Annotated in this window: 55 protein-coding genes and 1 tRNA gene (2 of these 56 only partly in view); 29 read left to right on the top strand and 27 right to left on the bottom strand. The window is 71.5% G+C overall.

What is annotated here, in order from left to right:
* From ACFUO4_RS33380 to ACFUO4_RS33360, 5 genes are all read right to left on the bottom strand, one after another.
* On the bottom strand, positions 1–236 hold the beginning of the coding sequence (locus tag ACFUO4_RS33380; RefSeq protein ID WP_383491871.1) for a peptidoglycan D,D-transpeptidase FtsI family protein. 1,240 nt of this gene lie to the left of the window's left edge; 236 of the gene's 1,476 nt are visible here — the first part of the coding sequence; the start codon lies at positions 234–236; the stop codon falls past the left edge of the window.
* Positions 233–1,684: an FtsW/RodA/SpoVE family cell cycle protein gene (locus ACFUO4_RS33375; protein ID WP_079312236.1), complete on the bottom strand. Its 1,452-nt coding sequence runs from the start codon at positions 1,682–1,684 to the stop codon at positions 233–235. Before ACFUO4_RS33375 ends, ACFUO4_RS33380 begins: the two co-directional genes overlap by 4 nt.
* A gap of 16 nt (positions 1,685–1,700) precedes the next feature.
* Complete coding sequence (locus ACFUO4_RS33370; protein ID WP_079312264.1) at positions 1,701–3,269, bottom strand: Stp1/IreP family PP2C-type Ser/Thr phosphatase; 1,569 nt, start codon at positions 3,267–3,269, stop codon at positions 1,701–1,703.
* Positions 3,270–3,364: 95 nt separating this feature from the next.
* A complete protein-coding gene (locus ACFUO4_RS33365; RefSeq protein ID WP_079312234.1) occupies positions 3,365–3,877 on the bottom strand; it encodes an FHA domain-containing protein in 513 nt (170 codons plus the stop codon).
* A 10-nt stretch (positions 3,878–3,887) separates the two neighbouring features.
* Entirely contained in the window at positions 3,888–4,757 is an 870-nt protein-coding gene (locus tag ACFUO4_RS33360) for an FhaA domain-containing protein (protein ID WP_383491869.1), read from the bottom strand.
* Positions 4,758–5,246: 489 nt separating this feature from the next.
* On the opposite strand from ACFUO4_RS33360, the gene ACFUO4_RS33355 reads away from it, so the two are divergent.
* Positions 5,247–5,333 (top strand) — tRNA-Leu (locus ACFUO4_RS33355).
* 134 nt (positions 5,334–5,467) lie between these two features.
* Here ACFUO4_RS33355 and ACFUO4_RS33350 read toward each other — a convergent pair.
* On the bottom strand, positions 5,468–6,121 hold the full coding sequence (locus ACFUO4_RS33350) for an FMN-dependent NADH-azoreductase (RefSeq protein ID WP_383491867.1): 654 nt from the start codon (positions 6,119–6,121) through the stop codon (positions 5,468–5,470).
* A gap of 140 nt (positions 6,122–6,261) precedes the next feature.
* On the opposite strand from ACFUO4_RS33350, the gene ACFUO4_RS33345 reads away from it, so the two are divergent.
* From ACFUO4_RS33345 to ACFUO4_RS33330, 4 genes are all read left to right on the top strand, one after another.
* Positions 6,262–6,612 (top strand): winged helix-turn-helix transcriptional regulator, encoded by a 351-nt coding sequence (locus tag ACFUO4_RS33345; protein ID WP_383491865.1) that lies wholly within the window; start codon positions 6,262–6,264, stop codon positions 6,610–6,612.
* 186 nt (positions 6,613–6,798) lie between these two features.
* A complete protein-coding gene (locus ACFUO4_RS33340; protein ID WP_383491863.1) occupies positions 6,799–8,232 on the top strand; it encodes a DUF2252 domain-containing protein in 1,434 nt (477 codons plus the stop codon).
* Positions 8,233–8,466: 234 nt separating this feature from the next.
* Positions 8,467–9,333, top strand: a complete 867-nt coding sequence (locus tag ACFUO4_RS33335) for a J domain-containing protein (RefSeq protein WP_383491861.1) — start codon at positions 8,467–8,469, stop codon at positions 9,331–9,333.
* Between the two features lie 71 nt (positions 9,334–9,404).
* Positions 9,405–9,752, top strand: a complete 348-nt coding sequence (locus ACFUO4_RS33330; RefSeq protein ID WP_383491859.1) for a rhodanese-like domain-containing protein — start codon at positions 9,405–9,407, stop codon at positions 9,750–9,752.
* 15 nt (positions 9,753–9,767) lie between these two features.
* Here ACFUO4_RS33330 and ACFUO4_RS33325 read toward each other — a convergent pair whose 3' ends face one another.
* From ACFUO4_RS33325 to paaA, 6 genes are all read right to left on the bottom strand, one after another.
* Positions 9,768–10,901, bottom strand: coding sequence for an acyl-CoA dehydrogenase family protein (locus ACFUO4_RS33325; RefSeq protein WP_383491857.1), 1,134 nt, complete (start codon positions 10,899–10,901; stop codon positions 9,768–9,770).
* Positions 10,902–11,033: 132 nt separating this feature from the next.
* Positions 11,034–12,092 carry a 2Fe-2S iron-sulfur cluster-binding protein gene (locus tag ACFUO4_RS33320; protein WP_383491855.1) on the bottom strand — a complete coding sequence of 353 codons (1,059 nt, stop codon included), beginning with the start codon at positions 12,090–12,092 and terminating at the stop codon, positions 11,034–11,036.
* A complete protein-coding gene (gene paaD, locus ACFUO4_RS33315) occupies positions 12,092–12,613 on the bottom strand; it encodes a 1,2-phenylacetyl-CoA epoxidase subunit PaaD (RefSeq protein ID WP_079312137.1) in 522 nt (173 codons plus the stop codon). The genes ACFUO4_RS33320 and paaD overlap by 1 nt, the downstream gene beginning before the upstream one ends.
* The gene (gene paaC, locus ACFUO4_RS33310; protein ID WP_383492252.1) at positions 12,607–13,329 is read right to left on the bottom strand and encodes a 1,2-phenylacetyl-CoA epoxidase subunit PaaC; all 723 of its coding nucleotides are present in this window, start codon (positions 13,327–13,329) and stop codon (positions 12,607–12,609) included. The genes paaD and paaC overlap by 7 nt, the downstream gene beginning before the upstream one ends.
* A gap of 8 nt (positions 13,330–13,337) precedes the next feature.
* Positions 13,338–13,625 carry a 1,2-phenylacetyl-CoA epoxidase subunit PaaB gene (gene paaB / locus ACFUO4_RS33305; RefSeq protein ID WP_037614825.1) on the bottom strand — a complete coding sequence of 96 codons (288 nt, stop codon included), beginning with the start codon at positions 13,623–13,625 and terminating at the stop codon, positions 13,338–13,340.
* Complete coding sequence (gene paaA, locus ACFUO4_RS33300; RefSeq protein WP_383491852.1) at positions 13,622–14,608, bottom strand: 1,2-phenylacetyl-CoA epoxidase subunit PaaA; 987 nt, start codon at positions 14,606–14,608, stop codon at positions 13,622–13,624. Before paaA ends, paaB begins: the two co-directional genes overlap by 4 nt.
* Positions 14,609–14,794: 186 nt before the next feature.
* Here paaA and ACFUO4_RS33295 point away from each other — a divergent pair, with 186 nt between their 5' ends.
* Genes ACFUO4_RS33295 through ACFUO4_RS33285 form a run of 3 tightly spaced genes read left to right on the top strand, consistent with a single transcriptional unit; the run spans position 14,795 to position 17,603 of the window.
* Positions 14,795–15,610, top strand: a complete 816-nt coding sequence (locus ACFUO4_RS33295) for a DUF5819 family protein (RefSeq protein ID WP_383491850.1) — start codon at positions 14,795–14,797, stop codon at positions 15,608–15,610.
* Positions 15,607–16,803, top strand: coding sequence for an HTTM domain-containing protein (locus tag ACFUO4_RS33290; protein ID WP_383491848.1), 1,197 nt, complete (start codon positions 15,607–15,609; stop codon positions 16,801–16,803). The genes ACFUO4_RS33295 and ACFUO4_RS33290 overlap by 4 nt, the downstream gene beginning before the upstream one ends.
* On the top strand, positions 16,800–17,603 hold the full coding sequence (locus ACFUO4_RS33285) for a TrmH family RNA methyltransferase (protein ID WP_383491846.1): 804 nt from the start codon (positions 16,800–16,802) through the stop codon (positions 17,601–17,603). The genes ACFUO4_RS33290 and ACFUO4_RS33285 overlap by 4 nt, the downstream gene beginning before the upstream one ends.
* On the opposite strand, the gene paaN is transcribed toward ACFUO4_RS33285, so the two are convergent.
* The gene (gene paaN / locus ACFUO4_RS33280) at positions 17,600–19,291 is read right to left on the bottom strand and encodes a phenylacetic acid degradation protein PaaN (RefSeq protein WP_079312131.1); all 1,692 of its coding nucleotides are present in this window, start codon (positions 19,289–19,291) and stop codon (positions 17,600–17,602) included. The genes ACFUO4_RS33285 and paaN overlap by 4 nt on opposite strands.
* Positions 19,292–19,463: 172 nt before the next feature.
* Between paaN and ACFUO4_RS33275 the strand changes: the two genes are divergently transcribed.
* Together ACFUO4_RS33275 and ACFUO4_RS33270 are read left to right on the top strand one after the other, a co-directional pair.
* Positions 19,464–20,981, top strand: a complete 1,518-nt coding sequence (locus ACFUO4_RS33275; protein WP_383491844.1) for a 3-hydroxyacyl-CoA dehydrogenase — start codon at positions 19,464–19,466, stop codon at positions 20,979–20,981.
* On the top strand, positions 20,978–21,568 hold the full coding sequence (locus tag ACFUO4_RS33270; protein WP_079312127.1) for a TetR/AcrR family transcriptional regulator: 591 nt from the start codon (positions 20,978–20,980) through the stop codon (positions 21,566–21,568). Before ACFUO4_RS33275 ends, ACFUO4_RS33270 begins: the two co-directional genes overlap by 4 nt.
* A 1-nt stretch (position 21,569) precedes the next feature.
* Here the strand turns inward: ACFUO4_RS33270 and ACFUO4_RS33265 are convergent, their stop codons facing one another.
* Entirely contained in the window at positions 21,570–22,055 is a 486-nt protein-coding gene (locus tag ACFUO4_RS33265; RefSeq protein WP_059194319.1) for an Lrp/AsnC family transcriptional regulator, read from the bottom strand.
* Positions 22,056–22,245: 190 nt separating this feature from the next.
* On the opposite strand from ACFUO4_RS33265, the gene pdhA (ACFUO4_RS33260) reads away from it, so the two are divergent.
* The 6 genes from pdhA (ACFUO4_RS33260) to ACFUO4_RS33235 all read left to right on the top strand — a co-directional run bounded on the left by pdhA (ACFUO4_RS33260) (position 22,246) and on the right by ACFUO4_RS33235 (position 29,250).
* Entirely contained in the window at positions 22,246–23,376 is a 1,131-nt protein-coding gene (gene pdhA / locus ACFUO4_RS33260) for a pyruvate dehydrogenase (acetyl-transferring) E1 component subunit alpha (RefSeq protein ID WP_079312125.1), read from the top strand.
* Positions 23,373–24,377: an alpha-ketoacid dehydrogenase subunit beta gene (locus tag ACFUO4_RS33255; RefSeq protein ID WP_383491841.1), complete on the top strand. Its 1,005-nt coding sequence runs from the start codon at positions 23,373–23,375 to the stop codon at positions 24,375–24,377. The genes pdhA (ACFUO4_RS33260) and ACFUO4_RS33255 overlap by 4 nt, the downstream gene beginning before the upstream one ends.
* Positions 24,377–25,729: a dihydrolipoamide acetyltransferase family protein gene (locus tag ACFUO4_RS33250; protein ID WP_383491839.1), complete on the top strand. Its 1,353-nt coding sequence runs from the start codon at positions 24,377–24,379 to the stop codon at positions 25,727–25,729. The genes ACFUO4_RS33255 and ACFUO4_RS33250 overlap by 1 nt, the downstream gene beginning before the upstream one ends.
* Before the next feature lie 112 nt (positions 25,730–25,841).
* On the top strand, positions 25,842–26,753 hold the full coding sequence (locus ACFUO4_RS33245; protein ID WP_383491837.1) for an NTP transferase domain-containing protein: 912 nt from the start codon (positions 25,842–25,844) through the stop codon (positions 26,751–26,753).
* Positions 26,750–28,156 carry a molybdopterin molybdotransferase MoeA gene (locus tag ACFUO4_RS33240; protein ID WP_383491835.1) on the top strand — a complete coding sequence of 469 codons (1,407 nt, stop codon included), beginning with the start codon at positions 26,750–26,752 and terminating at the stop codon, positions 28,154–28,156. Before ACFUO4_RS33245 ends, ACFUO4_RS33240 begins: the two co-directional genes overlap by 4 nt.
* Positions 28,153–29,250 (top strand): TrkA family potassium uptake protein, encoded by a 1,098-nt coding sequence (locus ACFUO4_RS33235; protein ID WP_079312745.1) that lies wholly within the window; start codon positions 28,153–28,155, stop codon positions 29,248–29,250. Before ACFUO4_RS33240 ends, ACFUO4_RS33235 begins: the two co-directional genes overlap by 4 nt.
* On the opposite strand, the gene ACFUO4_RS33230 is transcribed toward ACFUO4_RS33235, so the two are convergent.
* Positions 29,251–30,099, bottom strand: coding sequence for an ABC transporter permease (locus ACFUO4_RS33230; protein WP_383491833.1), 849 nt, complete (start codon positions 30,097–30,099; stop codon positions 29,251–29,253).
* Positions 30,096–31,106 (bottom strand): ATP-binding cassette domain-containing protein, encoded by a 1,011-nt coding sequence (locus tag ACFUO4_RS33225; RefSeq protein WP_079312749.1) that lies wholly within the window; start codon positions 31,104–31,106, stop codon positions 30,096–30,098. Before ACFUO4_RS33225 ends, ACFUO4_RS33230 begins: the two co-directional genes overlap by 4 nt.
* A 164-nt stretch (positions 31,107–31,270) precedes the next feature.
* On the opposite strand from ACFUO4_RS33225, the gene ACFUO4_RS33220 reads away from it, so the two are divergent.
* On the top strand, positions 31,271–32,251 hold the full coding sequence (locus ACFUO4_RS33220; protein WP_079312750.1) for an NAD(P)H-quinone oxidoreductase: 981 nt from the start codon (positions 31,271–31,273) through the stop codon (positions 32,249–32,251).
* Between the two features lie 9 nt (positions 32,252–32,260).
* On the opposite strand, the gene ACFUO4_RS33215 is transcribed toward ACFUO4_RS33220, so the two are convergent.
* Entirely contained in the window at positions 32,261–32,968 is a 708-nt protein-coding gene (locus ACFUO4_RS33215; RefSeq protein WP_383491830.1) for a hypothetical protein, read from the bottom strand.
* A 173-nt stretch (positions 32,969–33,141) separates the two neighbouring features.
* Here ACFUO4_RS33215 and ACFUO4_RS33210 point away from each other — a divergent pair, with 173 nt between their 5' ends.
* The gene (locus ACFUO4_RS33210; RefSeq protein ID WP_079312752.1) at positions 33,142–33,678 is read left to right on the top strand and encodes a bacterial proteasome activator family protein; all 537 of its coding nucleotides are present in this window, start codon (positions 33,142–33,144) and stop codon (positions 33,676–33,678) included.
* Positions 33,679–33,736: 58 nt separating this feature from the next.
* On the opposite strand, the gene ACFUO4_RS33205 is transcribed toward ACFUO4_RS33210, so the two are convergent.
* The 3 genes from ACFUO4_RS33205 to pdhA (ACFUO4_RS33195) are packed head-to-tail and all read right to left on the bottom strand — an operon-like array spanning position 33,737 to position 37,335.
* Positions 33,737–35,185, bottom strand: coding sequence for a dihydrolipoamide acetyltransferase family protein (locus tag ACFUO4_RS33205; protein ID WP_383491828.1), 1,449 nt, complete (start codon positions 35,183–35,185; stop codon positions 33,737–33,739).
* 10 nt (positions 35,186–35,195) lie between these two features.
* A complete protein-coding gene (locus tag ACFUO4_RS33200) occupies positions 35,196–36,185 on the bottom strand; it encodes an alpha-ketoacid dehydrogenase subunit beta (RefSeq protein ID WP_383491826.1) in 990 nt (329 codons plus the stop codon).
* A 1-nt stretch (position 36,186) separates the two neighbouring features.
* Positions 36,187–37,335: a pyruvate dehydrogenase (acetyl-transferring) E1 component subunit alpha gene (pdhA, locus tag ACFUO4_RS33195; protein ID WP_383491824.1), complete on the bottom strand. Its 1,149-nt coding sequence runs from the start codon at positions 37,333–37,335 to the stop codon at positions 36,187–36,189.
* Positions 37,336–37,682: 347 nt separating this feature from the next.
* Between pdhA (ACFUO4_RS33195) and ACFUO4_RS33190 the strand changes: the two genes are divergently transcribed.
* The 3 genes from ACFUO4_RS33190 to ACFUO4_RS33180 all read left to right on the top strand — a co-directional run bounded on the left by ACFUO4_RS33190 (position 37,683) and on the right by ACFUO4_RS33180 (position 39,929).
* Positions 37,683–38,348 carry a response regulator gene (locus ACFUO4_RS33190; RefSeq protein WP_383491822.1) on the top strand — a complete coding sequence of 222 codons (666 nt, stop codon included), beginning with the start codon at positions 37,683–37,685 and terminating at the stop codon, positions 38,346–38,348.
* Between the two features lie 49 nt (positions 38,349–38,397).
* Complete coding sequence (locus tag ACFUO4_RS33185; protein ID WP_383491820.1) at positions 38,398–38,820, top strand: pyridoxamine 5'-phosphate oxidase family protein; 423 nt, start codon at positions 38,398–38,400, stop codon at positions 38,818–38,820.
* A 92-nt stretch (positions 38,821–38,912) separates the two neighbouring features.
* Positions 38,913–39,929 carry a phosphotransferase gene (locus ACFUO4_RS33180; protein ID WP_383491818.1) on the top strand — a complete coding sequence of 339 codons (1,017 nt, stop codon included), beginning with the start codon at positions 38,913–38,915 and terminating at the stop codon, positions 39,927–39,929.
* 162 nt (positions 39,930–40,091) lie between these two features.
* Here the strand turns inward: ACFUO4_RS33180 and ACFUO4_RS33175 are convergent, their stop codons facing one another.
* On the bottom strand, positions 40,092–41,648 hold the full coding sequence (locus tag ACFUO4_RS33175) for a protein kinase (protein WP_383491816.1): 1,557 nt from the start codon (positions 41,646–41,648) through the stop codon (positions 40,092–40,094).
* A gap of 336 nt (positions 41,649–41,984) precedes the next feature.
* On the opposite strand from ACFUO4_RS33175, the gene ACFUO4_RS33170 reads away from it, so the two are divergent.
* The 3 genes from ACFUO4_RS33170 to ACFUO4_RS33160 all read left to right on the top strand — a co-directional run bounded on the left by ACFUO4_RS33170 (position 41,985) and on the right by ACFUO4_RS33160 (position 44,622).
* The gene (locus tag ACFUO4_RS33170; protein WP_079310564.1) at positions 41,985–43,601 is read left to right on the top strand and encodes a protein kinase; all 1,617 of its coding nucleotides are present in this window, start codon (positions 41,985–41,987) and stop codon (positions 43,599–43,601) included.
* A 74-nt stretch (positions 43,602–43,675) separates the two neighbouring features.
* Positions 43,676–44,116, top strand: coding sequence for a hypothetical protein (locus ACFUO4_RS33165; RefSeq protein WP_128112262.1), 441 nt, complete (start codon positions 43,676–43,678; stop codon positions 44,114–44,116).
* A gap of 47 nt (positions 44,117–44,163) precedes the next feature.
* A complete protein-coding gene (locus ACFUO4_RS33160; RefSeq protein WP_079310561.1) occupies positions 44,164–44,622 on the top strand; it encodes a GNAT family N-acetyltransferase in 459 nt (152 codons plus the stop codon).
* A 51-nt stretch (positions 44,623–44,673) separates the two neighbouring features.
* On the opposite strand, the gene ACFUO4_RS33155 is transcribed toward ACFUO4_RS33160, so the two are convergent.
* Positions 44,674–45,573, bottom strand: a complete 900-nt coding sequence (locus tag ACFUO4_RS33155) for a D-alanyl-D-alanine carboxypeptidase family protein (protein WP_383491814.1) — start codon at positions 45,571–45,573, stop codon at positions 44,674–44,676.
* A 196-nt stretch (positions 45,574–45,769) separates the two neighbouring features.
* On the opposite strand from ACFUO4_RS33155, the gene ACFUO4_RS33150 reads away from it, so the two are divergent.
* Both ACFUO4_RS33150 and ACFUO4_RS33145 read left to right on the top strand, forming a co-directional pair.
* Entirely contained in the window at positions 45,770–46,441 is a 672-nt protein-coding gene (locus ACFUO4_RS33150; RefSeq protein ID WP_079310566.1) for a GntR family transcriptional regulator, read from the top strand.
* Positions 46,438–47,733, top strand: a complete 1,296-nt coding sequence (locus ACFUO4_RS33145) for a nitrate/nitrite transporter (RefSeq protein WP_383491812.1) — start codon at positions 46,438–46,440, stop codon at positions 47,731–47,733. Before ACFUO4_RS33150 ends, ACFUO4_RS33145 begins: the two co-directional genes overlap by 4 nt.
* A 101-nt stretch (positions 47,734–47,834) precedes the next feature.
* Here ACFUO4_RS33145 and ACFUO4_RS33140 read toward each other — a convergent pair whose 3' ends face one another.
* Entirely contained in the window at positions 47,835–48,659 is an 825-nt protein-coding gene (locus ACFUO4_RS33140) for a maleylpyruvate isomerase family mycothiol-dependent enzyme (RefSeq protein ID WP_079310558.1), read from the bottom strand.
* 182 nt (positions 48,660–48,841) lie between these two features.
* On the opposite strand from ACFUO4_RS33140, the gene ACFUO4_RS33135 reads away from it, so the two are divergent.
* A complete protein-coding gene (locus ACFUO4_RS33135; protein ID WP_079310557.1) occupies positions 48,842–49,645 on the top strand; it encodes a carbon-nitrogen family hydrolase in 804 nt (267 codons plus the stop codon).
* Between the two features lie 7 nt (positions 49,646–49,652).
* On the opposite strand, the gene ACFUO4_RS33130 is transcribed toward ACFUO4_RS33135, so the two are convergent.
* Both ACFUO4_RS33130 and ACFUO4_RS33125 read right to left on the bottom strand, forming a co-directional pair.
* Positions 49,653–50,150 (bottom strand): LURP-one-related/scramblase family protein, encoded by a 498-nt coding sequence (locus ACFUO4_RS33130; RefSeq protein ID WP_059194294.1) that lies wholly within the window; start codon positions 50,148–50,150, stop codon positions 49,653–49,655.
* Complete coding sequence (locus ACFUO4_RS33125) at positions 50,147–51,139, bottom strand: GlxA family transcriptional regulator (protein ID WP_383491809.1); 993 nt, start codon at positions 51,137–51,139, stop codon at positions 50,147–50,149. Before ACFUO4_RS33125 ends, ACFUO4_RS33130 begins: the two co-directional genes overlap by 4 nt.
* A gap of 52 nt (positions 51,140–51,191) precedes the next feature.
* Here ACFUO4_RS33125 and ACFUO4_RS33120 point away from each other — a divergent pair, with 52 nt between their 5' ends.
* Together ACFUO4_RS33120 and ACFUO4_RS33115 are read left to right on the top strand one after the other, a co-directional pair.
* Positions 51,192–51,584, top strand: a complete 393-nt coding sequence (locus ACFUO4_RS33120) for a cupin domain-containing protein (RefSeq protein WP_383491807.1) — start codon at positions 51,192–51,194, stop codon at positions 51,582–51,584.
* 53 nt (positions 51,585–51,637) lie between these two features.
* A complete protein-coding gene (locus tag ACFUO4_RS33115; protein ID WP_383491805.1) occupies positions 51,638–53,470 on the top strand; it encodes a thioredoxin-like domain-containing protein in 1,833 nt (610 codons plus the stop codon).
* A 13-nt stretch (positions 53,471–53,483) separates the two neighbouring features.
* On the opposite strand, the gene ACFUO4_RS33110 is transcribed toward ACFUO4_RS33115, so the two are convergent.
* Together ACFUO4_RS33110 and ACFUO4_RS33105 are read right to left on the bottom strand one after the other, a co-directional pair.
* Positions 53,484–53,648: a hypothetical protein gene (locus ACFUO4_RS33110; RefSeq protein WP_165951232.1), complete on the bottom strand. Its 165-nt coding sequence runs from the start codon at positions 53,646–53,648 to the stop codon at positions 53,484–53,486.
* Between the two features lie 28 nt (positions 53,649–53,676).
* Positions 53,677–54,482: the 3' portion of a glycosyltransferase gene (locus ACFUO4_RS33105; protein ID WP_383492249.1), read on the bottom strand. Its footprint extends 229 nt past the window's final position; 806 of the gene's 1,035 nt are visible here — the last part of the coding sequence; its start codon lies off the right edge, out of view — the gene reads right to left on this strand; its stop codon occupies positions 53,677–53,679.

Below are 54,482 nucleotides of genomic sequence, written 5' to 3'. Positions count from 1 at the left end.
TACGTGCGCTTGTACTTGAAGTCGCCGGTGGTCGTTTCCTTGTGCCCGGTGATGGCCTTGCCGTCGACGATGATGTCGCCGCGCGGGGTGGCGTACCGCTCGATGGCGACGCGGCGGTTGTCGGTGTCGGTCCGCAGTTCGTCCGCCTTGACGTACTGGAGCCAGTTGTCGCGGATGAGCAGGGCCAGGACGAGGAAGCCGCAGAAGAGTGCGATCCGGCGCAGGGGCTTGTTCATGACGGGCGGACCACCTGGGTCATCTCGGCGTCGGGGTTGGGGGCGGGGGCCGGCGCGGGACGGCGTGCGGTGTCGCTGATGCGCAGCAGGATGCCGATGAGGGCCCAGTTGGCGATGACGGACGAACCGCCGTACGCGACGAAGGGCAGCGTCATACCGGTCAGCGGGATGAGGCCCATGACACCGCCGGCGACGACGAAGACCTGCAGCGCGAAGGCGCCGGACAGGCCGACGGCGAGCAGCTTGCCGAAGGGGTCGCGGGCGGCGAGCGAGGTACGGATGCCGCGCTCCACGATCAGCCCGTAGAGCAGCAGGATCGCCATGACGCCGGCGAGGCCCAGCTCCTCGCCGAACGTGGCGAGGATGAAGTCGGAGTTGGCGGCGAAGCCGATGAGGTCGGAGTTGCCCTGCCCGAGCCCGGTGCCGAGGGTGCCGCCGGAGCCGAAGGCCCAGAGGGCCTGCATGGCTTGCTCGGAGTGGATGATGCCGTCCTGGACGCCGGAGCGGCTGAGCTCGAACTCGTGCATCGGGTTGAGCCACGCCTGCACACGGGTCTGGATGTGCGGCTCGAAGCTCGCCACGCCGACAGCGCCGACCGCGGACATGAGCAGACCGAAGATGATCCAGCTGGTCCGCTCGGTGGCGACGTACAGCATGATGATGAACATCCCGAAGAACAGCAGGGATGTGCCGAGGTCGGTTTCGAAGACCAGGATGAGGATCGACATCACCCAGACCACGAGGATCGGACCGAGGTCGCGGCCGCGCGGCAGGTACAGGCCCATGAAGCGGCGGCTGGCCAGGGCCAGGGCGTCTCTCTTGACCATGAGATAGCCGGCGAAGAACACGGCCAGGGCGATCTTCGCGAACTCACCGGGCTGGAGCGTGCCGAGGCCGGGGATCTTGATCCAGATCTTGGCGCCGTAGGTGGGCGCGGCGAGACCGGGGATCAACGGCATCACCAGCAGGAGCATGGCTCCGGCCATGGAGATGTAGGTGTAGCGCTGCAGGACGCGGTGGTCCTTCAGGAAGATCAGTACGACCACCAGCAGGGCGACGCCCATCGCCGAGTAGAGCAGCTGGCGCGGTGCCGCCTCCACGAAGGTGCGGCTCTGCTGCAGTCGTTTCGACTGGTCCAGTCGCCAGATGACGACAAGCCCGATGCCGTTCAGCAGCGTCGCCAGCGGCAGCAGCAGCGGATCCGCGTACGGCGCGAACTTGCGTACGACGAGATGGCCGACCCCCGCGAGCAGGCCGAGGCCCAGACCGTAGGCCAGGAGCCCGGCAGGCAGCTCGTCGTTGATGGCGAGGCCCACGTTGGCGTAGGCGAACACCGGGATGACGACCGCGAACACCAGCAGCGCGAGCTCGGTGTTGCGTCGGCTCGGCGTGCCGATCGAGCCGATCGTAGACGTGTGGTGCGTCGGCGAGTTGGTGGTACTGCTCATCGTGTGACGGGGCCTCTCACGTACCGCACTTGCCCGCGACCTGCTTCTCTTCGTCCGAGAGCGTGGGGCCGGGGGTGGGAGTGGGCGCGGTCGGGGTTGCGGACGCGTTCGGGGTCGGTGAGGTCGAGGTGTTCGGGCTGGGCGATGCCTTGGACGTCAGGGAGGAGCGGGTGGTTCCCGTGGTCCCTCCTGCCTCGCCTTCACCGGTCTTGGAGTTCTTCTTGCTCTCGGTCGCCTGCGCCTCGGCCACCTTGCGGCACGCGGAGGCCTGCACGGAGAGTTCGTCGATCTTCTTCTGAGCGGTCTTCAGACCGCCCTCCGCGATGGTGTTCTCGACGAGCTCCTGCTGGTACGGCTGCAGGTACTTGAGTTCGATCTTCGGGTAGTCCTTCTCCACCTTCGACAGCGAGACCCAGGCGAGGTCCTGGCTGATGCCGCGGTAGAGGGCGACGTGGTCGCCGTTGGCGGCGACGTAGTACTGCGTCTGGGTCCAGCGGTAGCCGCCGTAGAGCCCGCCGCCGATGACGCCGAGGGCGAGCGCGATGTAGAAGGATCTCTTCAGCCACTTACGGCCCTTGCGGGGCTTGACGAAGTCGTCGTCGGAGTAGCCGCCGAAGCCGTCGGTGGAGATGAATCCGGTGACGTCGCCGGAGCCGGGCGGGCCGAACTCGCCGCCCCCGCCGCCCTGTCCGGGCACCTGGCGGCCGAGCCCGGAGGCGCGGCCGGCGGGGGTCTGCATGATGCCGTTGTCGTGCAGCTGGTGCTGGTTCTCGGCGACCGCGCCGACCACGACCGGGGTGTCGGAGAGCTGCCCGGCGAGGGTGTCACCGGTGTCGAGGTCGAGGACGTCGGCGACGATGACGGTGATGTTGTCGGGGCCGCCGCCGCGCAGCGCGAGCTGGATCAGCTCCTGCACGGTCTCCTGCGGGCCCTGGTAGCTGGCGAGGGTCTCTTCCAGGGTCTGGTGGGAGACGACGCCGGACAGGCCGTCGGAGCAGATCAGGTAGCGGTCGCCGGCGCGGACCTCGCGGATGGAGAGGTCGGGTTCGACGTGTTCGCCGCTGCCCAGTGCGCGCATGAGGAGGGAGCGCTGGGGGTGGGTGGTGGCCTCTTCCTCGGTGATGCGGCCCTCGTCGACCAGGCGCTGCACCCAGGTGTGGTCCTGCGTGATCTGGGTGAGGACGCCGTCGCGCAGCAGGTACGCGCGGGAGTCGCCGACGTGGACGAGTCCGAGGCGCTGGCCGGTCCACAGGAGGGCGGTGAGCGTTGTGCCCATGCCTTCGAGCTGCGGGTCCTCCTCGACCATGGAGCGCAGCTGGTCGTTGGCGCGCTGCACGGCGATGCCGAGGGAGGTGAGGACGTCGGAGCCGGGGACGTCGTCGTCGAGGGCGACGATGGTGGAGATGGCCTCGGAGGAGGCGACCTCACCGGCGGCGGCGCCGCCCATGCCGTCGGCGATCGCGAGCAGTCGGGGACCGGCGTACCCGGAGTCCTCGTTGCCCTCCCGGATCATGCCTTTGTGCGATCCGGCGGCGAAGCGCAGTGACAGACTCATGCGCACCTCGCCCGTCGGCTCCGGATACATCCGCACGGTGCCCACCCTCCGGTCGGGAGCGCGCCGGGGCCCGGGGTGGGGGCCGCTGCGTGCTCGCTCCGCTCGCGCCTATTCATGATGTAGCACTACTTCCGCAGCTCGATGACGGTCTTGCCGATGCGGATCGGCGCGCCCAGCGGAATCGGTGTGGGGGTCGTCAGCCGGCTTCGGTCCAGGTACGTGCCGTTGGTGGAGCCGAGGTCCTCGACGATCCACTGGCCGTCCCGGTCCGGGTAGATCCGGGCGTGGCGGCTGGAGGCGTAGTCGTCGTCCAGCACGATGGTGCTGTCGTGCGCCCGGCCGAGCGTGATGGTCTGGCCCTGGAGCGCGACGGTGGTGCCGGTGAGGGTGCCCTCGGAGACGACCAGCTTGGTGGGGGCGTTGCGGCCGCGGCGGCCGCCGGCGCTCTGCTGGCGCTGCTGCGGAGGCGCCTGCTGGCGCTGGGCCTGCTGCGGCCGGGCGGCCTCACGCCGGGAGCCGCGCTGGGTGACGCGCGTACCGAACAGGTCGCTGCGGATGACCTGCACGGCCACGATCACGAACAGCCACAGTACGGCCAGGAAACCCAGCCGCATGACCGTGAGGGTCAGCTCTGACATTGCCCCCGCTTCACCCTTCGGCTTGCCTATAGATAACGGTGGTGCTGCCCACGACGATCCGCGAGCCGTCGCGGAGCGTAGCGCGGGTGGTGTGCTGTCCGTCCACCACGATGCCGTTGGTGGACCCGAGATCCTGGATCGTCGAGGGCGAACCGGTCCGGATCTCGCAGTGCCGGCGGGAGACGCCGGGGTCGTCGATCCGCACGTCGGCCTCGGTGCTGCGGCCCAGCACGAGCGTCGCGCGGGAGATCTGATGGCGGGCGCCGTTGATCTCGATCCAGTGGCGGGTGCGGCCGCCGGGCGCCGGGGCGCCGACGGGACCGCCGGCGCGCGGGGCCTGGCCGGGTTGCGGGTAGCCGTAGCCGCCGGGGCGTCCGCCGGGGGGCGGCGCGGCCGGCATGGGAGGGGCGCCGGCGGGCGCGGCGGCCGGCGGGTAGCCGTAGCCGCTCGGCGCGGTGGGCCGCGCGGCCGGTGCGCCCGGCGTTCCGGGGGCCTGCTGGTCGGTGGAGGAGGCGAGCGTACGGCTGCGCACCCGGTACAGGCCGGTGTCGAGGTCGTCGGCCTTCTCGAGGTGGACCTTGATGGGGCCCATGAAGGTGTAGCGCTGCTGCTTGGCGTAGTCGCGGACCATGCCGGCGAGTTCGTCGCCGAGCTGGCCGGAGTAGGGGCTGAGCCGCTCGAAGTCCGGCGTGCTCAGCTCCACGATGAAGTCGTTGGGTACGACGGTCCGGTCGCGGTTCCAGATCGTCGCGTTGTTGTCGCACTCGCGCTGGAGCGCGCCGGCGATCTCCACGGGCTGGACCTCGGACTTGAACACCTTGGCGAAGGTGCCGTTGACCAGACCTTCGAGACGCTGCTCGAACTTCTTCAGGACTCCCATGGGGCACCTCCTCCGTAGCTGCTGCCGTCCTGCACCCCGCAGAGCGGGTACTGCCTTACCTGGTACTGCACCTGGTACTGCTTACTGATCGTATCCACGCGCGGGTGGATCGGCTGGTTCCCCCTGTCGGCCTCGTCGACGGGTGTCGACGCCTCCGAAGTTCCCTGTGGAGCTCGTCTTCGAACTCCCGCGGCCGGCTCCTCCTTGTCAAGGATCGTAGAGGCGGCCGCAGACAAGTGTCCCGCACCTGACTGTGGACCCCGACCGGCTCCTGGGGAGACGGACGGGACCGGTACGAGGTTGATACGTGAAGCGGTCGACGTTGATACGTAGCCGGAGGGGCGGAGGTTCGGTGCCGTCCGACGAACGTCCTGGTCGGCTGCTGCCCCGGGGAAAGGGATGTGAACCCACCCCGGTCAGCGTGCTAATGTTCTGGGTGTCGGAAGGCGCCAGGCCCGAAAGGGAGCAGGGCCCGAAGACACACCCAATGCGCGGGTGGCGGAATAGGCAGACGCGCTGGATTCAGGTTCCAGTGCCCGCAAGGGCGTGGGGGTTCAACTCCCCCCTCGCGCACCAGCCGAAAGCCCCCAGGTCTTGAGACCTGGGGGCTTTCGCGTTGTCCGGACGCACATCCCGCGAGTGTCGGTGGTGAGGACAATCACATGATGTGCGGCCGGTGATGGGCACGTGATGTGCGGCCGGTGACGGGGCTAGGCGGCCAGGCGCTCGGTGAGTTCCTTCGCCCTGGTCGTCGCGTCCTCGAGGGCGCGCTCGCGGGAGGCCTCGTAGAGGGGGACCAGTTCGGTCATCGCCGGGTTCTGCGGGGCCATGGTCAGCTCCGGGACGATGAAGTGGACGTCCAGGCCGAGGGTGTCGGCGAGGACCGCCCGCAGGTAGGTCTGCACGTACTCGTAGTCCTCGCGCGGGGTGCCCGGCGCGTACGAGCCGCCGCGGCTGGCGACGACGGTGACCGGGGTCCCCTTGATCTTCGAGTCCTCCGTCATGAAGGTGCGGCCCCCCAGGATCACGTTGTCCAGCCAGGCCTTCAGGGTCGAGGGGATCCCGTAGTTGTACATAGGGGCGCCGATCAGCACCGCGTCCGCCCCTTCCAGCTCCTCGATCAGCGCCACGCGCGCGGCGAAGGCGGCGGCCTGCTCGGGGGTGTGGGTCGACGGATCGGAGAAGCCGGCGAGGTGGGCGTCGGCGGTGAGGTGCGGCACGGGGTCGGTGGCGAGGTCGCGGTAGATCACCGTGCCCTCCGGGTGCTGCTCCTCCCAGGTCCTGCGGAAGGCATCCGTGACGGAGCGGGAGGCGGAGGCGCCGTGCGGGAACACGGAAGAGTCGATGTGGAGCAGCGTGGCCATGGGCCCTCCAGGCAAGAGGCTCGCGTGAGCGGCTGAGGGAAGAGGCTCCCGTGAGCAGCTAATAATTCGTACTCGACTATGAATAACACAGGGACTTACTTTTTTTCATCCCCCTGCGGCCAGAGCAGTACTCTGGGGGCATGGCGGGCGAGCTGAGTCACGGCACCGAAGCGTGCAAGCGGGTCGACGACGGGATCAGCCGTGTCTTCCAGCTGCTGGGCAAGCGCTGGACCGGGCCGATCGTGGCCGTCCTCACCCCGGGACCGGCCTACTTCGTCGATCTGCGCCGGGCGGTGCCCGGCATCAGCGAACGGATGCTGTCCGACCGCCTCACCGAGCTCGCCGCCGCGGGACTCGTCGTGCGCGAGGTCGACGCGGGGCCGCCGCTGCGGGTGTCGTACCGGCTGACGGAGGCGGGGGCCGCGCTGGAGCCGGCGTTTGCGGAGCTGGGGCGGTGGGCCAAGCAGTACCTGCCGGGGGGCGGATGCTGAGCCGCACGATCAGGGGGCTGATGCTGAGCCGCATGGTCAGGGGGCGGATGCTGAGCCGCATGGTCAGGCGGTGGGTTTTCCACAGCGATGGAGTTGTCCACAGGGTCTGACGCGTTTCGGCCACCGGCTGTACGGTCTGCACGAGTTGATGTTCGGGCGCGTGCGTGTTCGGGGGAGGCGGTCGGGATGACCGAGGTCGGAGCAGAAGCTGCCGTGCGGGTTTCCGTGGAGGCGGGGCGCAGGCTGCCCCGGGTGCGCGGCTTCGCCGCATGGCCCGTGCAGGGGTCGCCCAAGGGGGAGGGCAAGTCGCTGCGGGGCAAGGTCCCGCGCGGCGCGCACGCCGCGCTCGACCTGGACGGCTCCCGTCCCGGCGCGGTCGCCGCGGTCGAGGAGTCCAGCAGCGGACGCCTGCCCCACCTCACCCCGATCCGCGTCGGACGGATGGCGGCCACGCCCTTCGCGTTCTTGCGCGGCTCCGCCGGACTCATGGCGTACGACCTGGCGCGCACCCCCATGACCCGGATCGTCGCCCAGATCTGCGGCGACGCCCACGCGGCCAACTTCGGTCTCTACGGTGACGCGCGCGGCGACCTCGTCATGGACCTCAACGACTTCGACGAGACGGTGCCGGGCCCCTGGGAGTGGGACCTCAAGCGGCTCGCGGCCTCGCTGGTGCTCGCCGGCCGGGAGGCGGGCGCGGACGAGGACACCTGCCGCCAGGCGGCGCACGGCGCGGTGGGCGCCTACCGCCGGACCATGCGCCTGCTCGCCAAGCTCCCGGTGCTGGACGCGTGGAACGCCATCGCGGACGAGGAGCTCGTCTCCCACACCGACGCCCATGACCTGGTCGGCACCCTCCAGCGGGTCTCCGAGAAGGCGCGGGCCAACACCAGCGGCCGGTTCGCCGCGAAGTCGACCGAGTCGACCGAGGACGGCGGGCGCCGCTTCGTCGACGCGGCGCCGGTGCTGCGCAGGGTGCCGGACGCGGAGGCCGCGGCCGTCGCCGGCTCCCTGGAGGAGTACCTGGACACGCTCTCCGAGGACCGCCTGCCGCTCCTGTCCCGGCACGCGGTCCACGACGTCGCGTTCCGCGTCGTCGGCACGGGCAGCGTCGGCACCCGCTCCTACGTCGTCCTGCTCCTCGACCACCGCGGCGAACCGCTGGTCCTGCAGGTGAAGGAGGCCCGTCCCTCGGCGCTGCTGCCGCACCTGGTGACCGCCGGCTTCGAGACGCCCGCCGCCGGGCACGAGGGCCGCCGGGTGGTGCTCGGGCAGAAGCGCATGCAGGTCGTCAGCGACATCCTGCTGGGCTGGACGACGGTCGAGGACCGGCCCTTCCAGGTACGGCAGTTCCGCAACCGCAAGGGCAGCGTCGACCCCGCCGCGCTCGCCGCCGACCAGATAGACGACTACGGCCGCATGACCGGCGCCCTCCTGGCCCGCGCCCACTCCCACAGCGCCGACCCGCGCCTGGTCGCCGGGTACTGCGGCAAGAGCGAGGAACTCGACGAGGCGATCGCGACGTTCGCCGTCACCTACGCCGACCGCACGGAGGCGGACCACGCGGAGCTGGTGGCGGCGGTGCGGGCGGGGCGGATCGCCGGAGAGATGGGGGTCTGAGCCGGGGGGGGGAGAGGAGAGCCGGGGGTCTGCGAAGGACCGGGGAGAGCTGGAGGTCTGCGGGACGGGTGAGAACCGGGGGTCTGCGGGGGACCGGGGAGAGATGGGTGCGGGGTCGGGTTGCGGCGTGCGCGGTGCCGGGTGGGCTTCCGGCGTGCGCGGTGCCTGGTGGGCGTGGGGGCCGGTGTACGCCGGGTCGGAGGCGGCGCCCCGGCCGTGGCCTACGCTGGTCGGGTGACGACCCCGGAAGCTGAGCAGGGTGGTGTCGCCGGCGGGACGCGGGCGGTGCCCGAGGAGGCTGCGCCCCGGTCCGAGGGCGATGAGCCCAGGCCCGAGGAGCGGCTCGAGCGGGCCGTGCGGGCCGCCGAGCAGGCGCTGATCGAGTACGAGATCGCGGTGGAGACCTTCCGGGTCGAGGTCGAGAACTTCTCGCGGCTGCACCATCAGAGGCTCGGCCCGATGTACACCCGCCTCGACGAGCTGGACGCGCAGATCGCCGAGGCCAGGGCCGCCCGCAGCGGTGATCCCGAGGACCGGCGCAAGGCGGACGAGGCCCGGGCCCGGGTGATGCCGATGCCGGCCGTGGAGGAGCTGTTCCACGGCTGGATGGACGGCGACGGGCTGTTCCCGGAGGCCGCCGCGATGCTCACCGACCAGCCGGTGCGGCCCCCGCAGCGGGTGCGGCCCAGCGACGAGGCCCGCAAGCTCTACCGCGAGCTGGCCCGCAAGGCCCACCCCGACCTGGCCCAGGACGACACCGAGCGGGCCCGGCGCGAGGAGTTCATCACCCGCGTCAACGCCGCCTACGGCCGCGGTGACGAACCGCTGCTGCGGGAGCTCGCCGAGGAGTGGGCGGCCGGACCCAAGCCGCCCGAGCAGGGGCCGTCGGAGAGCGAGGAGCTCTATGCCCGCCTGGAATGGCTCGCCCAGCGCAAGGAACTGCTGACCGTCGTCGCGCGGGAGCTGGAGGAGAGCGCGATCGGCGCCATGCTCCGCCTCGCGCCGGACGACCCCGACCGGCTCCTGGAGGAGATCGCCGAGCAGTTGCTGGCGCAGGTCGCGGAGCGGGAGCGGGAGCTGGCGGAGCTGCTGGGCGGGTAGCCGAGGCGTGGGTGAGGGGCGGACGTCTGCCGAGCAGCAGGGCTTCGGCCGGGCTCAGGTAGCCTCGGGCCATGAGTTTTGGAGCTGCTTTGCCTTCGGTGGACGTCGCCGGTGTTCCGGCCGACGCGCTCGTGCTGGACGTCCGTGAGGCCGAGGAGTGGGACGCCGGGCATGTCGAGGGCGCCCTGCACATCCCCATGAGCGACTTCGTGGCCCGGTTCGGTGAGGTGACCGAGGCGGTGGCGGAGGGGCGGCGCGCCTATGTGATGTGCCGCGTCGGCGGCCGTTCCGCGCAGGTCACGCAGTATCTGGTGCAGCAGGGCATCGACGCGGTGAACATCGAGGGCGGCATGCTGGCCTGGGAGGGCGCGGGCCGCCCGATGGTGACGGACAACGGCTCGCCCGCCTTCGTCCTGTAACAGCCGGGGCCGGCGTCAGCCCAGCGGGTGCGCTGCCAGCAGGTCGCCGAGGGCGTCCTCGTGGGCCGCCGCCGGGCCGAGCGACAGCTCCAGGTGCTTGGCCCAGGCGTGGTACCGGTGCAGCGGATAGTCGACGTCGGCGCCGAAGCCGCCGTGCAGATGCTGTGCCGTCTGCACGATCCGCCGGGCGCCCTCCGAGGCCCAGATCTTGGCGACGGCGACCTCACCGGAGACCGGCAGCGTCCCCTGCGCCCCGGCACCGAGCCGCCACGCGGCCTGCCACAGGGTGGCCTCCATGGCCTTGAGGTCGATGTAGCGGTCGGCGGCCTGCACGGCGACCGCCTGGAACGTGGCGACCGGGAACCCGAACTGCTCCCGCTTGCCGGTGTATTCGCTGGTCATGCGCAGCACCTGGCGCCCGAGCCCGAGCGCCTGCGCACAGGTCCCCACGGCCAGCAGATGACGCAGCCACTCCCAGGCGCCCTCGGCGTCGAGCACGTCCCGCGCCGCGATCCGCGCCGACTCCAGGCGCAGCTCGCCCAGCCGCTCCCCCGTCGTGGAGAACTGCTCGGCGAGGACCACCCCGGCACCGTCCGGCGCCACCAGCGCGAGCACCGGGTGACCGGATGCCGTGTGCGCAGGTACGACGACGAGGTCGGCGTCGTATGCCCACGGCACCGCCGTCTGCATCCCGTCCAGCACCCACTCGGCGCCCTCCTGCCGTGCGGTCACGGCGAGTTCGGCCGGGTCATGGCCGGTGCGGCCGCTCGCGGCGACCGTGAGGACCAGCTCACCGCGGCCCGCCCGCTCCAGCAGGGCGGACTTCAACTCTTCGCCGCCATACGCCTGTACGGCGGCCATGGCGGCGCTGCTCTCCAGCAGCGGCACCCGGGCCAGCACCTTCGCCGACTCGCTCAGCACCAGGCACAGGGCGACGGCGTCCAGGCCGGCACCGCCGTAGGCGCCGTCCAGCAGCAGACTGAGCAGGTCCGCGTCCGCGAGCTTCCGCCACAGCGCGCGGTCGAAGGTGTCGGCGACGGCGCCCACGGCGAGCGCGGGGCTGGGGACCGCGTCCGGTGCGACCCCGGCGAAGACCCCGCGCGCCGCCTCGGCCGCCGCCTGCTGCTCCTCGGTGAAGCTGAAGTCCACGGTCCTGTCCTCCCGACGGGTGGCCGATCGGCCCACGGTCGCTGCGACCGGTCCGAGCTGACGGGTCGTCAAGATAGAACAGGTTCTAGAAGAAGGGAACGGCGTGGCGCCGCCCGTCTCCTGACCCGACGGCTACCGGTCGAAGTCCAGTTCCACCTTCTCCGTCGCCGGGTGCGACTGGCACGCCAGCACATAGCCGGCCTCCGTCTCCTCCGGCTCCAGGGCGAAGTTGCGGTCCATGCGGACCTCGCCGGAGACGAGGAAGGCGCGGCAGGTGCCGCAGACCCCGCCCTTGCAGGCGTAGGGGGCGTCGGGGCGGTTGCGCAGGACCGTCTCCAGGAGGGACTCGCCGTCCTGGACGGGCCAGGAGCCGCCGCGGCCGTCGAGCCGGGCGGTGACCGTGCTGTGGACGGGCGCCGGGGTCGTCGGGGCGGTGGGGGTGCCCGCGTCGACGTGGAAGATCTCCTCGTGGATCCGGGTGCGCGCGACGCCGAGCTCCTTCAGGGCCCGCTCCGCGCCCTGCACCAGGCCGAACGGCCCGCACAGGAACCAGCCCGCCACCTCCGCCACCGGCAGCAGCGCGGGCAGCAGCCCGGTGAGCCGCTCCCGGTCGAGCCGCCCGGACGGCAGGCCCGCCTGCTGCTCCTCCCGGGACAGCACGGTCACCAGCTGCAGCCGCTCGGGGTAGCGGTCCTTCAGGTCGGCGACCTCGTCCAGGAACATCGTCGAGGCGGCCGTACGGTCGCTGCGGATCAGGCAGAAGCGGGCGGCCGGTTCACGGGCCAGCAGCGTCGAGACGATCGACAGCACCGGCGTGATGCCGCTGCCGCCGACGATCGCCGCGTACAGCCCGGGCGCGGGTTCCAGGGTGAAGCGGCCGGCCGGGGTCATCACCTCCAGCTCGTCGCCGACGTTGATCTCCTTCAGCGCGTACGTCGAGAACGCGCCGCCCTCCACCAGCCTTACGCCGACCCGGAGCCGGCGGGGAGCCTCGCCGTGCGGGGCCGGGGAGCAGATGGAGTACGTGCGGCGGATCTCCGTGCCGTCGGTCCTGCGGCGCAGGGCGAGGTGCTGGCCCGGGGCGTGGCGGTACTCCTCGGCGAGTTCCGGCGGCACGGTGAAGGTGAGGGCCACGGAGTCGTCGGTGAGTCGGTCGACCGCCGCCACCGGGAGCGCGTGGAAGCGGGCCATCACAGCTCCTTGAAGTGGTCGAACGGTTCACGGCAGGCCAGGCAGCGGCGCAGCGCCTTGCACGCGGTGGAGGAGAAGCGGCTGAGCAGTTCGGTGTCGGCGGAGCCGCAGTGCGGACAGTGCACGGGGGGCACGGTGCGGGTGCGGGTCGCGCCCAGGGTCAGGGGGACCGGTCCCGTGGTCCGCTGCGCGCGCGGGGGCGCGATGCCGAACTCCTGGAGTTTGCGGCGGCCTTCGGCCGAGATGTCGTCCGTCGACCAGGCGGGCGTGAGCACGGTGCGGACGGTGACGTCCCGGACGCCGTGGGCGTGCAGGGCCCGCTCTATGTCGAGGGACATCGCCTCGATGGCGGGGCAGCCGGTGTACGTCGGGGTCAGTTCGACCTCGACGGTGTCGCTGTCGTGGGCGTGCACGGCGCGGACGACGCCGAGCTCCTGGAGGGTGAGCACGGGCAGTTCGGGGTCGGGGACCGCGCCGGCGATCTCCAGGAGTTCCGCCTCCAGCGGGGTCGTGGTCACCATGACGCCCCCGGGTGGCTGCGGTGCAGATGCTGCATCTCGGCGAGCATGCGTCCGAACGACTCGGTGTGCAGGCCCTGCCGGCCCGCTCCGGCCGCCCACGCGCCCGTGCGCGGCCCTTCGGGGACCGGGAGCGTGGCGCGATCGAGGACGGCCGTCACGGACGCGAGCCAGGCCGCCTCTAGGGCCGTCCCGTCGACGTCGAGGCCCGCCACCGGCTGGAACATCTCGCCGGTGAACCGCCACAGAGCGGCGCAGGCCCGCCGCATCCGCTCGCGGCTCTCCTCGGTGCCGTCACCGAGGCGCAGGGTCCACTGCTCGGCGTGGTCGCGGTGGTAGGCGACCTCCTTGACGGCCTTCGCGGCGAGCGGCGCGAACGGGCCCTGTCCGGCGGCGAGTTCGGCGTAGAGCAGGTGCTGGTAGGTGGAGAAGTACAGCTGGCGGGCGATGGTGTGGGCGAAGTCGCCGTTGGGCTGCTCGACCAGCTGGAGGTTGCGGAAGGCGCGTTCCTCGCGCAGATACGCCAGCTCGTCCTCGTCGCCGACCATCGACAGCAGCACCCGGGCCTGGCCGAGCAGGTCCAGGGCGATGTTGGCGAGGGCGACCTCCTCCTCCAGCACGGGCGCGTGGCCGGCCCATTCGCCGAGGCGGTGGGAGAGCACCAGGGCGTCGTCGCCGAGGGCCAGGGCGGCCGTGCGGGTGGTCGCGTCCAGGGTCATGTCGGCGGTCACAGGTGCTTCACCCCCTCCGGGATCTCGTAGAACGTGGGATGGCGGTACGGCTTGTCGGCGGCCGGTTCGAAGAACGGGTCCTTCTCGTCCGGGGAGGACGCGGTGATCGCGGCCGACGGGACGACCCAGATCGAGACGCCCTCGCCGCGCCGGGTGTACAGGTCGCGGGCATTGCGCAGGGCGAGTTCCGCGTCCGGGGCGTGCAGGCTGCCGGCGTGGGTGTGGGACAGGCCGCGGCGCGAGCGCACGAAGACCTCCCACAGGGGCCAGTCGGTGTTCGTCATGCCTGCTGCTCTCCTGTCCCGTTGCCGTGCTTGGCGGCGTAGGCGGCGGCCGCCTCCCGGACCCAGGCGCCCTCTTCGTGGGCGCGCCTGCGCTGGGTGATCCGCTGTTCGTTGCAGGGGCCGTTGCCCTTGAGGACGTCCCAGAACTCGGTCCAGTCGATCGGGCCGAAGTCGTGCTGTCCCCGTTCCTCGTTCCACTTCAGGTCCGGGTCGGGGAGGGTCAGGCCGAGGGACTCGGCCTGCGGGACGCAGATGTCGACGAAGCGCTGGCGCAGTTCGTCGTTGGAGTGCCGCTTGATCTTCCACGCCATCGACTGCGCGGAGTGCGAGGACTCGTCGTCGGGCGGGCCGAACATCATCAGCGACGGCCACCACCAGCGGTCCACCGCGTCCTGCGCCATCGCGTGCTGCTCGGGGGTGCCCTTGCTGAGGGCCAGCAGCAGCTCGTACCCCTGGCGCTGGTGGAAGGACTCCTCCTTGCAGATACGGACCATCGCGCGCGCGTACGGGCCGTAGGAGCAGCGGCACAGCGGGACCTGGTTGGTGATCGCGGCGCCGTCCACGAGCCAGCCGATCGCGCCGACGTCCGCCCAGGTCAGGGTCGGGTAGTTGAAGATCGAGGAGTACTTCTGGCGGCCGGAGTGGAGCTTTTCGAGGAGCTCGTCGCGGCCGGTGCCGAGGGTCTCGGCGGCGCTGTACAGATACAGGCCGTGGCCCGCCTCGTCCTGGACCTTGGCCATCAGGATGGCCTTGCGGCGCAGGCTGGGCGCGCGCGTGATCCAGTTCGCCTCCGGCTGCATGCCGATGATCTCGGAATGGGCGTGCTGGGCGATCTGGCGGACGAGCGTGGCGCGGTAGGCGTCCGGCATCCAGTCGCGCGGCTCGATGCGCTCGTCGGCGGCCACGGCGGCGTCGAAGGCACGCTCGTACGCGTCCTGACCGGCGGTGTCCGTCCTGTCGTACGCCTGTGCTGCTGTTGCCATGTGGCCCCCTCGACCCCGTTCCCGTCCGGAGCATGCTCCCGACCGATCGTTCGGTTCGTCGCATCCATGGTGTGCCGGGCGCCGTAAGGTGTCAACCGCTGTGGATAACCTGCCGGGGTCCCTGTGCGCGGCAGGGGCCGAGTGACAGGCCGCGGACACGGTGCGGACATCGGGAAACGGGGCGGAATGGACGCGTACGACACAGGCTCGGAGGCCCGGCGCGGGGCCGACGAGCCGCGTGCCCCCGAGCCGCCGGCCGAGCCGGCTGCCCCGTTGCCGCCGGCCGCCCTGCTGCCTTCGGCTCCTCCGTCGCCGCCGCCCGCCCCGGCCGCCCCGCCCGCATCCGCCGACCCCCGCACCGGTGTCGCCGCGCTGTCCCTGGGGTACCAGATCGGGGCCGCGCTGGCCCTCGCCATCGTGGCGGTCACCGTCTGTGTGCACCTCGGGATGACCTTCCTGCACGTCGCGCCCGCGAACGCGGTCACCAAGCAGCACGGCAGGGCGATCGAGGACTGGGTCTACCCGGAGTTCGAGCAGAACTGGAAGCTGTTCGCGCCGAACCCGCTCCAGCAGAACATCGCCGTGCAGGTGCGCGCCCAGGTCCTGGCCGCGGACGGCACCGTCCGCACCACCGGCTGGTACGACCTGTCGGCCGAGGACGGCCGGGCCATCGACGGCAATCCGCTGCCCAGCCACACCCAGCAGAACGAGCTGCGCCGGGCCTGGGACTTCTTCACCGCCACGCACGGCACCGACAACCGGCCGGTCGGGCTGCGCGGCGCGCTGTCGGAGACGTATCTGCGCCGGATCGTGGTGATGCGGCTCGACCGGGACGACGCGGCGGGGTCCGGCGGGAGCGTCGAGCGGGTGCAGGTACGGTCCGTGTCCAGCAACGTCCGGCCGCCCGGCTGGAGCCAGGAGCAGGTCTCCGACAAGCCCGCCTACCGGGAGCTGCCCTGGTGGGCGGTCGGCCCGGCCGACCGCACGGGAGGCGCACGGTGAACCGGTTCTCCCTCGCGGTCTCCCAGGCCATCGCCCGCATCACCGGTTCGGCGCTCGGTCAGTACCAGTCCGCCGTGGTCCGTATCGGCTTCAGCGCGACCTGGCTGCTGTTCCTGCTGCGCGAGCTGCCGCACCGCAATGAGATGTACGGCCCCGACGGTCCGTGGAGCTGGGACCTCGCCGAGCAGCTGATCGCGGGCAACGGCGCGTTCACCGCGCTGATGTGGTCCGACGGACGGTTCTGGTTCGAGCTGATCTACGGCCTCGCCGTCCTGTCCAGCGCGTTGCTGCTGCTGGGCTGGCGCACCCGCACGATGTCCGTGCTCTTCATGGTCGGCGTGCTCTCGCTGCAGAACCGCAGCATCTTCATGGGCGACGGCGGCGACAACGTCCTGCACCTGATGTGCATCTACCTGGTGTTCACGCGGTGCGGCCAGGTGTGGTCGCTGGACGCGCGCAGGGCACGCGCGCGTGGGGAGCAGGTTGCGGACCGGGTCGGGCCCGTGCTGTGGGTGGTGCTCGGGCTGGTGCTGATCGCGGCGACGGGCGCGGGCCGGCTCTTCGAGGGCGACCCGTTCGTCCCCACGCTGCTGTGGGCGGTGTGGCTGGCGCTCGGTGTGCGCTGGGCGGTCGACCGTCTCGCGCGGACCGACCAGCCGCGCATCTTCCTGGACGTCGTCACCGACATCGTGCACAACGGCGCCCTGCTCGTGATCATGGCCGAGGCCTGCCTGATCTACGCGACGGCCGGCTGGTACAAGATCCAGGGCTCGCGCTGGCAGGACGGCACCGCCGTCTACTACCCGCTGCACCTCGACTACTTCTCACCCTGGCCCGGCCTCGCCGACGCGCTGACCTCCAGCTCCACCATGGTGCTGCTCATCACCTACGGCACCGTCGCCGTGCAGGTCGCCTTCCCCTTCACGCTGTTCAACCGGCGGGTCAAGAACGTCCTGCTGGCGGCCATGATGACCGAGCACGCCGTGATCGCCGTCGTCCTGGGGCTGCCGTTCTTCTCGCTGGCGATGATCGCCGCTGACGCGGTGTTCCTGCCCACGCCGTTCCTGCGCCGGCTCGGCGGCTGGGCGGCACGCGCGCGTGGGCGGCTCACGGCCGGACGGGGCCGTACGACGCTGCCGCAGCCCCGCGCCCCCGAGAGCGCCGAGGAGACGCACGTAGGCTTCACGGCATGACCGACCCCGCCGCCCCCGCCGGTCCGGTGGCCGTCTGGCACCGGCTCGCCGACTTCGCCGTCCTGCTCGACGGCTTCCACGCTCTCAAGCACGCGCTGCGCTTCGGAGCCGAGGTCCCGGTGGCGGTCACCACCGACCGCGCGGCCACGCTCACCCTCGCCGGTGAGCTGGCCTCCGACGTGCGCGAGACGCTGGACGCGCTGCTGACGGAGGTCGCGCCGGGGACGTACGAGAAGCTCGTGCCGCGCCCACATCCGACGGGGGTGGCCGCGCTGGCCGTGCGACCGCCCCGCGCGGCGAACCTTCAGGCGCTGGCGCGCCTGCCCCGCCCCGCGCCGGTGGTGGTCCTCGACAACCCGCGCAACCTCGGCAACGCGGGGGCCGTGATCCGGCTGGCGGCGGGATTCGGGGCGACCGGTGTCGTCACCACGGGCACGCTCGACCCCTGGCACCCGACCGTCGTGCGCGGGGGCGCGGGGCTGCACTTCGCGACGGCGGTGGAGCGGGTCACGGTCGAGGAACTGCCCCCGGGGCCGCTCTACGCCCTCGACCCGGAGGGCGACGACATCCGGGGCGTGAAGCTCCCGGACGACGCCGTCCTCGCGTTCGGCTCGGAGCGCAGCGGGCTGTCCGCCCAGCTGCGCGCGCGTGCCGACCATCTGGTGGCGCTGCCGATGAGGCCCCAGGTCTCCAGCTACAACCTCGCGACGAGCGTGGGGATGACGCTGTACCACTGGAGCCTCACGGCGGACTTCCAGGGAGGGTTCCAGGCCTCCCGGGGACTGCTCGGGCAGGCCTAGGCCTCCCGGCGTACCTCCACGACCCGGAAGCGGTTGGCGACGAACGCGCCGTCCGTGAGGGCCGCGTTGGCCGCCGGGTTGCCGCCCGAGCCGTGGAAGTCGGAGAACGCGGCCGTCTGGTTGACGTACACCCCGCCCGTGAGGTTCAGCGACAGCTGCGCGGCCTCGTCGAAGCAGACCTCCTGGACCGCCCGCTCGACGTCCTCGTCGGTCGTGTACGCGCCGACCGTCATGGCGCCCTTCTCGCGGATGGTGCGCCGCAGCAGCTCCACCGCGTCCGCGGACGAGTCGACCGCGACGGCGAAGGAGACCGGGCCGAAGCACTCGCTCATGTAGGCGGCCTCGTCGTCAGGCTTGGCTCCGTCGAGCTTGACGATGACCGGCGTGCGCACGACCGCGTCCGGGAACTCCGGGTTGGTGACCTCCCGGGACGCGAGGGCGACCTCGCCGAGCCCGGCGGCGGCCTCCAGGCGGGCCTTGACGTCCGGGTTGACGATCGCGCCCAGCAGGGCGTTCGCCCGGGCGTCGTCGCCGAGCAGGCCGTCGACCGAGCGGGCCAGGTCGGCGGCGACCTCGTCGAAGGTCTTGGGGCCCTCGTCGGTGCGGATGCCGTCGCGCGGGATGAGGAGGTTCTGCGGGGTGGTGCACATCTGGCCGCTGTACAGGGACAGCGAGAACGCCAGGTTGGAGAGCATGCCCTTGTAGTTCGCCGTGGAGTCGACCAGCACGGTGTTGACGCCGGCCTTCTCCGTGTAGACCTGCGCCTGGCGGGCGTTGGCCTCCAGCCAGTCGCCGAACGACGTCGAGCCGGTGTAGTCGATGATCCGGATCTCCGGGCGCGTGGCGAGGGTCTTGGCGATGCCCTCGCCCGGCTGCTCGGCGGCCAGCGCCACCAGGTTCGGGTCGAAGCCCGCCTCGGCCAGCACCTCGCGGGCGACCTGGACGGTGAGCGCCAGCGGGAGCACCGCGCGGGGGTGGGGCTTGACCAGGACCGCGTTGCCGGTGGCGAGGGAGGCGAACAGACCCGGGTAGCCGTTCCACGTCGGGAAGGTGTTGCAGCCGATCATCAGCGCGATCCCGCGCGGGACCGGCGTGAACTGCTTGGTCAGGGCCAGGGGGTCGCGCTTGCCCTGGGGCTTGGACCACTCGGCGGTGTCGGGGGTGCGGACCTGTTCCACGTACGCGTACGCCACCGCTTCCAGGCCGCGGTCCTGCGCGTGCGGGCCGCCCGCCTGGAACGCCATCATGAAGGCCTGGCCGGAGGTGTGCATGACCGCGTGCGCGAACTCGTGCGTCCGGTCGCTGATGCGCTTGAGGATCTCCAGGCAGACCACCGCGCGGATCTCCGCTCCGGCCTCCCGCCACGCCTTCTGGCCCGCCTTCATGGCCGGCAGCAGCACGTCCACGTCCGCGTGCGGGTACTCGACGCCCAGCTCCGGGCCGTACGGGGACACTTCGCCGGACACCCAGCCGTCCGTGCCGGGCTGGCCGAGGTCGAGGCGGGTGCCGAGGAGGGCGTCGAAGGCCGCCTTGCCCGCCGCCGCGTCCAGGCTGCCGTTCTCGCCGTAGGCCTTCGGGTGCTCGGGGTGCGGGGACCAGTACGCACGCGTGCGGATCGCTTCCAGCGCCTGGTCGAGAGTGGGCCGGTGCTGGGCGATCAGCTCGTGGGCGGTCAGTTCGGCGGCCATGCGGGACCAACTCCTCGTCTGGAGAACTCTGCGTCGAGCTCATGACCTGGGCACAACCATGGTCGGAACCATGGGCAGGAACGGCCAGTCAGAGTTAGAGTAACCGAACGATCGGTCGGGACAAGGGGGTCCGCCGCATCTGTGGAAAACCCCGTGCGGGAGGATCGCGCACATGACAGCACTCGACCTCAGCAGCCCCGTGGCCGTCGTCGGCACCGGCACCATGGGCCAGGGCATCGCCCAGGTCGCGTTGGTCGCCGGCCACCCCGTACGGCTGTACGACACCGCCCCCGGGCGCGCCCAGGAAGCGGCCGACGCGATCGGCGCCCGCCTCGACCGGCTCGTCGAGAAGGACCGCCTCACCGGCGCCGACCGGGACGCGGCACGCGCGCGTCTGACGGCCGCCGGCACGCTCGCCGACCTCGCCGACTGCTCCCTGGTGGTCGAGGCCGTCCTGGAGCGGCTGGACGTCAAGCAGGAGCTGTTCCGCGAGCTGGAGGACGTGGTCGGCGAGGACTGTCTGCTCGCCACCAACACCTCGTCCCTGTCGGTCACCGCGATCGGCGGCGCCCTGCGCAATCCCGGCCGTCTCGTGGGCCTGCACTTCTTCAACCCGGCCCCGCTGCTGCCGCTCGTCGAGGTCGTCTCCGGGTTCGCCACCGACGTCACGTCGGCCACGCGCGCGTACGAGACGGCACGCGCGTGGGGCAAGACGCCGGTCGCCTGCGCCGACACCCCCGGCTTCATCGTCAACCGCATCGCCCGGCCCTTCTACGCCGAGGCGTTCGCGGTCTATGAGGCCCAGGGCGCCGACCCCGCCACCATCGACGCGGTGCTGCGCGAGTCCGGCGGCTTCAGGATGGGCGCGTTCGAGCTGACCGACCTGATCGGCCAGGACGTCAACGAGTCCGTCACGCACTCGGTCTGGCAGTCCTTCTTCCAGGACGTCCGCTTCGCGCCCTCGCTCGCCCAGCGCCGCCTGGTCGAGTCCGGCCGCCTCGGCCGCAAGAGCGGACACGGCTGGTACGACCACGGCCCCGACGCCGAGCCCGCCGAGCCGCACACCGCGGAACCCTCCCAGCCGCCCGCCCACGTCACCGCCGAGGGCGACCTGGGCCCCGCCTCCGAGCTGCTCGCCCTGATCCGCGAGGCGGGCATCCAGGTCCGCGAGGACGAGGAGGACCACGGCACACGGCTGGTGCTGCCGAGCGGCGGCCAGCTCGCGCTCGCCGACGGGCAGACGTCGGTGGAGTTCCGCGACGTGGTCTATTTCGACCTCGCCCTCGACTACCGCCGCGCCACCCGCATCGCCCTGTCCGCCTCCCAGGACACCGCCCCGCAGACCCTCGCCGAGGCCATCGGCCTCTTCCAGGCGCTCGGCAAGGACGTCAGCGTCATCGGAGACGTCCCCGGCATGATCGTCGCCCGCACGGTCGCCCGGATCGTCGACCTCGCGCACGACGCGGTGGCCAAGGGCGTGGCCACGGAGGAGGACATCGACACGGCCATGCGGCTCGGGGTCAACTACCCGCTGGGCCCCTTCGAATGGAGCCGCCGGCTGGGCCGCAACTGGGCCTACGCGCTCCTCGACGACCTGCACCTGCGCGACCCCTCCGGGCGGTACGCCCCGTCCCTCGCGCTGTACCGCCACGCGTACGCCACCGACAAGAGGGAGGGCAGTACGTCATGACCACCGCCAAGCGCGACACGTACACCCCCGAGACGCTGCTGTCCGTCGCCGTCCAGGTCTTCAACGAGCGCGGCTACGACGGCACCTCCATGGAGCACCTCTCCAAGGCCGCCGGGATCTCCAAGTCCTCGATCTACCACCACGTGGCGGGCAAGGAGGAACTGCTGCGCCGGGCCGTCAGCCGTGCGCTGGACGGTCTGTTCGGCATCCTCGACGAGGAGCACGCGCGCGTGGGGCACGCCGCCGAGCGTCTGGAGTACGTGGTCCGGCGCATGGTCGAGGTCCTCATCGCCGAACTCCCCTACGTCACCCTGCTGCTGCGCGTGCGCGGCAACACCGGTACCGAGCGCTGGGCGCTGGAGCGCCGCCGCGACTTCGACCACCGGGTCGCCGAGCTGCTGAAGGCCGCGGCCGCCGACGGGGACGTGCGCGGCGACGTGGAGGTCCGCCTCGCGACCCGGCTCGTCTTCGGGATGATCAACTCCATCGTGGAGTGGTACCGCCCGGACGGTCGCGGGATGAACGAGCGCGAAGTGGCGGACGCGGTGGCGCAGCTGGTCTTCGGGGGGCTCAGGAACGCCGGCTGACTCAGCCCTGCGGCTCCAGGTCCTCCTCCTCGAAGACCAGCAGCGTGCGGGTGCTCAGTACCTCCGGGATGGCCTGGAGGCGGGTGAGGACCAGCTCGCGCAGGGATCTGTTGTCCGGCGTGTGCACCAGCAGCAGGACGTCGAAGTCACCGCCGACCAGGGCGATGTGGGAGGCGCCGGGCAGCTGGCGGAGCTGTTCGCGGACCGTGCGCCAGGTGTTCTGGACGATCTTCAGGGTGATGTACGCCGAGGTGCCCTGGCCCGCCCGTTCATGGTCGACGCGGGCCCCGAAGCCACGGATGACGCCGTCCTCGATGAGGCGGTTGATACGCGCGTAGGCGTTGGCGCGGGAGACGTGGACGCGTTCGGCGACGGACCTTATCGACGCGCGGCCGTCGACCTGGAGCATCTGCAGGATGTCCTGATCGATGGCGTCGAGCGGGCGCGGGGGCGGCAGGGGCACGCCGCCCTCCGGTCCTTCGGCCATTTGTTCAGGTGCCATGTCCCCCCGCCTCCCTACCATGGACGTACTGCGTTCATTGCAGGCTGTGGAGAACCGTTTGTCCACAGCCTGAGGGGGCCTGTAGCCAAAATGTGCCGACGACCGAACAATCGGTAGGTGAGGCGCATCACAACCCGTGACGCGTCTGAAGCCGCTCCCACGAGGAGGTGCCGTCATGACGGTCATGGAGCAGCGGGGCGCGTACCGGCCATCACCGCCGCCCGCCTGGCAGCCCCGCACCGACCCCGCGCCGCTGCTGCCCGACGCGGAGCCGTACCGCGTCCTCGGCACCGAGGCCGCCGCGAAGGCCGACCCCGGCCTGCTGCGCCGCCTCTACGCCGAACTGGTGCGCGGCCGTCGGTACAACGCGCAGGCGACCGCCCTCACCAAGCAGGGCCGCCTCGCCGTCTACCCCTCCAGCACCGGCCAGGAAGCCTGCGAGGTCGCCGCCGCGCTGGTCCTGGAGGACCGTGACTGGCTCTTCCCCAGCTACCGCGACACCCTCGCCGCCGTCGCCCGCGGCCTCGACCCCGTCGAGGCGCTGACGCTGCTGCGCGGCGACTGGCACACCGGCTACGACCCGCACGAGCACCGGATCGCCCCCCTGTGCACCCCGCTGGCCACCCAGCTCCCGCACGCCGTGGGCCTCGCGCACGCCGCCCGCCTCAAGGGCGACGACGTGGTCGCGCTCGCCCTGGTCGGCGACGGCGGCACCAGCGAGGGCGACTTCCACGAGGCGCTGAACTTCGCCGCCGTCTGGCAGGCGCCGGTCGTCTTCCTCGTCCAGAACAACGGCTTCGCCATCTCCGTGCCGCTCGCCAAGCAGACCGCGGCCCCGTCGCTGGCCCACAAGGCCGTCGGCTACGGCATGCCGGGCCGGCTGGTGGACGGCAACGACGCGGCGGCCGTGCACGAGGTCCTGGCCGACGCCGTACGGCACGCGCGCGCGGGCGGCGGCCCCACCCTCGTCGAGGCCATCACGTACCGCGTGGAGGCCCACACCAACGCCGACGACGCGACCCGCTACCGCGGCGACACCGAGGTCGACGCCTGGCGCGACCACGACCCGATCAAGCTCCTCGAACACGAGCTGACCACGCGCGGCCTCCTCGACGACGCGGGCATCCAGGAGGCCCGCGACGCCGCCGAGGCCATGGCCGCCGATCTGCGCGAGCGCATGAACCAGGACCCGGTCCTCGACCCGATGGACCTGTTCGCCCACGTCTACGCCGAACCCACCCCGCAACTGCTGGAGCAGCGCGCCCAGTTGCAGGCCGAGCTGGAAGCCGAGGGGGAGACTCCATGACCACCGTCGCGGTGAAGCCCGCCACCATGGCGCAGGCCCTCACGCGCGCGATGCGCGACGCGATGGCCGCCGACCCCACCGTCCACGTCATGGGCGAGGACGTCGGCACCCTCGGCGGCGTCTTCCGCGTCACCGACGGCCTCGCCAAGGAGTTCGGCGAGGACCGCTGCACCGACACCCCGCTCGCCGAGGCCGGCATCCTCGGCACCGCCGTCGGCATGGCGATGTACGGGCTGCGCCCGGTCGTGGAGATGCAGTTCGACGCGTTCGCCTACCCGGCGTTCGAGCAGCTCATCAGCCATGTCGCCCGCATGCGCAACCGCACGCGCGGCGCCATGCCGCTCCCGATCACCATCCGCGTCCCCTACGGCGGCGGCATCGGCGGCGTCGAGCACCACAGCGACTCCTCGGAGGCGTACTACCTGGCGACCCCGGGACTCCATGTCGTCACGCCCGCCACCGTCGCCGACGCCTACGGCCTGCTGCGTGCCGCGATCGCCTCCGACGACCCGGTCGTCTTCCTCGAACCCAAGCGCCTGTACTGGTCCAAGGACTCCTGGAACCCCGAGGAACCGCAGAGCGTTGAACCGATAGGCCGCGCGGTGGTGCGGCGCTCCGGCCGGAGCGCCACGCTCATCACGTACGGGCCGTCCGTACCCGTCTGCCTCGAAGCCGCCGAGGCGGCCCGGGCCGAGGGGTGGGACCTCGAAGTCGTCGACCTGCGCTCCCTGGTGCCGTTCGACGACGAGACGGTCTGCGCCTCCGTACGGCGGACCGGACGTGCGGTCGTCGTGCACGAGTCGGGCGGGTTCGGCGGCCCGGGCGGGGAGATCGCGGCCCGCGTCACGGAGCGCTGCTTCCATCATCTGGAGGCGCCGGTGCTGCGCGTGGCCGGGTTCGACATCCCCTATCCGCCGCCGATGCTGGAGCGTCACCACCTGCCCGGCGTGGACCGGATCCTGGACGCCGTGGGGCGTCTGCAGTGGGAGGCCGAGAGCTGATGGCACAAGTGCTGGAGTTCAAGCTCCCCGACCTCGGGGAGGGGCTCACCGAGGCGGAGATCGTCCGCTGGCTGGTCGAGGTCGGTGACGTCGTCGCCGTCGACCAGCCGGTCGTCGAGGTCGAGACCGCCAAGGCGCTGGTCGACGTGCCCTGCCCCTACGGCGGCGTCGTCACGGCCCGCTTCGGCGAGGAGGGCACGGAACTGCCCGTGGGCGCGCCGCTGATCACCGTCGCGGTGGGGGCGCCTGCCTCCGGCGGTTCGGCGGAGGAGACCGGCGCGAAGACCGAGGGCTCCGGGGACGTGACCGAGGGCTCCGGGAACGTGCTGGTGGGATACGGCACTTCGGAGGCACCGGCGCGGCGCAGAAGGGTGCGCAGGCCCGCGGCGCCCATGGTGGCCAACGGGCGGCCGGCGGTTCCCGAACCGGCGGAAGGGCCGGTTCCGGTGATCTCGCCGCTGGTGCGCAAGCTGGCCCGGGAGAACGGCCTGGACCTGCGGGAGCTGACCGGTTCCGGCCCCGAGGGCCTGATCCTGCGGGCGGACGTGGAGTACGCGCTGCGGGCGGCCACGGCACAGGGGCGCACCGCCTCCCAGCCGACGGCCGCGTCGGCACTTACGTCGGCTCCGGAACCGACGCCCGCCTCGACCGCCCCTGTCGCCGGAGGCATCCGCACCCCTCTCAAGGGCATCCGCGGTGCCGTCGCCGACAAGCTGTCCCGCAGCCGGCGGGAGATCCCCGACGCCACCTGCTGGGTCGACGCCGACGCGACCGAACTCATGCGTGCGCGTGCCGCGATGAACGCCTCCGGGGGACCGAAGATCTCCCTGATCGCCCTGCTGGCCCGGATCTGCACGGCGGCTCTGGCCCGCTATCCCGAACTCAACTCCACGGTCGACATGGCGGCGAGGGAGGTCGTCCAGTTCGAGCACGTTCACATCGGCTTCGCCGCCCAGACCGAGCGCGGGCTCGTCGTGCCGGTCGTCCGCGACGCCCACGCGCGCGACGCGGAGTCACTGACCGCTGAGTTCGCCCGGCTGACCGAGGCGGCCCGCACCGGCACCCTCACACCCGGCGAACTCACCGGCGGGACCTTCACGTTGAACAACTACGGCGTCTTCGGTGTCGACGGCTCCACGCCGATCATCAACCACCCCGAGGCCGCGATGCTGGGCGTCGGCCGCATCGTCCCCAAGCCCTGGGTGCACGACGGGGAGCTGGCGGTCCGGCAGATCGTCCAGCTGTCGCTCACCTTCGACCACCGTGTCTGCGACGGCGGCACGGCGGGCGGCTTCCTGCGGTACGTGGCGGACTGCGTCGAACAACCGGCGGTGCTGCTGCGCACGCTGTGAAAGGGCGGCGCCGCAGGGTGCTTGGCGCTCGCGGCGATTCCGTCGCGCACTCCGCCAGGGCGGCACCCCCCCACGCGTTCCCTGTGATCGCGGCGGCCCGCATACTCGAAGGGTGACCTCGTACGAGCCCGCGGGCGCCGCCGGTGCCGACCTCGCGTACGACGCCGTCGTGCTCGCCGGGGGTGCCGCCCGGCGGCTCGGCGGCGCGGACAAGCCCGGCGTGCGCGTGGGCGGGCGGGCGTTGCTGGAGCGGGTTCTGGCCGCCTGCGCCGACGCCCGTACCACCGTGGTGGTCGCCGACCCCCGGCCCACCGCCCGGCCCGTCACCTGGGCCCGCGAGGACCCGCCCGGCGGCGGCCCGGTCGCCGCGCTCGGCGCCGGTCTGCACCCCACCACCGCGCGGGACGTCGTCGTCCTCTCCGCCGACCTGCCCTTCCTCACCACGGACACCGTCCGCCGTCTGCTGACCGCGCTGCGCGCGGCCGGGACCGACGGAGCGCTGCTCACCGACGCCGACGGCCGCGACCAACCCCTCGTCGCCGCCTACCGCGCCTCCGCACTGCGCCGTGAGCTCACCACGCTCACCACAGCGCACGACGGCCTCACCGGGCTGCCCCTGCGCCGGCTCACCGCCGGACTCCACCTCACCCGTGTCCCGGACCCCGTCGCGTCCTTCGACTGCGACACCTGGGACGACATCGCCGCCGCCAGGGCACGTATCAGGGAGCATGGACCCGTGCTGGATGAATGGATCTCCGCAGTCAAGGCCGAGCTGGGCATCGAACTCGACGTCGACACCGGCGTCCTGCTCGACCTCGCCCGCGACGCCGCCCACAACGTGGCCAGGCCCGGGGCGCCGCTGACCACGTTCCTCGTCGGTTATGCGGCCGCGCAGGCCGGGGGAGGCCCCGAGGCGGTCGCCGAGGCCGCCCGCAAGGCCACCGCCCTCGCCCTCGCCTGGCCCGACGAGGAGGCCTCCGGCGCCAAGCCGGGCGACGCCGAGCCGGGCACGGACGCCGGATGACCGCCCGTCCGGATGCCGCCGACGCCGAGGACCTGGACGTCGAGGAGGTGCTCGCCCTCGTGAACGACCGCCGCGACACGGGCCGCACCGCAGAGGGGACCCCGGGCCGCGCCTCTGGCGAACAGGTGCCCCCGCCCACCGCGCCGACCCGGAGCGACGCCCCCGGCAGGCCCGACGCCCACCACCGCGCCACCCCCTGGCCCGAGGCCCGCGCCGTCGCCGAACGGGCCGCCCGGGCCACCCGCCCCGGCAGCCGTGCCGCCCACCGCGCCCCCGCCCCCGTCCCCCTCGACGCCGCCCTCGGCCTCACCCTGGCCGCCCCTCTCACCGCCCTCACCGATCTGCCCTCCTTCGACACCTCCGCGATGGACGGCTGGGCGGTCGCCGGGCCGGGCCCGTGGGACGTACGGGACGAGGGCGTGCTGGCGGGGCACGCGGAGCCGCAGCCGCTCAGCGACGGTGAGGCCGTCCGGATCGCCACCGGCGCCCGCATCCCGCCGGACACCACCGCGGTCCTGCGCAGCGAGCACGGCCGCACCGACACCCAGGGCCGGCTGCACGCCACCCGCGAGACCAAGCACGGCCAGGACATCCGCCCGCGCGGCCAGGAGTGCCGCAACGGCGACCAACTCCTGCCCGTCGGCACCGTGGTGACCCCGGCCGTCCTCGGGCTCGCCGCGGCCGCCGGGTACGACGCCCTCACCGTGGTCCCCCGCCCCCGCGCCGAAGTCCTCGTCCTGGGCGACGAGTTGCTCACCGAGGGCCTCCCACGCGAGGGCCTGATCCGGGACGCGCTCGGCCCGATGCTGCCGCCCTGGCTGCGCGCACTCGGCGCCGAGGTCATCGCCGTACGCCGGCTCGGCGACGACGCGGCGGCCCTGCACAAGGCGATCACCACCTCCGACGCCGACCTCGTCGTCACCACCGGCGGCACCGCCTCCGGCCCCGTCGACCACGTGCACCCCACGCTCCAGCGGATCGGCGCCGAACTCCTGGTCGACGGCGTCAAGGTGCGCCCCGGGCACCCGATGCTGCTGGCCCGCATCAAGGAGAACCAGCACCTCGTCGGCCTGCCCGGCAACCCCCTCGCCGCCGTCTCCGGGCTGCTCACCCTCGCCGAGCCGCTGCTGCGGACCCTTGCCGCCCACCCCGCCCCGGAGCCGTACGCGCTGCCCTTGCGGGACGAGGTGCACGGCCATCCGCACGACACCCGGCTCATCCCCGTCGTCCTGCGCGGTGACAGCGCCGTCCCGCTGCACTACAACGGCCCGGCCATGCTGCGCGGCATCGCGGCGGCCGACGCCCTGGCGGTCGTACCGCCTGGCGGTGCCCGTGCGGGTCAGGAGCTGGAACTCCTCGACCTGCACTGGGCGTCCGCCGGAATCGGGGTGTGTTTCACGTGAAACTTCCGGGCCATGACGCGATCGCCCGCCAGGCGGACGAACATCTCGTGACCCACCGGGTGAAGCTGCCGCGCAAAGTGGTGGAGCACCCGTTCCGGCAGGTCGCCAAGCGGGTCCTGATGGCGCTGCTGGTGCTGTCGCTGACCGCGCTGCTCGTCTGGTTCGACCACGACGGCTACAACGACAACTCCGACGGCTCGGTCGACTTCCTCGACGCCTGGTACTACGCGACCGTCACCCTCTCCACCACCGGATACGGCGACATCACCCCGGTCAGTGACGGGGCCCGGCTCACCAACATCTTCGTCATCACGCCCCTGCGCGTGCTGTTCCTGATCATCCTGGTCGGCACCACGCTCGAAGTCCTCACCGAACGCACCCGTGAGGAATGGCGGCTCAACCGCTGGAGGTCCACCTTGCGTGACCACACCGTCGTCGTCGGCTTCGGGACCAAGGGGCGGTCGGCGATCCAGACCGTCTGTGCGACGGGGCTGAAGAAAGAGCAGGTGGTCGTGGTCGACCCCAGTTCCAAGGTGATCGACGCCGCGACGGCGGAGGGGTACGCGGGGGTCATAGGGGACGCGACGCGCAGCGAGGTGCTCAAGCGGGCCGAGGTGCACCGGGCCCGGAAGATCATCATCGCGACGCAGCGGGACGACACCGCCGTCCTCGTCACGCTCACCGCCCGGCAGCTCAACAAGGGCGCCAAGATCGTGGCCGCGGTGCGGGAGGAGGAGAACGCGCCCCTGCTGAAGCAGTCCGGCGCGGACGCCGTCATCACCAGCGCGAGCGCGGCTGGACGGCTGCTCGGGCTGTCGGTGCTGAGCCCGGCCGCCGGCATGGTGATGGAGGACCTCATCCAGCAGGGCAGCGGGCTCGACATCATCGAACGGCCGGTCATAAAAGCCGAGGTGGGTCTCGGACCGCGGGAGACCGACGACCTGGTGGTGAGTGTCGTACGAGGTCATCGGGTGCTCGGCTACGACGACCCGGACGTCGGGACGCTGGAGCTGACCGACCGGCTGATCACGATCGTGCGGGCGACGCCGGGTTCGCAGATCGCACCCGACGTCCGGCCCCTCGTACAGGAGTGATCATTTGCGGTTGTAGAGCCGCATGGTGACCGGGCCGAAGACGGCGACGAACAGGCCCGCCCACCCCAGCGACCAGGCGATCTCGTCGGCGGGCCAGTCGCCCCCCATCAGCCCGCGCACGGCCGAGGACAGATGGGTGATCGGGCTGTTGTTGACGAAGGCCTGCAGCCAGCCCGGCATGGTCTTCGGGTCGACGAAGACGTTGGACAGGAAGGTCAGCGGGAAGATCACCATCATGCTGACGCCCATCACCGACTTCTCGGTGCGCAGCAGCAGCCCGAACATGGTCCAGATCCACGAGAACGCGAACGAGAACACGACCAGCAGCGCGATCCCCGCGAGGACCCCGCCGACCCCGCCGTCCGGGCGGTAGCCGATGATCATGCCGACGACGAGCATCACGACCGACGCGATCGTGTAGCGCAGGGCGTCGCCCAGCAGATAGCCGACCATCGTCGACGGTCGCCAGATCGGCAGCGACCGGAACCGGTCGAAGACGCCCTTCTCGATGTCGGTGTTCACGGAGACGCCCGTGTACATCGTGATCATCACGACCGACATCACCAGGATGCCCGGCAGCAGGAACTGGATGTACTCCTTCGGGGAGCCGGCCAGGGCGCCCCCGAACAGGTACGTGTACATCAGCACCATCATGATCGGGAACGCGGTCACGTCGAAGAGCTGCTCGGGGACGTGCTTGATCTTGAGGATCGCCCGCCAGCCGAAGGTGAGGGAGGCCGACAGCGCGCTCGGGCGCGGCGGCCGATCCCCGGCCACCAGCAGGGCGGCCAGCGACTCGGCGCTGACGGGGGCGAGGTCCTTGGCCTCGGTGGTGGTCGCGGTGCTCATGCCGCCGCCTCTTCCTTCGCGTCGGGTTCATGGGTGTCGTGTCCGGTGAGGGCGAGGAAGACCTCGTCCAGGCTGGGCTGGCCCAGCGAGAAGTTGTCGACGGTGATGCCGGTGCGGGCGAGTTCCGCGAGCGCGCGGGAGGCCTGCTCGGCCGCGGAGTCGTTCGCCCCCGACAGCCGTGCCGTGAGCGCCACGGGGTCCGGCTCCAGCTGTACGTCCGTGTCGAGCGCGAGCCTCAGGACCCGCTCCGCCTCCGGCCGCTGCCCCGGATCGCGCAGCCGCAGATGCACGGACCCGGCGCCGACGGACGCCTTCAGCTCGCCCTTCGTCCCCTCGGCGATCACCTTGCCACGGTCGATGACGGCGATCCGGGACGCCAGCTGGTCGGCCTCGTCCAGGTACTGCGTGGTCAGCAGCACGGTGGTGCCCTGGGCTACGACCGCGCGCACGATGTCCCACACCTGGTTGCGGCTGCGCGGGTCGAGACCGGTCGTCGGTTCGTCGAGGAACAGCAGGTCGGGGGTGTTGAGGATGGAGGCGGCGATGTCGATACGGCGCCGCATGCCGCCCGAGTAGTGCTTGACCTGCTTCGCGGCCGCGTCCGTCAGCCCGAAGGCCTCCAGGAGCTGCCCGGCCCGCACCCGGGCGGCCTTCTTGTGGTGGCCGAGGAGGCGGCCGAGCAGGATCAGGTTCTCCAGGCCGGTGAGGTCCTCGTCGACAGAGGCGTACTGGCCGGTGAGGCTCACCCTGGCGCGCACCTCGTCGGCCTCGCGGACCACGTCGTGGCCGAAGACATGGGCCTCGCCGCCGTCGGGGCGGAGCAGGGTGGCGAGCATCTTCACGGTGGTCGTCTTGCCGGCGCCGTTCGGACCGAGGACGCCGTAGACCGTGCCGGCCGGGACGGCGAGGTCGACGCCGTCGACGGCGCGGGTCTCACCGAACGTCTTCACCAGTCCCGCGGTCTCGATGGCCAGGCCGGAGGTGTGCCGGCTCTTGGTGGGGCTCATGCTGGGTGTCCTTCCGCGTGCGAGGCGCTGGCGCGTGCTTGGGCTACGCATGGGGAGACTTTTACGGTCGCGCAAACTCATCGGTGACGCACAGGGATTTCCGGGTGGCCCCGTCGAAAGGCCGATCGACATGGGGGCGGGGACCGAGGAGTAGCGTCGCCCCCATGCGTGCGATCACGATTCCCGAATCAGGTGGGCCCGAGGTGCTGACGTGGGACGAGGTCCCCGACCCGGTGCCCGGCGAGGGCGAGGTGCTGGTCGAGGTGGTGGCCAGCGCCGTCAACCGGGCCGACATCGTGCAACGGCAGGGCTTCTACGACCCGCCGCCCGGCGCCTCCCCCTACCCCGGCCTCGAGTGCTCCGGCCGGATCGCCGAGCTCGGCACCGGGGTGTCCGGCTGGACCGTCGGCGACGAGGTGTGCGCCCTGCTCTCCGGCGGCGGCTACGCCGAGAAGGTCGTCGTTCCGGCCGGCCAGCTGCTGCCGGTGCCCAAGGGCGTCGACCTGAAGCACGCCGCCGCGCTGCCCGAGGTGGCCTGCACGGTCTGGTCGAACGTGTTCATGATCGCCCACCTGCGCCCCGGAGAGACGCTGCTCGTGCACGGCGGCTCCAGCGGCATCGGCACGATGGCGATCCAGCTCGCGAAGGCCGTGGGTGCGAAGGTCGCCGTCACGGCGGGTACGAAGGAGAAGCTGGAGCACTGCGCGCGGCTCGGCGCCGACATCCTGATCAACTACAAGGAGCAGGACTTCGTGGCCGAGCTCAAGGCGGCCACGGACGGCGCGGGGGCCGACGTCATCCTCGACAACATGGGTGCGAAGTACCTGGACCGCAATGTCCGGGCGCTCGCCGTCAACGGCCGTCTCGCGATCATCGGCCTCCAGGGCGGCGCCAAGGGCGAGCTGAACATCGGCGCGCTGCTCGGCAAGCGCGCCGCCATCAGCGCGACCACCCTGCGCGCCCGTCCGCTGAGCGAGAAGACGGCGATCGTGGCGGCCGTGCGCGAACACGTCTGGCCCCTGCTCGAGGGCGGTCACATCCGGCCGGTCGTCGACCGCGAACTGCCGATGAGCGACGCGGCGGCGGCCCACCGGGTGGTGGAGGAGAGCGGGCACGTGGGGAAGGTGCTGCTGGTCGTGGGGTAGCCCCGGTCGTCAGGCGCGGCGCAGCCGCACCCCGAGCAGGGCGAGCCCCAGGCCGAGCCCGATCAGCACCAGTCCGCTGCCGAGCGGCAGGATGCGCAGAACGGGCTCGGTGGCCGGCCCTTCCTCGCCGACGGCCTGCCCGACCGGCCGTCGCGGGGCCTCCGGTACGGCCGTGGCGGTGCCGCCGGTCGCCCGGCTCGCCCCTTCCTCCGTCACGCCGTCGTCGGCGTTGCCTTCGTCCGGCGCCCCGGAGTCCTGACGTTCCCCGTCCTCATCCGCACCGGCGTCGGCACTCGCCTCCGCCGCTGCCTCCGTCTCCGCTGCCTCGGCGTCCTCCTGGCGTCCGGGCCGCTCCCGCCCCTCCCCCGCGCTGCTCCCGGCCCGGGACGGCCCGGTGCGCGGGACGACCGGCTGTCCGGGGCGCGGCGGTGCGGCGGAGGGCCGTGGTGACGCGGTTCCCCGGGGGCTGTCGGGTACGGCGGTGGCGGCACCATCGGTGGGACGTTCGGCGGGACGTCCCGTGGAGGCCGTCGCACCCCCGCGCCCTTCTCCTCGCTCGTGCCGCTGCCCCGCGGGGGAGCTCGCCGCGACGGACGTGTGCACGCCCGGCGTCGGACCGGCGGGCGCGGCCATCACGTCGTACGGCAGCAGCGCCGCGCTCGCTCCCAGGGCGATCAGCAGTCCCGTCGTGCGCACGGTGCGCAGCCATCCCGTCACAGCACCAGCGTCACATCACCCCGCGATTCCGGCATCACGGGTACCGCCGCCGGGTCGAAGCGGCCGCACCATCGCCTCTGCGGCTGACGGAATCCTGCGCCCCGTAAACGGTGGATCACCCTCCACCGGGGGCACCCCAGTGATGAGGTGTACGGGTGCGAGAGAATGGCGGCATGGAGATGCCGAGGAACGAACGGTCGTCCGAGCAGCCGCAGATTCTGGTCGTGGGCCAGGACGGGATGGCGCTCGGCGGCACCGGGGACGAGGACTCCCGCGAGCTTCCGGTGACGGACATGGTGGAGCAGCCCGCCAAGGTCATGCGGATCGGCAGCATGATCAAGCAGTTGCTGGAGGAGGTGCGCGCGGCTCCTCTGGACGAGGCCAGCCGGGTCCGGCTGAAGGAGATCCACCGGAGCTCGGTGAAGGAGCTGGAGGACGGGCTGGCGCCGGAGCTGGTCGAGGAGCTGGAGCGGCTCTCCCTGCCCTTCACGGAGGGGGCGACCCCGAGCGACGCCGAACTGCGGATCGCGCAGGCCCAGTTGGTCGGCTGGCTGGAGGGCCTCTTCCACGGGATCCAGACCACGCTGTTCGCCCAGCAGATGGCCGCGCGGGCCCAGTTGGAGCAGATGCGCCGGGCGCTGCCGCCGGGCGTGGGGCACGAGGGCGAGGACGGGCACCCGGGCGGCCGCTCCGGCGGGCCGTACCTGTAAATCCCACGAGAGCGACAAGGGGCCGGCGTCAGCGGACGCCGGCCCCTTCACTCATGTCTCACGCCCAGGTGATCAGCCGCTTCGGCTGCTCCAGGATCGCCGCCACGTCCGCGAGCACCTTGGAGCCCAGCTCCCCGTCCACCAGGCGGTGGTCGAAGCTGAGCGCCAGCGTGGTGACCTGACGCGGCTTCACCTTGCCCTTGTGGACCCACGGCTGGAGCTTGATCGCGCCGACCGCGAGGATCGCGGACTCCCCGGGGTTGAGGATGGGGGTGCCGGTGTCGACGCCGAAGACGCCGACGTTGGTGATCGTCACCGTGCCACCCTGCATCGCGGCCGGGGAGGTCTTGCCCTCGCGCGCGGTCGCCACCAACTCGCCGAGCGACTCGGCCAGTTGCGGCAGCGTCTTGGTGTGCGCGTCCTTGATGTTGGGGACGATCAGGCCGCGCGGGGTGGCCGCGGCGATGCCCAGGTTCACATAGTGCTTGAGCACGATCTCCTGGTTGGCCTCGTCCCAGGACGCGTTGACCTCGGGGTTGCGCTTGATCGCGACCAGCAGGGCCTTGGCGATCAGCAGCAGCGGGTTGACCCGCAGCCCCTGCATGTCCTTGTCCTGCTTGAGCTCCTCGACCAGCTTCATGGTCCGGGTCACGTCGACCGTCACGAACTCCGTGACATGCGGCGCCGTGAACGCCGAGCCGACCATGGCCGCAGCCGTCGCCTTGCGGACGCCCTTGACCGGGACGCGGGTCTCGCGCGCGGTGTCGTACGTCGGCACGGACGCGGGGACGGGCGTCCGGGCGGGTGCCGGTGCCGCGGCAGTCTCCGGTGCCGGTGTGGCCTCCGGTGCCGGGGCCGCCGCCGCGTGGACGTCCTCGCGCGTGATGATGCCGTCCGGGCCGGTCGGGGTGACCGTCGCCAGGTCGACGCCGAGGTCCTTGGCCAGCTTGCGCACCGGCGGCTTGGCCAGCGGGCGCTCCGTGGCCACCCGTGCGGCGGGCGCCACCGGTGCGGCAGGCGCCACCGGTGCGGCGGGACCGTGGCCGTTCAGCTCGGTCTGGATCGCCGTCGAGGCCTCCTGGACCGGGATCTGGGGGCCCTTGCGGGGGCGGCGCTTGGTCGAGGACGCGGCGACGCCGTAGCCGACGAGGACGGGCTGGCGGCCCTCGGGCTTCTTCTCGGGCTCGGTGGTGGGCTCGGCTGCGGGTGCGGCCGCGGCTGCCGGTGCCTCGGCGGGGGCCGCCCCGCCCGAGACGTCCACGGCGATGATCGACGTGCCCACGTCGACCGTGGTGCCCTCGGGGAAGTGGAGTTCCCGGACGACACCGTCGTAGGGGATGGGCAGTTCGACGGCCGCCTTGGCGGTCTCGACCTCGCACACCACCTGGCCGTCGGTGACCTTGTCACCGGGCTGCACGTACCACTTGAGGATCTCGGCCTCGGTGAGGCCCTCGCCCACGTCGGGCATCTTGAACTCGCGTACGGACGCTTCCGTCATCGTCGTCACGACCCTCTCCTCAGTACGCCAGGGCACGGTCGACGGCGTCGAGCACCCGGTCCAGGCCCGGCAGGTACTCCTCCTCCAGGCGGGCCGGCGGGTACGGGGCGTGGTAGCCGCCGACCCTGAGCACCGGGGCCTCCAGGTGGTAGAAGCAGCGCTCCGTGATGCGGGCGGCGATCTCGGCGCCCGAGCCGAAGAACACCGGCGCCTCGTGGACCACGACCAGGCGGCGGGTCTTCTCGACCGAGGCCTGGATCGCGTCGAAGTCCAGTGGGGAGACCGAGCGCAGGTCCAGGACCTCCAGGTTCCGGCCCTCCTCGGCCGCGGCGTCCGCGACCTCCAAGCAGGTCTTCACCATCGGTCCGTACGCCACCAGCGTCAGATCCGTGCCCTCACGGACCACCCGGGCCTTGTGGAGCGGGCCGGGGATGGCCTCCGTGTTGACCTCGCCCTTGTCCCAGTAGCGCCGCTTGGGCTCGAAGAAGATCACCGGGTCGTCGCTCTGGATGGCCTGCTGCATCATCCAGTACGCGTCGGAGGAGTTGGACGGCGAGACGATCTTCAGGCCCGCCACGTGCGCGAAGAGCGCCTCGGGCGACTCCGAGTGGTGCTCGACCGCGCCGATGCCGCCGCCGTAGGGGATGCGGATGACGACCGGGAGCTTGACCTTGCCCAGCGAGCGGGCGTGCATCTTCGCGAGCTGGGTGACGATCTGGTCGTAGGCCGGGAAGACGAAACCGTCGAACTGGATCTCCACCACGGGGCGGTAGCCGCGCAGGGCGAGGCCGATCGCGGTGCCGACGATGCCGGACTCGGCGAGCGGGGTGTCGATGACGCGGCTCTCGCCGAAGTCCTTCTGCAGGCCGTCCGTCACCCGGAAGACGCCGCCGAGCTTGCCGACGTCCTCGCCCATGACGAGGACCTTGGGGTCGGCCTCCAGGGCGCGGCGCAGCGATTCGTTGATCGCCTTGGCCAGAGCCATGGTCTTGGAAGTCTCGGTCGCCATGTCAGGCCCCCTCTCCGTCAGCGAACGACGCCTGGTAGGCGGCGAACTGGGCTCGCTCCTCGTCGACCAGCGCATGTCCGTCCGCATACGCGTGCTCGAAGATGGCGAAGTGGTCCGGGTCCGGCATGGCACGGACCGCTTCGCGCACTCGCCTGCCCAACGCCTCGCTCTCGGCCTCGAGTTCCGCGAAGAATCCCTCGTCCGCGTGGTTTGAGGCCTCCAGGTACCGGCGAAGGCGCAGGATCGGGTCCTTGGCCTCCCAGGACTGGCGCTCCTCGTCACCGCGGTAGCGGGTGGGGTCGTCGGAGGTGGTGTGGGCGCCCATCCGGTAGGTGAACGCCTCGACCAGGGTGGGGCCCTCGCCGGCGCGGGCGCGCTCCAGCGCCCACTTGGTCACCGCGAGGCAGGCCAGCACGTCGTTGCCGTCGACGCGGACGCCGGGGAAGCCGAAGCCTTGGGCGCGCTGGTAGAGCGGGACGCGGGTCTGCTTCTCGGTCGGCTCGGAGATCGCCCACTGGTTGTTCTGGCAGAAGAACACCACCGGCGCGTTGTAGACCGCGGAGAAGGTGAACGACTCGGCCACGTCGCCCTGGCTGGAGGCGCCGTCGCCGAAGTAGGCGATGACCGCACTGTCCGCGCCGTCCTTGGCGACGCCCATCGCGTAGCCGGTGGCGTGCAGCGTCTGGGAGCCGATGACGATCGTGTAGAGCTGGAAGTTGCTGCTGTTGGGGTCCCAGCCGCCGTTGTTCACGCCGCGGAACATGCCCAGCAGGTTCTCCGGCGGGACGCCGCGGCACCATGCGACGCCGTGCTCGCGGTAGGTCGGGAAGACGTAGTCGTCCTCGCGGGTGGCGCGGCCCGAGCCGATCTGGGCGGCCTCCTGGCCGAGCAGCGACGCCCACAGACCCAGCTCGCCCTGGCGCTGCAGGGAGGTGGCCTCGGCGTCGAAACGGCGGGTGAGCACCATGTCGCGGTACAGACCGCGCAGCTCATCAGGGGTGATGCCGGCGACGTACTTGTCGTACGCGGCGTTCTTGACGCGCTTGCCCTCGGGCGTCAGCAGCTGAACCAGTTCGGGCTCGGTGCTCGGGGACTTCCTGGTCCCGGCGCTGCGTCGCGGCTTGCGCGCGGCAGTGCTCTCCACGGTCACGTGTGCTCCTCCGTCGGTCCGGCATCCCGGGTTCGCCGGGTGCCAGTGCGGCTCACCTGAGGCCCTGCCGACGCACGGGGTGGGTGCGGACCGGTCGGGATCAGGCGTGACAAGGTGCCCCGGCGAGCGCCCTGCAAAAGGCACGTTACCCAGTGCTGCACAATTCTGTGAAACCCCTCCTGACCTGCGATTTTGCTTGGATTTCCAAGTAATTCGATGCTTGGATTTCCTAGTAGATCGCGCAATCGGGAACAGCCGCTGGTCACAGCCTTGCAGGAGGCCGGAGCAACGGCACGTTATCCCGGCTACCCAGGTCACCGGAAGACTTTCTGTGTTTGACTTGCCGCGTGCGCGAAGACGGAAAAATCACCGTATTCCTTCTCGATGACCATGAGGTGGTCCGTCGAGGCGTCCATGAGCTGCTCTCGGTCGAGGACGACATCGAGGTGGTGGGCGAGGCCGGTACGGCGGCCGACGCGCTGGTGCGGATCCCGGCCACCCGGCCCGACGTCGCGGTCCTCGACGTACGGCTGCCGGACGGCAGCGGCGTGGAGGTCTGCCGGGAGATCCGGTCGCGGGACGAGGACATCAAGTGCCTCATGCTGACCTCCTTCGCCGACGACGAGGCCCTCTTCGACGCGATCATGGCGGGCGCCGCCGGATACGTCCTCAAGGCCATCCGCGGCCATGAGCTGCTGTCGGCCGTACGGGACGTCGCGGCCGGCAAGTCCCTGCTCGACCCGGTGGCCACCGCGCGCGTGCTGGAGCGGCTGCGGGACGGCGGCACCGCCAAGGGCGACGACCGGCTCGCGCACCTCACCGACCAGGAGCGCAAGATCCTCGATCTGATCGGGGAGGGCCTCACCAACCGGGTGATCGGTGAGCGGCTGCACCTGGCCGAGAAGACGATCAAGAATTACGTGTCGAGTCTGCTGTCCAAACTCGGGATGGAGCGACGCTCCCAGGCGGCGGCGTACGTGGCGCGCATGCAGGCGGAACAGCAGCGGCATTGAGGACCAAAGACCTCTGCACTCCGAGGCGCCGAGGTCCGACATTGGTTACATGCCCTCCGACGAACAGCTCGCCGTCGACCTGCTCGCCCGCACCGACTACGGCCGGGTGGCCACCAGCATGCGCGCGCTGCCCTTCCTCGCCTTCGCCCGGCACGTCGTGGCCGACGGCCGGGTCCTGCTGCGGCTGCCGGCGAACGTCGGCTACCACCGGGCGTGCGTCGGCCATGTCGTCGCCTACGGCGCGGACAACCTGAGCTCCGCCCGGCCGGGCGAGGGGCTCTGGTCGGTGCAGGTGGTCGGCGCGTGCACGCAGCACGAGCCGACGCCCGCCGAACTCGAACGGTTCGGCCCCGCACCCCGCGTCGTCGACGGCAAGCCGTACGAACCCGTCTATCTGCGCGTCGAGCCGCAGTTCGGGAGCGTGCACTCCACCGACGGCGCCCTGGAAAGTCACTTCGCGCACATGCCGTGATCGAATGCGACTGTCTGTGACAACGCCCAGCTCACGGCCCCGTCGCGTGCCCTAGCATCTGGCGCGTGCCGCGCCCTTGTGTACCACCCCTCATGCCCCACGCGCCCCCGCTGAGCGCCCTGTTGAGCCAGTACGCCGCCGGGTCCGCCGTCGCCTGCGAACCCGTCGAACAAGGGCTGCTGAACCGCGGCTACCGGCTCCGCACGACCCGCGGCCGCTACTTCCTCAAGCACCACTTCGACCCCGACACCGCCGACCCGGCCGCCATCGAGCGCCGGCACCGCGCCACCCAGCGCCTGGCCGCCATCGGCGTCCCCGTGGCCCCTCCGCTGGCCGGCCGCGACGGCCGTACGGTCGCGGTCGTCGGCGGCCACGCCTACGCCCTGCACCCCTGGATCGAGGGCCGGCACCGCCACGGCGGCCAGCTCACCCCGGACCAGTGCGCACGGCTCGGGGCGCTGCTGGGGGCCGTGCACGCCGCCCTGGAGCGCGTCATGCCGCCCAAGGGGCGCACCCGCCCCGCCACGAGCCCCCACCCCGTCCGCAGCGCCGACCCCGGCGCCACGTTCGCCCTCATCGACGAGCTCCTCACGCGCGTGCGCCGCCACCGCCCCGCCGACTCCTTCGACGAACTGGCCCGCCACCGCCTCCTGGAGCGCCGCGCCCTGCTGGAGCAGCACGCCCACCGGCGGCCGCCGAACGGGGCCCGCGTGGGCTGGGTGCACGGCGACTTCCACCCCTTCAACCTGCTCTACCAGGGGGACGCCCCCGCCGCGATCGTCGACTGGGACCGGCTCGGCGTGCAGCCCCGCGCGGAGGAGGCCGTACGCGCCGCCGCGATCTTCTTCGTACGGCCCGCGGGGGCGCTCGACCTGCCGAAAGTGCGGGCGTACGCGCGCGCGTACCGGCGCGCGGCCGGGGCCACGCCCTCGGAGCTGGCGGCGGCCGTGCACCGGGTGTGGTGGGAGCGGCTCAACGACTTCTGGATGCTGCGCTGGCACTACGAGCGCGGCGACACCCGCGCGGACCCCCAGTTCCCGGCCGCGTCGGCGCTGGCGGTGTGGTGGACGCGGGAGTACGAGACGGTGTGCGACGCGTTCGCGGGATGAGGACCGCGGAGAACCACGGAGGGCCACGGAGGACCACCGGGCCCGGGAAAAAGGTGCTCGGGAAGCAGCACGCGCGCGTACGGTCCGTCTCCGGTCCGCACGCGCGCGCAGGTCGCAGGCCACCAGCCGAGGTCACAGGCCCCCGGTCGGCAGGCCAGGCCTTCAAGTGCCGTCGGGGTCGCCCGTGTCGCCGCCGCTCGTGTCCGTGGGCTCCGCCGTGGCGGTCGGCTCGGCGGTGTCCGTCGGCTCGTCCGTCGGCTCCTCGGTCGTCGGCTCGTCCGTGGGCTCCGTCGCCGTGTCCGAAGGTGTCGCCGAGGGCGTGTACGAGGGCTGCGACGACGGCGTCCAGGAGGTGCCGCCGTTGCTCGTGCCGTCGTTGGTCTGCTCCTCGGTGGCCTCGTCCGTCGGCTCGTCGGTCGGCGACTCGCTGGCGGTCTCGTCGTCCTTGGTCTGCGAGGTGGTCGGCGACTGCGTGGTGCCGCCCCCGCCGCCGTTTCCGCCGCCGCCGTTCAGCGCCAGCGCGACGCCCGCCGCGATGGCGATCACCGCGAGGACGGCGAGGATCCACAGCTTGCCGCGACCGCTGCCCCGGTTGCCGTGCCCCTCGAAGCCGCCGTCGTCCCCGCCGTAGCCCTGGTGGGGCAGGATCGGCTGCGGGATCTGGGTCGTACCCGAGGCGCCGGCGTCCGGGTGCCCCATGACGGTGGTGTTCGCGAAGCCCGCGGCCGGGGTGTGCCGGCCCTCGTGCATCGCGACCGGCCCGGTGTTCCAGGTGCCGGTGTGGCCGCCCTGCTCGTAGAGCATCTGCAGCCCGTACTGGACGAGCCCGCGCATCTCCTCGGCCGTCTGGAAGCGGTCGTCCGGCTCCTTGGCGAGCGAGCGCATGACCAGGCCGTCGAGCTCCGGAGGCGTGGCGTCGGAGACCTCGGAGGGCGGCGTCGGGATGTCCTGGACGTGCTGGTAGACCACCGACAGCGGGGTCTCACCCGTGAACGGCGGGCGCAGGGCCAGGAGTTCGTAGAGCAGACAGCCCGTCGCGTACAGGTCGGAGCGGTGGTCCACCGCCTTGCCGAGGGCCTGCTCCGGCGACAGGTACTGGGGCGTGCCCATGACCATGCCGGTCTGCGTCATCGTGGACTGCGCGCCGTGCAGGGCGCGGGCGATGCCGAAGTCCATCACCTTGACGGCACCGTTGTTGGTGATGATGACGTTGGCCGGCTTGATGTCGCGGTGCACGATGCCGTGCTGGTGCGAGTAGGCGAGCGCCTCCAGAACCCCGGAGACGATGATCAGGGCCTGCTCGGGGCCCGGCGCCTCGGCGTTGATCAGCAGATCACGGATCGTCCGCCCCTCAACGATCTCCATGACGATGTACGGAACGGCCTGGCCGTTCACATGGTCCTCGCCGGAGTCGTACACGGCGACGATCGCGTGGTGGTTGAGACCGGCGACCGACTGGGCCTCGCGCGTGAAGCGGGCCTTGGAGACCGGGTCCTCGGCGAGGTCGGCGCGCAGCAGCTTGACCGCGACGGTGCGGCCCAGCCGTACGTCCTCGGCGGCGAACACCTCGGCCATGCCGCCGCGGCCGAGTCTGTGCGTCAGTCGGTAACGGCCGTCGCCGACCAGTCCGCCGTTACCCCACAGCTCCGGCGCATCTGACATTCCGCCGCCAGTCGCCTCGGGGTCGGACGGGCCCTGGGCGCGCTGCTGCTGTGCCATCAGTCCTCGCCGTCGTTTCTGCCCGCGGTGCGCGCGGTGTTGTTACGGTCTCCGTCGGCCACGCTACAGCCTCCGCGCAAGCCTCCGGTCCGGGATGCGCCCGGGGGCCGGTCCGAGACGGACCGGTCATCAAAGCGGTAGCACGCGCTGTCGTGCAAATTCTGTGTACCGGCCGTACGGCCGCTGTAACGCTTCCGCGACGCTTCTTTCGCGTACGGTCACGGAACGGGCACCCGGCTTGACCTGTCAGTGCCGTGGGGCAGACTTGGCCGGGAATGAGCCATTCGATCAACGACAGTCGGGCCGGCGCCTGATGGCCGATGGGGGACGCGGAAGATGAGCCAGGACGGCGCACAGGGCCGGTACGCGGGGCGGGCGCTCGCCAACAACCGCTATCAGCTGCGCGACTTGCTCGGCGAAGGCGGCATGGCCTCGGTGCACCTGGCGCACGACACCATGCTGGACCGCCCCGTCGCGATCAAGACGCTGCACACCGAGCTGGGCCGGGAACAGGCCTTCCGCGAGCGGTTCCGCCGCGAGGCCCAGGCGGTGGCCAAGCTCACGCACACCAACATCGTCTCGGTCTTCGACACCGGCGAGGACACGCTCGACGGGTCGACGATGCCGTACATCGTCATGGAGTACGTCGAGGGCCGGCCGCTGGGCTCGGTGCTCGACGAGGACGTACGGCAGTTCGGCGCGATGCCCGCCGACAAGGCGCTGAAGATCACCGCGGATGTGCTGGCGGCCCTGGAGATCAGCCACGAGATGGGCCTGGTCCACCGCGACATCAAGCCGGGCAACGTGATGATGACCAAGCGCGGCGTGGTCAAGGTGATGGACTTCGGCATCGCGCGCGCCATGCAGTCGGGCGTGACGTCGATGACGCAGACCGGCATGGTGGTCGGCACCCCGCAGTACCTCTCCCCCGAGCAGGCCCTCGGCCGTGGCGTGGACGCCCGTTCCGACCTCTACTCGGTCGGCATCATGCTGTTCCAACTGGTCACCGGGCGGCTGCCGTTCGAGGCGGACTCGCCGCTGGCGATCGCGTACGCGCATGTGCAGGAGGAGCCGGTGGCGCCCTCCTCGATCAACAGATCGCTGCCGCCGGCCGTGGACGCGCTGGTCGCCCGCGCCCTGAAGAAGAACCCGAACGAACGGTTCCCGAGCGCCGAGGCCATGCGCGACGAGTGCCTGCGGGTGGCGGCGTCCTTCCAGGCGGCGCCGCCCAGCATCGTCCCGGGCGCGCAGACCGCGAGCGGTGCCGGTGTCGGCTCGGCGGTGTTCCCGCCGGTCGGCCAGACGCCCCCGCCGCCCACGAACAACGTCCAGACCCCGTACCAGCCGGCCCCGACGCCGAACCCGTACGGCACCCCGACCCCGGCGCCCGCGTACGGCTACCCGCAGCAGGCCGGCTACCAGACCCCGGCGCCGAACGCGTACGCGTCGACCCCGCCGCCGTACAACATCACGCCGCAGCAGGCTCCCGCGTCATCGGGCGGCGGCGGCAAGAACAACAAGCCCGTGATCCTCGGCTCGATCATCGTCTCGGTCATCGCGGTCGGCGGCCTCATCGCGGCCCTGCTGATGAACGGCGGCTCGGACGACGACGCGAAGGGGAGCGACGGGGCGAGCACGTCGGCTTCTTCTCACCCGACGGGATACCGGACGGGTGACGCGACCCGGACGGTCGAGAAGACCGAGTGCACCGAGCCGCAGGAGTCGTACAACGACCCGGACAAGGTCGAGATGCCGGACTTCCAGTACAAGAACTGGGACTCGGTGCTCGAGTGCCTGAAGGCTGCCGGCTGGCACTACGACCCGAATCCCGTGGATGAGAACACCTGGGGCGAGGGCACCGTGATGAAGCAGTTCCCCAAGGCGGGTACGGATTTCGATCCGAAGGATCCGCCGGAGATGCAGTTCGACGTGTCGTCCGGCAACCCGGCGTGATCCGGAACCTCCTTGCACCTCATGATCATTTTACTTAATGTGCGCATGTCAATCATGAGAGCTGGGAGAGACATATGCGTACACGCAAGGCAGGACTCCTCACCGCAGGCGCACTTGCGGCGGTCCTGATCCCCCTTGCGGCGAGTCCGGCCGCGGCGGCAGGCGCGAGCGCCTCCTGCTCGGTCACGGGGGGAACCGGGTCCGCCAGCTGGACCTGGGTCAGCAGGACCAAGATCGACCCGCTGAGGATCACCGTGAAGGACACCAAGGCCGACGGGTTCCACCCTGCCGTCCGCCTGGTGACGTACACGGGCAGCACGGTCAAGCAGTGGCCCTGGCACCACGTCTACGGCGGCAACGGCGCCTCCGAGACGTGGAACACCTCCGCCGAGGACAGCCGCGGCATCAAGCACGCCGGTGTCGAGGTGCAGCTGTATGACGGCAGCACCGAGGTGAACAAGGCCGGGATCACCGTCAACTGCTACTCCGGCGGGGAGTTCAACCCGTACTTCTGACCTCAGGAGTGAGCTTGAACGATTCTCCGGCCAGGCATCATGGTCCGATGACCAACGTCAGGCGGGCTCGTGTCGGGGACCTTCCGGATCTCATCGCCCTCATCGCCGAGCATGCCGTCTACGAGAAGGCCGAGCCGCCCGCCGGCGGGCTGGCCGGGCGGCTGGAGGGGCTGTTGTTCGGGAGTCCCGAGCCCCGGCTGATCGGGCTCGTCGCCGAGTTGGGGGAGGGCGGGCCGCTCGTCGGGTACGCCACCTGTTCCGCCGAGGTGTCCACCTGGGACGGGGCCGAGTACCTGCACATGGACTGCCTGTTCCTGCGGGACGGGCACCGGGGGCTCGGTATCGGGGAGTTGCTCATGGACGCCGTGCGCGGCGAGGCGCGGCGGCTGGGGCTCGGGCATGTGCAGTGGCAGACGCCCGTGTGGAACGACGGGGCCATCCGGTTCTACGGGCGGATCGGGGCCACGTCCAAGGACAAGCGGCGGTTCTTCCTGCCGGTGCGCTGACATGCGAGAGGGGGCCCGCCGTCGCGGGCCCCCTCGTCACCTGTCCACGCGTCAGCTGATCTTCGCGTAGCCGTAGTTGATGAGCTTCTTCACGTCCGCCGTGCGGCTGGCCTCGTCGGGCGCGGTGAGGACCGCGCCGATCACCGACTCGCCGTTGAGCGTGGCGGCGAAGACGAGGCAGTACTTGGCCTCGGTGCCGGAGCCGGTCTTCACGCCGAGCGTGCCGTTCCAGCCGAGCAGGGTGTTGGTGTTCTTCCACGCCGCCATGGTGCGGGTGGAGCCGGTCTTCGTGATCGTCTTGGCCGTGTACGACTTGGTCTTGACGACGGTCTTGAAGGTGGAGCTCTTCAGCGCGCTGCGGGCGACCTTCGTCAGGTCACGCGGCGTCGAGGCGTTGGAACCCTTGCTGATGCCGTCGAACGAGTCGAAGTGCGTGTTCGTCATGCCCAGGTTCTTGGCCATGGTGTTCATCTTGCCGATGAAGTTCTTGGTGCGGGCCGCGACCGTGGTGCCGGAGCCGTACTTGTCGGCCAGCGCCATCGCGGCGTCGCAGCCGGACTTCAGCATCATCCCGTAGAGGAGCTGACGGACGGTGACCTTGTCGCCGACGATCAGACCGGCGGACGAGGCACCGTTGGCCACGATGTAGTCGCTGTACGCCTTCTTGATCGTGACCTTGGCGTCCAGGTTCAGGTTCGACTGCGACAGCACGACCTTCGCCGTCATGACCTTGGTGGTGGAGGCGGTGAGCCGCTTGGTGTCGGCGGCCTTGGTGAAGAGCGTCTTGCCCGTGGCGCCGTTCATCAGGTAGCCGCCCTTGGCGGTGATGGTGGGCGTGGTCACGGCCTGCGCCGGTGCCGCGGTGAGAGCTCCGGTGGCGAGCATCGCGCCGGTCGTGAGGGCGACGGCAGCGGCTCTGCGGACACGGAGGCCCTTGGTAGCGGTTGTCAACTGAAATACCCCGAATACGTCGAATTCGCCTTTTATGCGGCCGAGTTGGAGGGGGTGACGAAGGGGCCGCATAGGTGTGACACGTAACTACCACAGAAGGTTGTGCGGCGGCTGGGGTGAATGTTGGGACAGCGGAGGGCGGTCCGTATCGTGAAACGGATCCCCCATGCGTACGTGTTGTATCTATGCTGTGCGCATGTCTTCCGCTCCACCCGCAGCCACCGCCACCACCAGACAGCCACCCGCCGCCGACCGTGTCTACGACCACGTCAAGCAGGGCGTACTGGAGCGCCACTACGAGGGCGGGACACTGCTCACCGAGGGCGAGCTCGCCGAGGCCGTCGGAGTGTCCCGCACCCCGGTGCGGGAGGCGCTGCTGCGGCTGCAGGTGGAAGGGCTGATCAAGCTCTACCCGAAGAAGGGCGCCCTGGTCCTGCCCGTCTCCGCACAGGAGATCGCGGACGTCGTCGAGACCCGCCAGCTGGTCGAGGAGCACGCCGCCCGCAAGGCCGTACCCGCGTCCCCGCAGCTCATCGCGCGCCTGGAGGAGCTGCTCGCGCAGCAGAAGGAGCAGGCCGCAGCCGGGGACCTGGCGGGCGCCGCGGTCACCGACCGCTGCTTCCACGCCGAGATCGTCCGCAGCGCCGGCAACGAGATCCTCTCCCGCCTCTACGACCAGCTGCGCGACCGGCAGCTCAGGATGGGCGTCGCGGTCATGCACGCCCACCCGGACCGCATCACCAAGACCCTCACCGAGCACGAGCAGATCCTCGACGCGCTGCGTTCCGGTGACGCGGAGGCGGTCGTCGGGATCGTCCACGGCCACGTCGAGTGGTTCTCCCACCTCGCGCGGGGTGAGGTCCGATGAGGTCCGAGACCCTTCCCGGTGATCCCCCCGGCGGCCGCCGCGCCATGGCCGTCTGGGGCATCGGCGTCTCCGTCTACTTCGTCGCCGTCATCTTCCGCACGTCCCTCGGCGTCGCCGGCCTCGACGCCGCCGACCGCTTCCACGTCAACGCCTCCGCGCTGTCGACGTTCTCGATCCTCCAGCTGCTGGTCTACGCGGGCATGCAGATACCCGTCGGCCTGCTCGTCGACCGGCTCGGCACCAAGAAGGTGCTGACCATCGGGGTCGTGCTGTTCACGGCGGGGCAGCTGGGCTTCGCCTTCTCCCCCTCGTACGGCATGGCGCTCGCCTCGCGCGCGCTGCTCGGCTGCGGTGACGCGATGACGTTCATCAGCGTGCTGCGGCTCGGCAGCCGCTGGTTCCCCGCCCGGCGCGGCCCGCTGGTCGCCCAGCTCGCGGGACTGGTCGGCATGGCCGGCAACCTCGTCTCCACCCTGGTGCTGGCCCGGCTGCTGCACGGCATCGGCTGGACGGCCGCCTTCGCGGGCAGCGCGCTCGCGGGCGTGGTGGTGCTGGTGCTGCTGCTCCTGTTCCTCAAGGACCACCCCGAGGGCCACGAGCCCGAGCCCGTCCCGCACCAGGGCGCGGCCTACGTCCGCCGCCAGATCGCCGCCTCCTGGCGGGAGCCGGGGACCCGGCTCGGGCTGTGGGTGCACTTCACGACGCAGTTCCCGGCGATGGTGTTCCTGCTGCTGTGGGGCCTGCCGTTCCTGGTCGAGGCGCAGGGGCTGTCCCGGGCGACCGCCGGCGAGCTGCTGACCCTCGTCGTGCTGTCCAACATGCTCATAGGGCTGGTCTACGGTCAGGTCGTCGCCCGGCACCACGAGGCGCGCACCCCGCTGGCGCTCGGGACCGTGGGGGCGACCGCGCTGGTGTGGGCGGTGACGCTGGCGTATCCCGGTGAGCACGCGCCGATGTGGCTGCTGGTGGTGCTGTGCACGGTGCTGGGGGCCTGTGGGCCGGCGTCGATGCTGGGCTTCGACTTCGCGCGGCCGGCGAATCCGCCGGAGCGGCAGGGCACGGCGTCCGGGATCACCAACATGGGCGGGTTCGTCGCCTCGATGACGACCTTGTTCGCGGTGGGGGTGCTGCTGGACGCGACCGGGGACAACTACCGGATCGCTTTCTCCGTGGTGTTCGTGCTCCAGGCCGTGGGGGTCAGTCAGATCCTGCGGCTGCGCAAGCGGGCGATCCGCCGGGAGCGGGAGCGGCTGGTGGCGAGCCGGGTGGAGGCGGTGCACGTACCTGCGTGAGCGGGCCGCGTTGGTGGGGGGGGCGGTCCTGGGGGCTCCGCCCCCAGACCCCCGGGCCTTTGCCCGCCTGCCGCCCGACTCGGCCGGCTGAAAAGGCGCCCTTACGGCGTCACCGCGAAGTTCCTCAAGATCGCCGCCGTCAGCTGGGGTTCGCCCTCCGCCTTCACCCGGTCCGCCACCTGTTCCGGCGTCACCCGGCCGCAGGCCAGGCGGACATAGGTCTCCCAGTCGAGGGTGAGGGTGGCGGCGGGGCCCAGGGCGGGGACCGTCTCGAGGGTGCCGCGGCCCTGGATGTCGACGCGGATCGTGCGCAGGAACTCGATGGGGCCGTGCACGTCGAAGACGACCGCCGAACTGCGCGGGGCGTCGGCCTTCTCCGCGACCACGGCGGGGAGTTCGGCGAGCAGGTAGTCCCGCGCGACGTGCGCGCCGGGTGAGTCGAGGTTGCCCGGGCGGCCGAGGGCGGCGCGCAGGTCCTGCTCGTGGACCCAGACGTCGAAGGCGTGCCGCCGCATGGACTCCTCGAGCGTCAGTTCGCTGCCGTAGGGGCCGCGCACCTTGGTCCCGGGGTCACGCGACTCGTTGCGGAGCTGGCGGTTGCGGCGGATGATCACGTACTCCAGCTCGGACGTCATCTCCGGCGCCGTGTGGTGACGGCGGACGTCGACCTGCATCTCCGTGTACCGCTGCTGTTCGTTCGTCACGTGGTAGAGGTCGCGCGGGAGCGTGTGGATCGGGCGCGGGTCGCCGAGCATCTCGCAGTCCAGACCGATGACATGGGAGACCACGTCACGGACCGACCAGGCCGGGCACGGCGTGCGCCGGTTCCACTCTCCTTCCACGAGCGGGGTCACCAGCTCGGATATCGCTTCGATGGAGTGGGTCCAGGCGTCGGCGTAGGGCTGGAGGGTGGGATGCAGACTCACGGAACGGGACCCCTCGGCGGTCGGTACACGGGCGGATGGCGGCGGCGTTGCCAGCGGGAGGTGGCTGCACTCGGCGGGTGTCTCGAAACGCTAAGTTACGCTGCTGTGAGGCACCCCGGCAGTGCTTTCGTGTGACGATCGTAGGCCCGTGTGAACGGCTCGAATGCCAGGACGGTGGTAGTGTGCGCGCCTCTCTGATCCAGATCGACGTGAACGAGGACGAATCGGTCGAGTCGCGTCGACGGCGGGTGGCTTCTCTGGTGCGCGGACAGGCGGGCGCCGACCTCGTCGTCCTCCCCGAACTGTGGACTGTGGGCGCCTTCGCCTACCAGGGGTTCGACAGCGACGCGGAGCCGCTGGACGGGCCGACGCACGAGGCGATGGCGAAGGCCGCGAGCGACACGGGCGTGTGGCTGCACGCGGGCTCGATCCCCGAGCGCGCCGACGACGGGACGCTCTACAACACCTCGCTCGTCTTCTCCCCCTCCGGTGATCTGATCGCCGCCTACCGCAAGATCCACCGCTTCGGCTTCGACAAGGGCGAGGCCGTGCTGATGGGCGCGGGCCGGGAGCTGGTGACGGTACGGCTGCCCGAGACGACCCTCGGCCTGGGCACCTGCTACGACCTCCGTTTCCCCGAACTCTTCCGCGGTCTCGTCGACAACGGCGCCGAGACCCTGGTCCTCCCCGCGGGCTGGCCGGAGCGCCGCCGGGCGCACTGGACGCTGCTGGCCCAGGCGCGGGCGGTGGAGAACCAGGCGTTCGTGCTCGCGTGTGGAACGGCCGGGACACACGCGGGAGTTCCGCAGGCCGGTCACTCGATCGTGGTCGATCCCTGGGGCGAGGTGCTGGCCGAGGCGGGGGCCGGCGAGGAGATCCTCACGGTCGAGTTCGACCCCGGGAAAGTCGCGACGACCCGCGAGCAGTTCCCGGCCCTCAAGGACCGCGTGCTGGGCCTGGAGACCCCGCGCCGACCGGCCTCCTAGAGCCCGTTCAGTCCTCCTCGCGTTCCTTCTCCGCCAGGTGGATCACGCACACCGCCACCGCGATCAGCAGCGCCGGGTCCGCGTCCTCCCGTACGACGTCCACGCCGTACGTCTCCCGGACGTGCAGCCAGCGGCGCGAGACGACGGCGAGGAGCTCCTCGTCGTACTCGATGGCGAACTCGCGGTCGAGGATCTTGCCGCTGACGTCGAGTTCGGTGCTGCCGTCGGCCAGGGAGACCCGGTAGTGGTTGCGCAGCAGGGACAGGCGTTTGCGCTTGATGGTGGCCAGCGGCTCGCCGTCCCGCTCGATGAGCATGGTGTCGCGCAGGGCGAACATCTTCTGGCGGATGTCGATGAGGACGCGCCCGCGCGTGTCCTTCAGCTCGAAGGTGTCGCGCAGCCGCATGGCCTTGCCGTCGACGAGGAAGACCTTGTTGCCCTGGTCGTCCTCGATCCAGTAGTCGTCGCCGAAGCCGAGCAGCCGGTCGCGTACGAGGAATCTCATGCCATGAGCGGTTCCCCGGACGCCGGGCCGAAACGCCGCCGGTACTCCGACGGGCTGAGTCCGGTCTCGCGTCGCACGCGCGCGCGGAGGTTGGCCGCCGTGCCGAGTCCGCTCCGCGCGGCCACGACGTCGAGGCGCTCCTCGCCGCGCTCGATCATCCGGCAGGCCAGCGCCACCCGCTCCCCGGTCAGCCAGGCGAGCGGTGTCGTCCCCAGCTGGGCCTGGAAGCGGCGGTGCAGGGTGGCGGGGGAGACGGCGGCGCGGGCCGCGAGGTCCGCCACGGTCAGCGGTTCGCCCAGCCGCTCCTGCGCCCACGCCAGCAGCGGCCCCAGCGACGCGTCGGCCACCTCGGGGATGGGCCGCTCCACGAACTGGCGTTGCCCGCCGTCGCGGTGGGCGGCGAAGACGAGGCGGCGGGAGACGGCATTGGCGATCTCGGCGCCATGGTCGCGCCGGACGACGTGGAGGCCGAGGTCGAGGGCGGAGGCACTGCCGGACGCGGTCAGGATGTCGCCGTCGTCGACGAAGAGCACGTCCGGCTCCAGCCGTACCTGCGGGAACCGGGCCCGGAAGGAGTCGGCCCACATCCAGTGGCAGGCCGCCCGTCGCCCCTCGAGCAGCCCGGCCTCCGCCAGCGTGAACGCGCCGGAGCAGAAGCCGAGCAGCCGGGCGCCACGCGCGTGTGCCCGGCGTACGGCGTCCAGGACGCGGGGTGAGCGCGGGGTGTCGGTGTCGGGCCGGTTCGGCACGATCAGGGTGTCCGCCTCCTCGGCGGCGTCCAGACCGGCGATGTCGGTGAGCGTGAAGAAGCCGTCCCGCATACGGGTGCGCGGCTCGGTGCCGCACAGGGCGAAGTCGTAGAGCGTCCGACCCAGTTCGGGCCGCCGGAGTCCGAAGATCTCGATGGCGCAGCTCATCTCGAAGGGGTTGGAGTTCTCGTCGACGACGAGAACCACCCGATGCGGGCGCTGAGAGGATCCTTGCGGCATACGCGATTCCTAGCACTCGTGAACCGCCGGCGGTACCCCGCACGATGACCTCATGGAACCCGAACCCGTCGCACTCTCCGCCGCCCTCGCCTCCTTCACCGAGCAGTGGAGCCCCCGCATCGTCACGGCCGTCAACGACTACGACGTCCGCGTCGCCAAGGTCGAGGGCGACCACGTCTGGCACGTCCACGACCACACCGACGAGTTCTTCCTGGTCCTGGACGGCGAACTGCACATCTTCCTGAGGGAGCCGGGCGGTGAGCGCACGGTGGTCCTGCCGAAGGGCTCGGTCTTCACCGTCCCGCGCGGCACCGAGCACAAGCCCTATGCTCCCGCCCCCACCGCGATCCTCCTGTTCGAACCCACCGGCACCCTCACCGTCGGCGACCGCCATGACGACGTACCGGACCACGTGGACGCGACGACCGGGCATGCGCTGAGGTGACTGACCGGGCAGGCGCTGAGGTGGCTGTCGGTGGCGGGTGGCACCCTTGGTCCATGAGCGACTCCGCACCCCGCCGCGTCCGTGTCCGCGCCCCCGAGCTGATCGGCAGGGGCGGCTGGCTGAACACGGGCGACAAGCAGTACAGCCTGGCCGACCTGCGGGGACGCATCGTCCTTCTCGACTTCTGGACCTTCTGCTGCATCAACTGCCTGCATGTCCTCGATGAGTTGCGCGAGCTGGAGGAGAAGCACCGCGACACCGTCGTCGTCATCGGCGTGCACTCGCCCAAGTTCGTGCACGAGGCGGAGCACGGGGCGGTGGTGGACGCCGTGGAGCGGTACGGGGTCGGGCATCCGGTGCTGGACGACCCCGAGCTGGCCACCTGGAAGCAGTACGCGGTCCGGGCCTGGCCCACGCTCGTCGTGATCGACCCGGAGGGGTACGTCGTCGCGCAGCACGCCGGTGAGGGCCATGTGCACGCCATCGAACGCCTGGTGACCGAGCTGGAGGCGGAGCACGAGGCGAAGGGGACGCTGCGGCGCGGGGACGGGCCCTATGTGGCGCCGGAGCCGGAGCCGACCGTGCTGCGGTTCCCCGGAAAGGCGCTCGTGCTGCCCTCGGGGCACTTCCTGGTCAGCGACACCACCCGGCATCAGCTCGTCGAGCTGGCGGCGGACGGGGAGAGCGTCGTGCGGCGGATCGGGTCGGGGCGGCGCGGCTTCGCGGACGGGCCCGCCGACGCGGCCTCCTTCAACGAGCCGCAGGGGCTCGCGCCGCTGCCGGACGGCTCCGTGGTCGTCGCCGACACCGTCAACCACGCCCTGCGCCGGCTCGACCCCACCACCGGCGAGGTGACCACCCTCGCCGGCACCGGACGGCAGTGGATGCAGGCCGACGCCACCTCGGGCCCCGCGCGGGACGTCAACCTCTCCTCCCCGTGGGACGTCGCCCACTGGAACGGCAAGGTGTGGATCGCCATGGCCGGCATCCACCAGCTGTGGACGTACGACCCGGAGGAGGGGACCGTCTCCGTCGCCGCCGGCACCACCAACGAGGGTCTCGTGGACGGCCCGGCCGAAGAGGCCTGGTTCGCCCAGCCCTCCGGCCTCGCCGCCACCCCGGAGAGGCTCTGGCTCGCCGACTCCGAGACGTCCGCCCTGCGCTGGGTCGACCTCGACGGCACCGTCCGCACCGCCGTCGGGACGGGGCTGTTCGACTTCGGGCACCGGGACGGTGCCGCGGAGCAGGCGCTGCTCCAGCACCCGTTGGGCGTCACCGCGCTCCCCGACGGCTCGGTCGCCGTCAGCGACACCTACAACCACGCCCTGCGCCGCTTCGACCCGGCGACCGGCGAGGTCACCACCCTCGCCACCGACCTGCGTGAGCCCAGTGACGCCGTGCTCGTCGGCGAGGACATCGTGGTCGTGGAGTCCGCCCGGCACCGGCTGACCCGGCTGCGGCTGCCGGAGGAGGCCGTGAAGGTGGCCTCGGTCGCCCATCGCACCCAGCGGGCCGCCACCGAAGTCGCGCCCGGCGCGCTCCGGCTGGACGTCGTCTTCCAGGCGCCGGCCGGGCAGAAGCTCGACACCCGGTACGGGCCGTCGACCCGGCTGCTGGTCTCCTCGACCCCGCCCGAGCTGCTCGCCGGCGGTGAGGGTGCGGGCACCGACCTCTCCCGCACCCTGCGCCTCGACCCGGCTGTCGGGGAGGGCGTGCTGCATGTCTCCGCGATGGCGGCATCGTGCGACGACGCCCCGGAGAACGCCTACCCGGCCTGCCATGTCCACCAGCAGGACTGGGGCGTCCCGGTCCGCCTCGTCGAAGGCGCGGCGGACCGGCTGCCCCTCGTGCTGGCGGGGATGGACCCCGACCAACGCGACCACTAGGCCGGTAAGGGCCTTACCGGCGGCGCGGGCGCGGGGCCAGCTTGTAGAGGGCCACGCCCGCGGCCGCCAGGGTGGTCGCCGTGACGACCAGGGCCATGCTGTTCATCCACAGGCCGGTCGCGGCCAGGGTGGCGCCTCCGGCACCGGTGGTGCCCGCGCCGATCACTCGTCCGTACATCGTGCTTCTCGCTTCTCTCGGTTGAGGGTTAGGTTGCGACCCACTTCTCCTCGCTGCGGCGCAACATCCCCCACAGCGAGGTGAAGTAGACGGCGTGCTGGAACAGGTCGTAGAGCATCTCCGGGACCATCAGCGCCGCGACCAGGACGGCCTTGGGTCCGGCCCGCCGTACGGAGACCGTCTTCTCGACGACGAAGATCAGGCCGATCCCCGTCCAGAACGGGGAGAAGCCCGGCCAGCCGTACAGCGTGGTGAACGTCGTCATGTAGACGAGGTAGACCAGGAACGACAGCGCGCCGAAGCCCATCAGGACCTGCTGGGCGAAGTAGCGGGCGGTGACCTTGGTCCAGCCGTAGTCGCGCAGGTTCTCCAGGGCGCCGCGCTGCCAGCGCAGCCGCTGGTGCCAGAGTTTGCCCAGCGTCGGCATGACCTCGGTGGTGACCGCGCAGCCGGCCGGGGACATGGCCCGGTAGCCGAGGGTCTTGACCGCCTTGGTCATCTCGTCGTCCTCGGTGAGCGAGGCGAGGCTGTAGTAGCTGCTGCCGCCGCCGATCACCCCGGCGCGGCGGGCCGCCCGCACCTCGCGCAGCACCCGGGCGCGGAACATGGTGCCGGTGCCGGTGAGGACCTGGGCCTTGCCGCCGGTGCGCTCCAGTTCCCAGGCGTAGCGGTGGAACTCCATGCGCTGGAGCAGCCCGAGGAGGCCGCCGCCGTCCTCGCCGTAGAAGACTCCGCCGACGGCGCCGACCTTGCGGTTGAAGGTGGCGAGCGCGGTCTCGGCGAAGGTCGGGTCGAGGACGGTGTCGGCGTCCTGGACCAGCAGCAGGTCGCGGT

It is taken from the genome of Streptomyces sp. NPDC057280 (assembly GCF_042668605.1).
GTDB lineage: Bacteria > Actinomycetota > Actinomycetes > Streptomycetales > Streptomycetaceae > Streptomyces.
The sequence above is the reverse complement of the archived record's forward strand: the minus strand, read 5'-3'. Positions and strand labels throughout refer to the sequence as shown.

Coding starts and splice junctions, on each gene's coding strand:
- ACFUO4_RS33185 (WP_383491820.1), top strand. CDS start 38,398: ATGCCCTCCGACGAACAGCTCGCCGTCGACCTGCTCGCCCGCACCGAC.
- paaN (WP_079312131.1), bottom strand. CDS start 19,291: ATGGCCGCCGAACTGACCGCCCACGAGCTGATCGCCCAGCACCGGCCC.
- ACFUO4_RS33200 (WP_383491826.1), bottom strand. CDS start 36,185: ATGGCGACCGAGACTTCCAAGACCATGGCTCTGGCCAAGGCGATCAAC.
- ACFUO4_RS33175 (WP_383491816.1), bottom strand. CDS start 41,648: ATGGCACAGCAGCAGCGCGCCCAGGGCCCGTCCGACCCCGAGGCGACT.
- ACFUO4_RS33225 (WP_079312749.1), bottom strand. CDS start 31,106: ATGAGCCCCACCAAGAGCCGGCACACCTCCGGCCTGGCCATCGAGACC.
- ACFUO4_RS33220 (WP_079312750.1), top strand. CDS start 31,271: ATGCGTGCGATCACGATTCCCGAATCAGGTGGGCCCGAGGTGCTGACG.
- ACFUO4_RS33285 (WP_383491846.1), top strand. CDS start 16,800: ATGACCGACCCCGCCGCCCCCGCCGGTCCGGTGGCCGTCTGGCACCGG.
- ACFUO4_RS33265 (WP_059194319.1), bottom strand. CDS start 22,055: ATGGCCGAAGGACCGGAGGGCGGCGTGCCCCTGCCGCCCCCGCGCCCG.
- ACFUO4_RS33320 (WP_383491855.1), bottom strand. CDS start 12,092: ATGGCCCGCTTCCACGCGCTCCCGGTGGCGGCGGTCGACCGACTCACC.
- ACFUO4_RS33295 (WP_383491850.1), top strand. CDS start 14,795: ATGGACGCGTACGACACAGGCTCGGAGGCCCGGCGCGGGGCCGACGAG.
- ACFUO4_RS33180 (WP_383491818.1), top strand. CDS start 38,913: ATGCCCCACGCGCCCCCGCTGAGCGCCCTGTTGAGCCAGTACGCCGCC.
- ACFUO4_RS33240 (WP_383491835.1), top strand. CDS start 26,750: ATGACCGCCCGTCCGGATGCCGCCGACGCCGAGGACCTGGACGTCGAG.
- ACFUO4_RS33110 (WP_165951232.1), bottom strand. CDS start 53,648: ATGTACGGACGAGTGATCGGCGCGGGCACCACCGGTGCCGGAGGCGCC.
- ACFUO4_RS33130 (WP_059194294.1), bottom strand. CDS start 50,150: ATGAGATTCCTCGTACGCGACCGGCTGCTCGGCTTCGGCGACGACTAC.
- ACFUO4_RS33170 (WP_079310564.1), top strand. CDS start 41,985: ATGAGCCAGGACGGCGCACAGGGCCGGTACGCGGGGCGGGCGCTCGCC.
- ACFUO4_RS33125 (WP_383491809.1), bottom strand. CDS start 51,139: ATGCCGCAAGGATCCTCTCAGCGCCCGCATCGGGTGGTTCTCGTCGTC.
- paaB (WP_037614825.1), bottom strand. CDS start 13,625: ATGACGAACACCGACTGGCCCCTGTGGGAGGTCTTCGTGCGCTCGCGC.
- ACFUO4_RS33370 (WP_079312264.1), bottom strand. CDS start 3,269: ATGTATCCGGAGCCGACGGGCGAGGTGCGCATGAGTCTGTCACTGCGC.
- ACFUO4_RS33160 (WP_079310561.1), top strand. CDS start 44,164: ATGACCAACGTCAGGCGGGCTCGTGTCGGGGACCTTCCGGATCTCATC.
- ACFUO4_RS33375 (WP_079312236.1), bottom strand. CDS start 1,684: ATGAGCAGTACCACCAACTCGCCGACGCACCACACGTCTACGATCGGC.
- ACFUO4_RS33350 (WP_383491867.1), bottom strand. CDS start 6,121: ATGGCCACGCTGCTCCACATCGACTCTTCCGTGTTCCCGCACGGCGCC.
- pdhA (WP_079312125.1), top strand. CDS start 22,246: ATGACGGTCATGGAGCAGCGGGGCGCGTACCGGCCATCACCGCCGCCC.
- ACFUO4_RS33360 (WP_383491869.1), bottom strand. CDS start 4,757: ATGGGAGTCCTGAAGAAGTTCGAGCAGCGTCTCGAAGGTCTGGTCAAC.
- ACFUO4_RS33250 (WP_383491839.1), top strand. CDS start 24,377: ATGGCACAAGTGCTGGAGTTCAAGCTCCCCGACCTCGGGGAGGGGCTC.
- paaD (WP_079312137.1), bottom strand. CDS start 12,613: ATGGTGACCACGACCCCGCTGGAGGCGGAACTCCTGGAGATCGCCGGC.
- ACFUO4_RS33270 (WP_079312127.1), top strand. CDS start 20,978: ATGACCACCGCCAAGCGCGACACGTACACCCCCGAGACGCTGCTGTCC.
- ACFUO4_RS33230 (WP_383491833.1), bottom strand. CDS start 30,099: ATGAGCACCGCGACCACCACCGAGGCCAAGGACCTCGCCCCCGTCAGC.
- ACFUO4_RS33275 (WP_383491844.1), top strand. CDS start 19,464: ATGACAGCACTCGACCTCAGCAGCCCCGTGGCCGTCGTCGGCACCGGC.
- ACFUO4_RS33115 (WP_383491805.1), top strand. CDS start 51,638: ATGAGCGACTCCGCACCCCGCCGCGTCCGTGTCCGCGCCCCCGAGCTG.
- ACFUO4_RS33255 (WP_383491841.1), top strand. CDS start 23,373: ATGACCACCGTCGCGGTGAAGCCCGCCACCATGGCGCAGGCCCTCACG.
- ACFUO4_RS33330 (WP_383491859.1), top strand. CDS start 9,405: ATGAGTTTTGGAGCTGCTTTGCCTTCGGTGGACGTCGCCGGTGTTCCG.
- ACFUO4_RS33150 (WP_079310566.1), top strand. CDS start 45,770: ATGTCTTCCGCTCCACCCGCAGCCACCGCCACCACCAGACAGCCACCC.
- paaA (WP_383491852.1), bottom strand. CDS start 14,608: ATGGCAACAGCAGCACAGGCGTACGACAGGACGGACACCGCCGGTCAG.
- ACFUO4_RS33165 (WP_128112262.1), top strand. CDS start 43,676: ATGCGTACACGCAAGGCAGGACTCCTCACCGCAGGCGCACTTGCGGCG.
- ACFUO4_RS33145 (WP_383491812.1), top strand. CDS start 46,438: ATGAGGTCCGAGACCCTTCCCGGTGATCCCCCCGGCGGCCGCCGCGCC.
- ACFUO4_RS33365 (WP_079312234.1), bottom strand. CDS start 3,877: ATGTCAGAGCTGACCCTCACGGTCATGCGGCTGGGTTTCCTGGCCGTA.
- ACFUO4_RS33120 (WP_383491807.1), top strand. CDS start 51,192: ATGGAACCCGAACCCGTCGCACTCTCCGCCGCCCTCGCCTCCTTCACC.
- ACFUO4_RS33345 (WP_383491865.1), top strand. CDS start 6,262: ATGGCGGGCGAGCTGAGTCACGGCACCGAAGCGTGCAAGCGGGTCGAC.
- ACFUO4_RS33340 (WP_383491863.1), top strand. CDS start 6,799: ATGACCGAGGTCGGAGCAGAAGCTGCCGTGCGGGTTTCCGTGGAGGCG.
- paaC (WP_383492252.1), bottom strand. CDS start 13,329: ATGACCCTGGACGCGACCACCCGCACGGCCGCCCTGGCCCTCGGCGAC.
- ACFUO4_RS33210 (WP_079312752.1), top strand. CDS start 33,142: ATGGAGATGCCGAGGAACGAACGGTCGTCCGAGCAGCCGCAGATTCTG.